The following is a 57,061-nucleotide window of genomic DNA, read 5'->3' as shown; positions in this document are numbered from 1 at the left end:
CTCGTTGTGCAGGTCGGCGCCGATCACCGTGGGGTCGCCGGCATAGCGCTGCGCCAGCATCTTCCAATCCGCGATCCACTGCGCCTCGGGGTGCTGGGCGTCGTACCACAGGCCGTTGTCGGAAGCCCCCGCGCCGGCACTGGAGCGGTGGTGGTCGAGGATGATGCGCAGCCCGATCTCGCCGGCATAGGCCACGATCTTGTCCATGATCTGCAGGCCCGTGAGGCCCTGCAGATCCGGGTTCTGCGCGAAGTCGATGCCGTTGGGCATCGCGCCGCCCCGCAGCAGGTCCGAGGAAAAGGGCAGGCGGATGGTGTTGAAGCCGAGATCCACCATCTGGTCCATCATGGACTGGTAGCCCCGCGTCCACAGGCCGTGCGGCGCCAGGTTGGTGCTTTCCAGGCCGAACCAGTTCACGCCCGCGATCTTCACCGAGTGGCCCGCCGCGTCCACGATCTGGTTGCCGGCGGTTCTGAAATAGCCCGGGGCCGCCCCTCCGCCGGTGGCCGGATCGCCCTCGGTCACGGTGACGTCGTTGACCCGTAGGCTGGGCAGCGGCGCCGCGTCGTCGTTGCGCACCGTGACCACGCCCGTGTCGTCCGCGATCGTGGCGCCCTTGGCGGAGGACAGCTTGACCGTGAAGCTCTCATTCGCCTCGACGGCCGTGTCGCCGTGGATCGCGACGCGGATGGTCTTGCTGGTCTCGTTGGCCGCGAAGGTCAGCACGCCGGATTGCGCGACGTAGTCCGAACCCGCCGAGGCCGTGCCGTTGGCGGTGGCGAAGTTCACCGTAACGGGCGTGGCGGAAGCCTGGGACAAGGAAACCGCGACGTTGGCGAAGCTGTCCCCCGCATTGCCCTCGGCCACGGAAACATCGCCGATGCGCAGGGCGGGAAGGGTGGGGGCGACGTCGTCGTTGCGGAGGGTGCCCAGGGCGACGCCGTCACCGATCCTCGCGCCCTTGGGGGCGGAAAGCTGGAGCTGCAGCGTTTCGTCGCCCTCGACCAGCGTGTCGCCCAATACGGCCACGCGGACCACCTTCGAGGTTTCCCCCGCGGCGAATTGCAGCGTCCCAGCTTGCGCCGTGTAGTCACTGCCCGCCCTGGCCGTGCCGTCCGCCGTCGCGAAGGCCACGCTGACCGGCCCGGCCGCCGCCTTGTCCAGGCGAACGGTGAAGACCAGCTCCTTCACGCCGGACTGGCCCTCGACGATGGCCGCATCCGCGACGCTGAAGGCCGGCAGCGCCTCGACCGGCGGGTTGCCGCCGGACACGCCATTGACGGCGAAGCCGCTGGCGGCGGTTCCGCCCGCGCCCGGCGTGGCCTGGAAGCCGATCGACACGGTGCCGCCCGGGGCCACCTTGCTGTTCCACGACAAGCTCCGCAGCACGTAGTGCGTGCCGACATGGCTCACGATCTCGGCGCCCCAGATATTGCTGATGGCGAAGCCCGCGTCGAACTCCAGCCGCCATTCGTTCAGCCCGGATGCATCGGCCAGGAGGTTGATGTCCGCCGTGAAGCCGCTGTTCCAGTTGTTGGTGACGGTGTAGCGCGCGGTGGTGGCCATGCGGAGTTGGGTCCCGGAGCTGTGGCTGAACGGCTGATCCTTGCTGGAACGTACTCACCCCGGTTCGCGTTCATCAACCCTTGCGGGTGCACGCAGGAGGGGAGAAACCTGATGCCGGCCCCAGCCACCGCGGGCATCCGCATGGCCGCCCGTCACGGCCTGTCACGTCGTTGCGGTTTCCGGGGCCACCGATGGCGCACCTGCCGCGGCCAAGGTGGCGGAGGACCTTTATACGGCCGACACCTCCGGCACGGGGCGGGCGCCGACGCGGCTGTTCTACCGGGTGCCTCCGGGTGCCGGGGTGTGCGGTCCCTGCATCATGCCGGACAACCGCATGCTGTTCCTGGCGATCCAGCATCCCGGTGAGGACGGCGGCCCCAGTTTCGAAAAATCATCCAATGGTCGGACTTCGCGGAGAACAGGCGCTGCGTCCCAGCGCGATCGCGATCGTCAAGCGCGACGGCGGTGAGATCGGTAGCGGATGCCTCGCGCCGCGGCCCCTTGCCCGGGGCCGCGGCGCTGCCGGAGCCGGTCCGGTGAGCGATCCGTGGAGCAGCCGCATACCCCGTCCTGTTGTCTAGGGAGGCTGCGGCGGACCAGAACGCGGCGCAGCCCGCATGCAGAGGATCGCGATGCCCCCCAGCGCGGCGAGCCCCGCCGAGGCGGTGATGACCGTGGCGAGCAGTGGCCCGAAGAACTCGGACAGTATCCCGATCAGCATCTGCCCGACGGGGCCGAGGCCGATGCACATCGTCACCAGTCCCATCTGCCGGGACCGGAGGTGGGCGGGAACGCCCGTCAGCACCAGCGTGGTCTGCATGTTGCCGAACAGCGCCAACCCCAGCCCGCCCCCTACCAGGGTGCCGCAAGCCAGCCCGTAGCTGGGCATCAGCGGCATGGCCACGAGGGCCGCGAGAAACAGGGCCGAGCCGGCGATCATGAGGGCGCGCAGGTTCGACGACGGCGTTTTCCGCGTGAGCAGCAGCCCGCCGATCAGCCCCCCCAGCGGCTCCCCCGCGGCGAGCAGCCCGACCAGCGCGTCGGACACGCCGAACACCGTGCGGCCGAGCGGCGCGGCCAGCGCGACGTAGGAAAAAGCGAAAAGGTTCATCGTCGCGGTGACCCCCAGCACCGTCAGCACCGCGGGCTGCTTCAGCGCGAAGGCCAGGCTCTCGGTCAGGTCACGCGGGATGCGGGCCAGCACCAGGCGGCGCGCTTCCTGGACATGATTGATGCCGGGCACCAGGAAGGCGCCGGCCAGGTAGCATCCTGCCGAGATCGCGAAAGCGCCCAGCAACCCGGTCCAGGCGAACAGCATGCTTCCGAGCAGCGGCCCGACCATGCGGGAAAAGGCGCTGGTCAGGCTGTCCAGGGCCACCGCCTGGGACACGAAGCCCGTGCCGGCGCACTCGCCGACCATTCTCCGGCGCGAGGCGAACTCGGTGGCCCAGACGCTGCCGCTGACAAAGGCGGCAACGGCGACGTGCCAGGGCTGCACCACGTCCAGCAGGTCGAGCAGGCAGATGCAGAAGGCCGCCGCGCCGCTCAGCAACAGGCCGCCGAGAAGGATGTATTTGCGGTTGATCGCCTCGCAGACCACGCCGGCGACAGCGCCGAGGCAGAGCAGCGGCAGGCTGCGGGCCGCCGATACGAAGGCCACCGCGATGCCGGAACCCGTTGCCTCGAAGGTGAAGAGTGCCGCCGCCAGCATCTCCAACCAGCGCATCGCGTTGGTGATGCCGCCCAGTGCCCAGAGACGCCGGAAGTCCTTTGACCGAAGCAAGCCTCGCGTGCGCCCCGGCGGTACACGCGATTCCGTATGCGTTTCCATCCCGCCAGCCAGTGTGCACACCCGTGCCTGGCTGGCCAGCCACAGGGTCCGGCCCCGGCGCCTTTCCGAACCGACCGGCCCGGATGACCCGCCGTACCCAGCGCGCCCAGTCAGCGGAGGACCACGGAGGATGGCTCCTTGGGCAGTTCGCTGGCCGGGTGCCCCGTCCCCACCTCTCCCATACGCGCCATCCCCCAGGCACCCCGTTTCGATGCCGAGGGCCGAGCCGGGAGCAGGATGCCCGAAAGGCTTCAAGGGGCGGTCAAGAAGCGTTCCGGCGCCGCGAAGAGCGGCTGCGTGGCACTCCCTAGACGCCCAGTTCGCGCCGATAGCGCCGGAAGCAGGCCGCGCCGCACTCCAGCCGCATCAGCGCCCCTTCCGCAATCGCCGAGGCAAAGGCCGGGTTGGACGCCACCAGCGGGTGGATGGCTTCGCTGTTCCAGCTGGCCGAGTGCTTCACGTCGAGAATGGCGTGCAGGTCGAAGTAGTGGCGGTCGCCGGCCGGCACGCCCAGCCGCTTCAACCCCTTCCCGACCAGGGCGGCGCGGGCCGGGGCCGTCTGCTCGATCACACCCAGCGCACCCACGGAATGATACGCATACCGGCGGTTCGCCGCGAGCCCGGCCATGACGTTGGCCAGCGCCAGGGCTTCCCACACCGTGGTGTCCACCCGCGGTTCCAGCCCGAGGCGCTGCGCCAGGGTTTCCAGCAATGGGCCGTGCATGCCCTTGGGGTTGCCGCGGCCCATCTCGTCCCAGTAGTTCCGCGCGATCTCAAGCTTCGGCCGGACCGGCAGCTTGACCTGGGTGAGGGCCGAAAGGTCCTCGAACCCGGCCTCGCCGGCGACTTCCTGGGTCAGGAACCAGCGCATCTGCTCCATGGTCGCGTGTTCCGCGAGCCAGGGAAACAACGGGTCGTGCTGGCCTGGCCCGTCCTGCTCCAGCTGCTCGAACCAGCGCACGAAGCCGTCCGCGTCGGTGGGCGCCTCGGCCGCGCGCGCCGACACGGCGGCGCGACGCTCTTCCAGGAACTCGGCCTCCTGGTGCAGCCGCTGCGCCAGGCGGTCGATGCCGGCGGCCCAGTCCGTCGTCGGCAAGGCCGGGTCGAACCGCTCCTGATTGAAGGCGGCGAGGCTGCGCTGCAGGGCGGCGTCGTGTCCAGCGGCGGCGACGCTGGTGAAAGTGCCATCCGGCATGGTGTTCCTACCCGTCCTGTTCGACCGTGAGCACCACTGCAGCAATCCGGTCGGCATGCCGGTACGCTTCGGCTTCGAGTTCCTCGCCGAAAACGTCCGGATCAACCTCGCGATAAGTCCAGCGTACCCTACCCCGGGCAAGTCGCGCCGCCGCGGCGGCCCGGAAGGGGTCGTCACCATTCACGACTGCGGCACCGGTGTAGAGCACCAGGGTGCCGCCAGGAGAAAGCCGCTCCAGAGCGGTGTCCAGGATGGCCAGCGACAATCCCGCTCCCAAGGGGCCGCCACCGTGCCGGTAGGCTCGCTCGGAGGGATCCACGAGGTAGGGCGGGTTGGCCATCACCAGATCGAACTCCCCCTCCAGGGAGGTGAGCAGGTTGCTGTGCCGGGCTGTGACCCCGGCAAGACCAGCCAAACGGGCGTTGATGCGGGCGAGGCGCAAAGCCGCTTCGTTGATGTCCACCATGAACACCTCTGCCTGCGGCAGGATCTTCGCCGCCACGATACCCCCTGGCCCAGCGCCGCAGCCGATATCCACCGCGCGCTGAACTAGCCGGTCACGCCCCCGCAGGGCATGAGCGATGGCAGCCGCGAACCGGTAGGTGTCGGGTCCGAAGAACACCGAATCCAATGCAGTGGTCGGGAAAGCGGAATGAAAGAAGAGTTCCCCGTCCAGGGTGGAGGCGCGAACGGCGCATCGGCAGAACTGATCTCCCCGGATCAGGACCCCGCTTCGTTCCATGAGCTGGAGCAGCGAAGACGGCAACAGCTCCGGTTGAAAGGGACGGCTCCAGCCGAACACGTCGGCCAGGCTGCGTGCCTGGGCGTTCTCGGGGCGTGCGTTGACACGCGCGTGGGTGGCGGGCGTGATCGTGGTGAAGTGGTAGCCTGCCTCGCGCAATGCCTGGCCCAGGCTCAGCAGCGCTGCATCGTCATCATGACGTGGGGACGTGGAGGACATAACACACGTTACGCCGCTCGGCCTTTGCTGGTTGCAGACGGGGAACAGGCCTGACGATGGCTGCAGGCTGTTGCGGACCTGTGCCAATGCGACGAGATGCTTGCGTAGGGGGTGAGCGGCGGCGGGCTATCGGACCGTAAAAGTCTGGAGCAACTGCTCCTCATGAAGGTGTGGTGGCACGCTCGCGCGTGGTCCTTCGTCGTTTCGGTCGTGAGCGCCATGACAGGGCGCGGCATCTTCGCGCTCGGACTCATCCAGTCCTTCCGGGCGTGTTCGCCGATGAGCTCGCCTCCGCTTCATCCCGACCATGGAGTACGGAAACGAACAGACTCTATGCTGCTTGCGGCCTGACTCTGCGATGTCGGAGCGGGCGAGCAGATGAACAGTGCGGAACGATATCGGGCGCTTGCTGCCAGGGCGCGTGCAACGGCTCGGTCGCCTGATCTGCAGCAGGCGCGGCGCAGCGCCTACGAGCGCTTGGCGGAAAGCTTCGACCGCCTGGAGTGCCGAGCGCGGGACCTGGCGATCGCGGAACAGGAGTTGATGGCCATCCTGGCAGGCCTGGACCGGGCTCTTCTCGCCGATGCAGCAGCTCGCCAGGACACCTGCGCATCGCCGACGCGACGCGTGGGGCCGTGACGGCCGGCCGCCTGGCCCCGGACCCGCCCGGCCTCAGCGCCGGTACACGCCTGAGCCCTCATGTGCCGGACCCAGCAGCCGGTCCAAGGCTCGCCGGGTCACGCCGTAGCATTCGCAGGTAGCATTCTCGAGCCCCGACCGGTCGGTGATCGTGATACGGCCCCTCTCATAGCGGATCAGCCCTGCCTTCTGCAGCGCGCCTGCCGCGACGGTCACGCCCGAACGCCGCAGCCCCAGCATGAGCGCCAGCAGCTCGTGTGTCATCGGAAACTCATCCCCTTGCGACCGGTCATGCGCCATCAGCAGCCAGCGGGCCAGGCGCTGCTCGGTGTAGTGGCGGCCGTTGCAGGCCGCGGTGCGGGACACCTGCCCGTGATGCACCAGCGCGTAGCGCAACAGCAGCGCCCGCAGCGCCGGATCGCGCGCCATCTCGTCCCGCAAGGCCGCGGCGCTCATGCTCAAGGCCGTGCCAGGGTTCTGTATCATGGCTTCGAGGTCGTCGCGGTCGTCGCCCAGGATCACCGGCAACCCGACCACGCCTTCGTGGCCGATCAGCCCGACCTCGGCCCCATCGCCATCCTCCAGCGTGGCGATCATGGAACCCCAGGCCGTTTGGAGAAAATACACGGTGGCGATGGGCGTTTCCGGCAGCTGCAGGACCTGACGGAATGCGAGTTCCACGGGGGTGAGCTGGGGGAGCAGCCGGGTGAGGCTTTCCGCCGGCAGTGCTGCCAGCAGGCGGTTGCCGACCGTGAGTGGAGCGGGGTGGGGCACAGCAGGCTCTTCCAGCGAATTTCGGCGTGAGCTCACGGATCTCTCAGCCGCCCACGCCGAAAGGTCGCAGCAGGCGATGCACGCCCGTAACAGCGCGTGAGGTCCGGGGCGGTACCAAACCGTACGATTATTCCCTGACTGCTGCACGCAGGTGAGAGCGATCAGTCCAGCCCCCTGCATCCCAACGGCGAAATGGCCGGATGAGTTGCTCGCGCGGCGGTCCGCCTGCCGCTCCGTCAGGGGGCAGGTCGGATCAGGGCATCGGCCGCGGAGCCGGCAGCCCTTCGAGCATCCTGGCCAGGGCGGCCTCGATCTGCGGCGTGCAGGCCAGCACGAGGTTGCCGCGGGTCAACCCGTCATCAGCCAGGAAGTCGTTGATGCGGCCGCCCGCTTCCTCCACCAGCAGCAGGCCCGCCAGAGCGTCCCAGGCGTTCATGTGCAGCTCGATGTAGCCGTCGCTCAGTCCGGCGGCCACCTCGGCCAGGGCGAGTGCGCCAGAGCCGTGGCGGCGGAACTCCATGCCGCGCTCGGTCAGCCCGTGCAGCACGGCGCAATACTGGTCCAGCCCGCGCCGGCCGGACCAGCCGACCTCCACCACCGGCGCGGCCCCGTGGCGGAGCTGGCTGACCCGGAGGGGACGGCCGTTGAGGGTCGCTCCACCTCCTCGCCGGGCTGCGAAGAGCCGGTCCTGGGTGGGATCATGGATCACGCCGGATTCGATCCGGCCGTTTCGCACATAGGCCAGCGAAACGCACCAGCGCGGCGTGCCGTGGATGAAGCCGGCCGTGCCGTCGATCGGGTCCACGACCCAAACGCTGTCGCTGGCCTCGCCGCCATCCTCCTCGCCGATCATGGCGTCGCCGAAGGTTTGCGTGACGCGCTCGCGCACCAGCCGTTCCACGGCGTGGTCGGCCTCGGTGCAGAAGTCGATGGGGTTCTTCACCTCCAGCGGGCCGAGGGCGTGCTGCATGCGGCGGGCCAGGGCGCCGGCCTCCACCGCCAGCTCGATGGCAAAGGCGTGGCGCCGCCCGACCTCGCTCATGCCGGCACGACCACGGCCGTCGCCGGGTCGACCGTCACCGCCACGGCCATGCCCTCGCTCAGGGGGGAGGCCAACTCGGTATCCACCACCAGCACCTCCTGCACGATGCCCTCCAGCGCCACCTCGTATTCCATGTGGTCGCCGAGATAGGCCGCCTTCCGCACCTGGCCGGCGATCTCGCCGGGCGCCGCCGGCCGCAGCCGCAGCCGCAACCCGCCCGGGCGCACGGCGAGCTCCGCCGCCCCGTCGGGCAGGCCGCGATGTGGCAGGGTCAGCGCCGCGGTGCCGAGCCGCACCTCCGCCAGGGTCTCGTCGCGCCGCCGCAGCGTCACCGGCAGGAGGTTGGCGTTGCCGATGAAGTCGGCGATGAAGCGGCTGGTGGGCCGTTCGTACAGGTCGCGCGGCGCGCCGTCCTGCACCACCACGCCGCCGCGCATCACCACGATGCGGTCGGACACGGCCAGCGCTTCCTCTTGGTCGTGCGTGACATAGACCACGGTGAGGCCGAGCTGCTGCTGCAGCGCGCGAATATCGGCCCGCACCCGGCGGCGCAGCTTGGCGTCGAGGTTGCTCAGCGGCTCGTCGAACAGCAGCACCTTGGGTTCCAGCACGATGGCCCGCGCCACCGCGACGCGCTGCTGCTGGCCGCCGGACAGCTCGCTGGGCAGCCGCTTCTCGAAGCCTGACAGCCCCACCGTGGCCAGCTTGTCCCCCGCCGCCGCCTCGGCCGCGGCGCGCTTCAGGCCGGACGCGCGCAGGCCGTAGCAGACATTCTCCAGCACGGTCATGTGCGGAAACAGCGCGTAGGACTGGAACACCATGGACACGTCGCGCTCGGCGGCGGAGCGGTGCGTCACTTCCTCGCCGTCGATCAGGATGCGGCCGGCATTGGGATGCTCCAGCCCGGCGATCAGGCGCAGCATGCTGGTCTTGCCGCAGCCGGAGGGGCCGAGCAGCGTCACCAGCGTGCCGCGGGCGATGGAGAAGCTGACATCGTCCACCGCCTTGACCGGCCCGTAGCGCTTGGTGATGCCGGCGAACTCCACCGCCGGCTGGACCGGGGCAGGGGTCAGCCCGGCGGCCCCGGCCGGCGGGGTGCCGTCGCGCAGTGCCTGGTTCATCTTCATGCTCCCACCGCGGCGGAACGTGGCGCATCCCCCGCGCCGGGGCTGGCCGCGGCAACCGGGCGCCGGCCGATCCGGCGCTCGCCCACCGCGGCCTGGATGGCCACCAGCGCGGTGACCATGATCGCGATCAGCACCGCTGAATACACGATGGCGATGCCGTATTCTCCGAACTCCGCCCGGCCGACGATGTACACCGTGGCCAGGTTGTACTCGCCGCTGACCAGAAAGATCACCGCGCTGACCGAGGTGATGGCGCGCACGAAGGCATAGACCATGGAGGTCGCGATGGCCGGGCGCAGGATCGGCAGGATCACCCGCCGCAGCGTCGCGGCGGAGCGCGCGCCCAGCGTCAGCGAAGCCTCGTCCAGCGAGCGGTCGATCTGGCTGAGGTTGGCGAGGCCGGCCCGGATGCCCACCGGCATGTTCCGGAAGATAAAGGCGATCACCATGATCAGCGCCGTGCCCGTCAGCTCGATCGGCGGCAGGTTGAAGGCCAGGATATAGGAGATGCCGATCACCGTGCCGGGAATGGCGAAGCTCATCATGGTCAGGAACTCGAAGGCACCGCGCCCGACGAAGTTCTGCCGGCTCAGCAGATAGGCCGTGAGGATGCCCAGCGCCGCCGTCAGCGGCATGGCCAGCAGCGACACCTGTAGCGTGGTCAGCAGGGAACTCCAGGCGGAACCCGCCAGGAACCAGCCCCCCACCCCGCGCTCCACCGCGAAGGCGGTCCAGAAATGCTGCAGGGTGAAGCTGTTGTCGTTGCCCACCGCCTTCACGAAGCCGCCCAGCAGGATGATGCCGTAGACGGCCACCGTCAGCACGAGCCATGGCAGCACCACTGCGAAGCAGGCCAGGCGTAGCCCGGGCGCCAGCTTCGCGGGCAGGCCGGAATCCCCCTTGCCCGACACGGTGACGTAGGAGCGCCGCCCCACCCAGAAGCGCTGCAACAGGAAGGCCGACAGGGTGAAGGCGAGCAGCACGATGGACAGCACCGCCGCCTGGCCCTGGTCGTGCGCCGCGCCCACCACGGCGAAGTAGATGGCGGTGGACAGGACGTGGAAGTTGCCGCCGATCATCATCGGATTACCGAAATCCGCCAGGCTCTCGATAAAGGCGATCAGGAAGGCGTTGGCCAGGCCGGGGCGGATCAGCGGCCAAGTGACGTGGGTGAAGGTACGCCAGCGGCCGGAGCGCAGTGTCTGCGAGGCTTCCTCCATCGAGGGGCTGACGCCTTGCAGCACGCCCAGCAGCACGAGGTAGGAGATTGGCGTGAAGGCCAGCAGCTGCGCGATGGTCAGCCCGGGCATGCCGTAGATCCAGCGCGTGCGCGGGAGGTCGAACCAATCGCGCAGCAGGTTGGACACCATGCCGGCCCGCCCGAACAGCAGGATCAGCGCGAGGCCGATCACGAAGGGCGGGGTGATCACCGGCAGCACGGAGATCACCTTCAGCAAGCGCGGAAAGGGAAAGCGCGTGCGGGCGGAGATCAGCGCGAAGGCGAGGCCCAGCACGGTGCTGAGCACGCCCACCAGCACGGCCTGGGCCAGCGAGTTCCAGGCGACGCCGCAGCTGGTGCCTTCGGCGGACAGGCATCCCAGTCCCCAGATCGACGCATCCGTGATCTTGCGTGCGAAAAGCCCCAGCGCCAGCCCGCCGTCATTGTCCTGGAAGGCGGACAGCAGCACGCAGGCGATGGGATAGCCGACGAACACCAGGATGGAGCCGCAGACCAGCCCGATGGCGCCGACCGTGAAGACCTCGCCCTTGCACCAGCCCAGCCGGGCCAGCCCATGGGCGGCCAGCATGGTCGCGGACACCGCGTAGAGCAGCGCCCCCCAGCCCAGGGCCGGCTGGGCCGCGGCCCGCAGGCCCCCCGGCTCGAACAGGAAGGCTTCCAGCAGCAGCCAGCCGAGGCCGCCGAGCCCCGCCGCCACCAGCAGGCGCGGCCGGCCCGCGGCCAAGGGCACGAGGACCAGGGGCAGCAACAGCGGCAGCAGCCAGGGACGGCCGCCGAGACTGCCCCAGAAGGCGGCCGGCATCGCTTCCGGCCAGGACCAGGCGAGGAGCCCGCGCTCCAGCCCGTACCAGGGCAGCGCCAGGGTCGCGGCGCCGCCCAGCACCAGCCAGAGCCAGAGGCCCCGGTTCGCCGGACGGGCCGATCCCTTGCGCACCCTATCTACCGTCAGCGCGCGTTGCGGACCTCGCGCGTCCACCGCGCGAGCAGCCGCGTGCGTTCCGCCGAGGAACCGTACTTGGCGAAGTCGTAGTCGATCAGCTTCACCTTGCTCAGGTCCGGCGCTTCCGGCGGCACGGGGGTGGCGGTGTTGGAGGGCAGCTGGAAGGACCCGTTGCTGGCGGCCAGGGCCTGCGCCGCCGGCGTCAGCGCCCAGTCATAGAAGCGCCGCGCTTCCTCCATATGGCGGGCGCCCTGCACGATGCTCATGGAACCGATCTCGAAGCCGGTGCCCTCGCAGGGGGACACCACGCGCACGGCCGGGTTCTGCTTGGCCGCGTCGATGGCGTCGTGCTGGAACACGATGCCGATCAGCGTCTCGCCCCGCGCCGTGGCCTGGGCCGGGGCGGCGCCGATGCTCGTGTACTGGTCGATGTTGCGGCCCAGCCGCTTGAGGTAGTCGAAGGCCGCGTCCTCGCCCATCAGCTGCACCATGGTGGCCAGCATGGTCCAGGAGGTGCCGGAGGCGTTGGGGTCGGCCATCTGTACCTCGCCCCGGTAGTCCGGCTTCAGCAGGTCGGCCCAGCAGGCCGGCACCGGCAGGTTGCGCCGGCGCAGCTCCGTCTCGTTGTAGCCGAAGCCGAGGGCGCCCATGTAGATGCCGACCGTGCGGTTCTCCGAACGCTGCGCCTGGCGCTGCGCCCAGTCCTGCAACTGGCCGAGGGCTTCCGGGCGATACGCGGCGGTCAACCCTTCGGAGGCAGCCTGGAGATGCGGGTCGCCGGTGCCGCCGAACCAGATATCGGCCCGCGGGTTGTTCCGCTCGGCCCGCAGCCGCGCGTAGATCTCGCCCGCGCTCTGCCGCGTCATGTCCACGCGGATGCCGGTCTGTGCCTGGAAGGCCGTGGCGGCGGCGCGGCACCACTGCTCGTTGACGCCGCAATACATCACCAGGCTGTTGCCCTGCGCCCGCGCGACGCCGCTGCCCAGCCCGAGCAGTCCGCCCAGCACGGCCAGGGCGCCCAGCAGCATTCTTCTCGACATGCGTTTTCTCCCCTCGGCGTGGATCGTGCCGTCCACCCTTCTCATCGCAGCAGCCCGGCCTCGCGCGCGAAGCCTGCCAGGTTCTCCCGGCCCAGCCTGGCGTAGCGCAGCGGCTCGGCCTTTGCCGGGTCCTGCTCCGCCTCGATCACCAGCCAGCCCCGGTAGTCCGGCAACTCGCGCAGCACGGCGGCGAAGTCCACGATGCCGTCGCCGGGCACGGTGAAGACGCCCTCCACCACGCTGTCCAGGAAGCTCCATCCGTCGCGCCGGGAGCGTTGCATCACCGCGCCGCGGATGTCCTTGGTGTGCACATGGCCGATGCGGTCGCGGTACCGGCGGGCCAGCGCCACCGGATCGGCGCCGCCGAAGGTGGCGTGGCCGGTGTCCAGCAGCAGCTGCACGGCGGGGCCGGTGGCGTCCATCAGCCGCGCGATCTCCTCGGCACTCTCCACCACCGTGCCCATGTGGTGGTGGTAGACCAGGGAAAGCCCGGCATCCGCGACCGCCTTGCCCACCTCCGTCATGCGCGCGCCGAACCGCGCCCAGTCGCCCGGTTCCAGCCGGGGGCGGCGAAACAGCGGCACGGCACGGTCGCCGTGGATGGCGTTGGAGGTTTCGGCAAAGATCAGCACCTCCGCCCCGCAATCGCTCAGCAGTTCCAGGTGCGGCCGCATCGCCGCGATCTCCGCCACGGCGTCGCGCCGTAGCAGTTCCGCCGAATACCAGCCCGACACCAGCGCCAGCCCGTGCTGCGCCAGCACCGCGCGCAGTTCCGGCGCGGTGCGGGGGAACTTGTGGCCCAGCTCGATCCCGGCGAAGCCGGCCTGCCGCGCTTCCGCCAGGCAGGTTTCCAGCGGCGTCGCGCCGCCCAACTCCCGCAGGTCGTCGTTGGACCAGGCGATCGGGTTGGTGCCCAGGCGGATCATGCCCTCATCCTCCCAGCACCTGAGCCGCACGCGCCTGCTCGTAGCGCGCGCGGGCGTCGCGGACCTCCGGGCGCACCGACACTTCCGGCACGCCCACATCCCACCAGTGGCCGCCGGCGGCGGTGGCCTCCTGCGGGTCGGTGTCGATCACCAGCACGCTCGTCCGGTCCGCCGACCGCGCCCGGGCCAGCGCCGCTTCCAGCTCCGCCAGCCCGGCGACATGCTCGGCGTACGCGCCGAGGCTGGCAGCATGGGCGGCGAAGTCGATCCGCGGATGCGCCTCCGGCAGCAGGTTGTTGAAGGCGGCGCCGCCCGTCGCGGCCTGCAACCGGTTGATGCAGCCGAAGCCGCGATTGTCCAGCAGCACCACGGTCAGCTTCAGCCCCAGCGCCACGGAGGTCGCGATCTCCGAGTTCAGCATCAGGTAGCTGCCGTCGCCGAGCATCACCACCACCTCGCTGTTCGGCCGGGCCAGCTTCACCCCGATCCCGCCGGCGATCTCGTAGCCCATGCAGGAGAAGCCGTATTCCAGGTGATAGGAGCCGGGCGCGCCGGCGCGCCACAGCTTGTGCAGCTCCCCCGGCAGGCCGCCGGCCGCGCCGACCACCACCGTGTCCGGGCCGGCCGCGCGCCCCACCGCGCCGATCACCTGCGCGTCCGAAGGCCGTTCCGCGTTGCGCGGGGCCGTGGCAGCTGCGGCCAGGGCGAACCAGGCTTCCCGCGCCGCAGCGGCTGCTTCCGTCCAGGCTGCCGGCGCGCGATAACCGGCCAGCGCCTCGGCCAACGCGTCCAGCCCTTCCCGCGCGTCGGCCACCAGCGGATGGGCGGCGTGCTTGGCGGCATCGAAGGGCTGCACGTTCAGCCCGATCAGCCGTCGCCCGGCGGCCGCGAACAGGGCGCGCGATCCCGTGGTGAAGTCCTGCAGCCGCGTTCCCACCGCCACCACTAGGTCCGCTTCCGCCGCGGCCTGGTTGGCGGCGGAAGTGCCGGTCACCCCGATCGCGCCGAGGTTCAGCGGATGCTCCTGCGGCAGGGCGGATTTCCCGGCCTGGGTTTCCGCCACGGGAATGCCGTGCGCCTCGGCGAAACGGGCCAGGGCCGCGGTGGCATCGGCGTAGTGTACGCCACCCCCGGCGATGATCAGCGGGCGCCGGGCCTCCCGCAGCAGGCGCGCCGCTTCCGCCAGCTCACCCCGGTCGGGGCGCGGGCGGCGCGGCGCCCAGGCGCGCGGGGCAAAGAAGGTTTCGGGCCAGTCGAAGGCTTCCGCCTGCGCGTCCTGGCACAGGGCCAGCGTCACCGGCCCGCACTCCGCCGGGTCCGTCAGCACGGACAAGGCGCGGGGCAGGGCGGCCAGCAGCTGTTCCGGCCGCGCGATGCGGTCGAAGTAGCGCGACACCGGCCGGAAGCAGTCATTGGCGCTGACCGTGCCGTCGCCGAAATCCTCGACCTGCTGCAGCACGGGATCGGGGCGCCGGCCGGCGAAAACATCGCCGGGCAGCAGCAGCACGGGCAGGCGGTTCACATGCGCCAGCGCCGCCGCCGTCACCATGTTGGTGGCGCCCGGGCCGATGGAGGTGGTGCAGGCCATCATGCGGCGTCGCCCGCTGGCCTTGGCAAAGGCGATCGCGGCATGCGCCATGGCCTGCTCGTTATGGGCGCGCAGGGTCGGCAGCCGGTCGCGGATGCCGTGCAGCGCCTCGCCCATGCCGGCGACGTTGCCGTGGCCGAAGATCGCCCAGACCCCCGCAAAGAGCGGCAGGCCGCCGGCTTCCGGCCCCGCGCGCTGTGCCGCGAGGAACCGCACGAGCGCCTGCGACAGCGTCAACCGGATCGTGCTCATGGTGCTTGCCGCCGCCGAGCGTCCGAACGGACAGCGCACCGCCGTCGGCCGCGCATCCCCGGCGGATCGATGCCGGGCGCGATAACGTCCAGGTCTGACGCCTGCGACATGACGTGTTTCCTTGCGGAAGGGGCGCCGACCTTGCGGCATGCCCCTCCTCCCTTGTGAGCAGTCTCGACGCCGGTCTATGGGTTGTCAAACAGGTCCGAGCGCATCCGGAACAGCTCGGCGGAGCGGGAGGGGGCGAGATGCTGCGCATCGCCGTTATCGGGGCAGGGCGGATCGGCCGCATCCACGCCCGCAACATCGCAGCCCATCCCCGCGCCCAGCTGGCCGGAATCAGCGACCCGGACACCGCCGCGGCGGAAGGCCTCGCGCAGGCCTGCAACAGCGTGGTGATCCCGCTGGACGCGGCCTTCGCGGCAGGGGCCGTGCTGATCGGCTCCCCCACCCCGACCCATGCCGACTTCATCGAGCGCGCGGCAGCAGCAGGGACACCGGTCTTCTGCGAAAAGCCGGTCGACCTGTCCGCCGCCCGCGTGCGCGACTGCCTGGCCGCGGTGGAGCGTGCGGGCGTGCCGCTGATGGTGGGCTTCAACCGTCGCTTCGATCCCAGCTTCGCCGCCCTGCAACGCCGCCTCGCCGCGGGGGAGATCGGCGCGCTGGAATTGCTGAGCATCACCAGCCGTGATCCCGCGCCGCCGCCGGCCAGCTACGTCGCGCAATCCGGCGGACTGTTCCGCGACATGATGATCCACGACCTCGACATGGCGCGCTTCCTGCTGGCCGAGGAGCCGGTGGAACTCTTCGCCGCCGGGTCGGCCCTGGTGGACCCTGCCATCGGCGCGGCGGGCGATGTCGACACCGCCGTGGTGACGCTGAAAACCGCCTCCGGCAGGCTCTGCCAGATCTCGAACTCCCGGCGCGCCACCTACGGCTACGACCAGCGCATCGAGGCGCATGGTTCGGAGGGCCTGCTGCGCGCCGGCAATCGCACGGCGACCACGGTGGAATCCGCCGGCGCCCGCGGCTTCACCACCGAACCCGCTCTGCCCTTCTTCCTGGAACGCTATGAGGCCGCCTATCGCGCTGAGCTGGACGCCTTTATCGGCAGCGTGCTGGACGGCGCGCCGGTCCAGGCAACGGGCCAGGACGGGCTGCGGGCCCTGCTGCTGGCGGATGCCGCCACGGAGTCGGCCCGCACGGGCCGTGCGGTGCAGCTGGAAAGCTGAGCGCGCCCGGCAGCAAGCCTCCCCCCGCCGCGCCCTGCGGCGGGCCAGGATGCCTGGCCTTCAGAACAGGCGCGTCAGCCCGTAGAACAGCGCCCCCACCACCGCCGAGGCCGGGATGGTGATGACCCAGGCCGTCACCACGTTTCCCGCCACGCCCCAGCGCACCGCCGAGGCCCGCCGCGCCGTGCCCGCGCCGATGATGGCGCCCGTGATGGTGTGCGTCGTGGACACGGGAATGCCGAGCCAGGACGCCGAGAAGAGCACCACCGACCCGCTCATCGAAGCACTGAAGCCCTGGTGCTGGGACAGCTTGGTGATCCGCGAGCCCATCGTCTCGATGATCCTCCAGCCGCCGGTCAGCGTGCCGAGCGCTATGGCGACGTAGCAGGAGATGGCCACCCAGTGGGGCACCTCGAACTCCCCCGCCAGATGGCCGGTGGAATACAGCAGCGCGGTGATGATCCCCATGGTCTTCTGCGCGTCGTTCAGCCCGTGGCTCAGGGAATAGGCGCCGGAGGACACGAGGTGGAGCGCGCGGAAGGTCCGCTCCGCCAGGCGCGCCGTGGCCCGCGCCAGCCCCCAGCTCGTCGCCAGCATGATCAGCATCGCCAGCGCCATGCCGATGGTCGGCGACAGCACGATGGCCAGCAGGGTCTTGTTCAGCCCGCTCCACTGCACGCCGCTCAGGCCCGCATGGGTCACGCCCGCGCCGATCAGCCCGCCCACCAGCGCGTGGCTCGACGAGGAAGGGATGCCCTTGAGCCAGGTGACGACATTCCAGACCATCGCCCCCGCCAGTGCGCCGAACACCACGGCGGGCGTGATCAGGTCCTTGTTGATCAGTCCTTGCCCGATCGTGTCGGCCACCCTGTGCAGGCTCGGAAAGGTGATGGTGAGGAAATAGGCCGCGAAGTTCAGCAGCGCGGCGAAGGCAACGGCGTGCACGGGCTTCAGCAGGCGCGTCGCCACAACCGTCGCGATGGAATTTGCCGCATCGTGCAGTCCGTTGAGGAAATCGAAGGCCAGGGCAACGGCGATGAGGCCGATCAGCAGCGGCAGGGCCAGCTCATGCATCAGGAATGGTCGATCACGATGCCGTCGATCTCGTTCGCAACCGCCTCGAAAGCGTCCACGATCCGCTCCAGCCGTGCGTAGATCTCGCGCGTCACGATGAAGTGGATCGTATTCCCGGCTCCGTATTCCTTGAAGGCGCGCTTGACACCCGCGTCGTGGATATCGTCGGTCTGGCCTTCCAGCCGCACGATGCGCTCGGTCAGCTCGTGCAGGCGGACCCCATTGCCGGCCACGTCGCGCAGCAGCGGCATGGCCTCGGCGGTCAGCCGCGCCGCATCCACGATGATGGCCGCGATGTCCTTCATCTCCTGCTCGAAGCCCGCCACCTCGTAGAGCTGGATCGCCTGGACGGTTCCCTTCATCTCGTCGATGGAATCGTCGAGGGCATTGATCAGGCTGGTGATCGCGCCGCGGTCGAAGGGCGTCAGGAATGTCTCGCGCACCGTGCGCAGGACTTCGCGGATGATGTCGTCGGCATCGTTCTCGCGCTCGATCACCTCCCGGGCATGGTCGGCGCCGCCGTCCTGCAGCAGTCGCGCCAGCGCGTCGGCGCCCGCGACGACGGTGACGGAATGCGCCTCGAACAGCTCGAAGAAGTTGCCTGTTTTCGGCAGCAGGCGCTGGAACCACGCGAACATGTCACCTACCCTCGATGTGCGGGCCACGGCCCGGAGCAGCCGGCCCCTTCGCGTCGCGGCCCTGAACTGGGATGGGCCGAAGGAGCGGATGAGGTCGCGCAGGTCCGGCTCCTCCACCGCGGCCGCGGCTTCGGCCAGCGGGAACCAGCGCCGTTCGCGCTGTCCCTTTTCCTTCCAGCTCTCCATCTCGCTGCTGACGGCCAGTGGGAAAACGTCCACATCCACCATCAGGGACGCCCCGTTTCGCCGGCGCTTGCGGTAGCGGTAGGAGCCGAGCGGCGCCGGGCACACGAGCCCACGCACCCCGGCCTCCTCCTCGGCCTCCATCGCCGCGGCGGCATGGGCCGTCATGCCGGAGGGATGATTGCCCTTCGGGATTACCCAGCGCCGGGTTTCACGCGACGTGACCAGCAGGATCCGCACCGGCGCATTGGTGGCGCCCCCTTCGGTGCGGTAGGGCAAGGCGGCAATCTGGCGGATGAAGCGGGCTCCCGGCCGGGAAGAACTGCAGGCCGTGTGTGTTACAGTTCCATGACGGTCAATGACAAGACGGCCGATTGGCCGGCATCGAGGCTCTTCGACGCCGATGACGCCACACCGGGAAGCCGGAGCGCTCGGTTATGGATGCCCCAGGGTGGCCTCGCGAGGCAGCAGACCAGCCCGAGCAGGGGTCAGGTCCACCCCGCCCGTAGGGCTGGGGGAGGGCAGACCCTGATCGGGCGTGAGCTTCGGCAGCGATCCAGCCCCAGCGCGACTTCCAACGGATGGCTCAGGAGCACCCCCCCCGCGCGCAGGGTCATCCACCCACCGTCAGGTGTCAGCGCGTATGTTGCTGCTGCGGACCACCTCGCCCCAGCGGGCGTGATCGCGTCGTACCATCTGGGCGAAAGCCTCCGCCGTGCCGCCGCCGGGCTCGTCGCCCTGGCCCAGGACCCGCTCGCGCGCGGCGGGATCGTTCACGGCCGTGTTCAGGGCCGTATTGGCCTTGCGCACGATCTCCTCCGGCGTCCCGCGGGGGGCAAAGAGTCCGACCCAGGCCACGAAGGCGAAATCCGAGATGCCTTGCTCGGTCGCGGTCGGGGTGTCCGGGAAGGCCGGCGAGCGCTGCGCCCCCGTGGCCAGGATGCCGCGCACCTGCCCGGCCCGCACGAAGGGCGCCACCACCGAAGCCGCATCGAACATCGCCGAGAAGCGGCCGGCGATGAAGTCCTGCATGGCCGGACCCGAGCCACGGTAGGGGATGCTCTGCATCTCCGGGTTTCCGATGCGCGAGCGCAGCAGCTCCATCGCGCAATGCGACATCGATCCCGCGGCCGGCGAGCCGTAATCCACCCCGCGCGGCTGCGCCTTCGCCCAGGCGGCGAATTCCGCCACGTTGTTCGCCGGCACCGAGGGATGCACGCACAGGATCAGCGAGGACTGCAGCGACAGCCCGATGGGCGTCAGTTCCAGCGGGTCCACGGTCATGTTGGGAAAGGTGTGCGGGTTGATCGCCATCGGGCTCGAATTGCCGGCGAGCAGCGTGTAGCCGTCGGGCCGCGCCCGCAGCACGGCCTCGGTGCCGAGGTTGCCGCCGGCGCCGCCGCGATTGTCGATCACCACCGGCTGCCCGAGGGCGCTGGCCAGGCCGGGCTGGATGATGCGCGCGGCGAAGTCGGTCTGCCCACCGGGCGGGAAGCCGACCACGAGAGTCACCGGTCGTGTCGGCCAAGCGGCCGGAGCGGCGGTCTGCGCCAGGGCTGGCCGGGCGAGCAGCGTCGCACCGGCGCCCAACAGCCCGGCGCCGAGCACGCCGCGTCGCGACAGGGTTCGGGGGCCGTCCACTGGATCGTTCATCTGCGTCCTTCTCCCGGGTTTCCGGCCGCTGTTCACCGCTGGCTGCCGTGGCCGCCAGGATGCCGCGATTCCCGTGCCACGTCACCGCTCCCGGCAAGCTGGCGGTGCCCGGGCCCCGCATCGCTTGGCGGAAAGGCTCGTGACCCCCGTCCTGGGGACCCCATTCCACCGCTCCTTGCCCTCCCGCCGGGCGCTCGCTCGTGGCGGTCGCCGTTGCCCCACCTCCCACTGCCCGCGACAGGCGAGTTCTCACGGCATTGCGCAGCCTGGATGTGCGCATGCGTACGGAGCTGTTCTTCATACCTCCTCTAACTGAGCGCACGCACGGGTTGCTCCAACAAGGGAGGCTAAGATGTCGTCCGCACCGCTGCGCCAGCTCTCCATGGCTGGTGCAAAAGCTCCGCGCGCTCAGCAGGCTGGACGCAACTCGGACCCGAAGAGCATCCGGCTGCTGTCGACCTCGGCAGCACCCTCGTCTGTTCCGGTGTGATCCATGCCCTGACTACGGCTGCGCCCTCCGAGAGTGGGAGGACCGGTGAGTGCCTGCGGAGTCGTGTCTCCCCTGTTCAAGCGCGGACCGCGCTGCTCAACGTGGCAGGAACGGGCGGCGAACCTCCGCGGCTCATGGCCAAGCGGTTCCTGCGAACGGCCGTCTGACCCGACGGCACCCCAACGACAGCTCACCAGCTCCGACATGTCCGACTCTCGCGATGCCAACTGCCCTGAACAGAAACCTGCCCGCGGGGAAACCTGATCCATGAGCGCCAGCCCCACTCCGCCAACCGGGAACGTGCCGATGCGCGTCCTCCACTTCGCTGTGTATCGTGGCCCGCACCTGTTCAGCCACACGCCGATGGTCCGGATACGCCTGGACCTGGGGGCCTTGGAGGCCTGGCCGACCGATCGGCTGCCCGGCTTCACCGACGCGCTGCTAGCGATGCTGCCCGGGCTGCAGGAGCACGGCTGTTCCTACCGAGCCCCGGCGGATTCATCAGGCGCCTGCGCGAGGGCACGTGGCTCGGCCACGTGACCGAACACGTGGCGCTGGAACTCCAGACTCGCGCGGGATCGCGCGTCACGCGGGGCAAGACACGCTCGGTCAAGGGATGCCCTGGCTGCTACAATGTCCTCTATTCCTACAGGGAGGAGGAAGCAGGCCTGCTGGCCGGCCGGCTCGCGCTGGAACTCGTGGACTCGCTGCTGCCGGCGGAACTCCGCGGCGTGCAGGGCCTGGAAAAGCTGCACGCTCAGGATCCGCTGGGCGAGGGAGGCGACGTGCAAGCGGCGCTGGCGGCGCTCAGCAAGGTGGTCGGGCGGCGCGCGCTAGGTCCGACCACGCGCTCCCTCGTTCAGGAGGCCGAGCGGCGCGGCATCCCCGTGCAGCGGCTCGACGAGATGAGCCTCGTCCAGCTCGGTCACGGCAAGCAACAGCAGCGCCTGCGCGCCAGCATCACGGGCCGGACCTCCTCCATCGCCGTGGAGATCGCCGGCGACAAGGACCTGACCAAGGCCCTGCTCGCCGATGCCGGCCTGCCGGTGCCGAGGGGAGGCGTGGTGCGATCGGCCGAGGCGGCCATCCGCGAGGCCGAGCGGATCGGCTATCCCGTCGTGATGAAGCCCCTCGACGGCAATCACGGCCGCGGCGTGTCCCTCGACCTCCGCTCACCCGACGACGTGCGACGGGGCTTCGAGCATGCCGCGGTGCACAGCCGCAGCGTCATCGTAGAACAGCATTACCAGGGCCATGATCACCGCATCCTCGTCATCGGCGGCGAGGTCCGGGCGGTCGCCCAGCGCATGCCCGCGCATGTTGTCGGCGACGGTATCCACAGCATCGAGAGCCTCATCGACGAGGTGAACCGCGATCCCCGGCGTGGGGCCGGGCACGAGAAGGTCTTGACCCGCATCAAGGTGGACGACCACGTGACCGGGCTCCTGTCCAAAGAAGGGCTCACCCTGGACAGCGTGCCGGAAAAGGACCGGTGGATCGCCCTGCGGGACACCGCGAACCTGTCCACCGGCGGCACCGCCATCGACCGGACGGACGACATACACCCCGATAATGCCTGCATCGCCCGGCGCGCCGCCATGATCGTCGGGCTCGACGTCGCCGGGATCGACTTCATGGCGCCCGACATCCGGCGCTCCGTCCGGGAAACCGGGGGCGGCATCGTGGAGGTGAACGCCGCCCCGGGCTTCCGCATGCACCTCGAGCCGTTCGAGGGCTGGGCGCGCGACATCGCCCGCCCGGCGATCGACATGCTCTTCCCCGACGGCGCCACCGGCCGCATCCCGATCCTCGCCATCACCGGAACCAACGGCAAGTCGACCACGACGCGCATGGTGGCGCATATTCTCCGCCATACCGGGTTGACCGTCGGCATGACGAGCACGAGCGGCATCTGGCTGAACGAGCACAAGATCATGGAGGCCGATGCCAGCGGCCCACGGAGCGCACGTCTGGTCCTGCGGGAACCGACGGTGGAAGCGGCCGTGCTGGAAACCGCGCGCGGGGGCATCCTGCGCGAAGGTCTCGGCTTCGATGAATGCGACATCGGCGCCGTGCTCAACATCCAGGGGGATCACCTCGGGTTGCAGGAGGTGAACACGCTGGAGGACCTGGCCGCCGTGAAGTCGGTGGTGGTGGAATCCGTGCGGCGCAACGGGTGCAGCGTGCTGAACGCCGATGACCCGCTCACCCTGGCGATGGAGCGCCATGCCGGTGGACGCATCGCCTTCTTCTCCATGTTCGGCCTGGACAGGATGTCGGAAGCCGTCCGCGCCCATATCGCGGCCGGCGGGCTGGCGGTGGTGAACGAGGACAGCGGCCTTGGCAACGACATCGTGGTCTACGACGACCGGCGCCGCCTGCCGCTGATGAGTGCGGCGGAAATCCCGGCAACACTGGGCGGCATGGCGCAGTTCAACACCCAGAATGCCCTCGCAGCCGTCGCGATGACCTATGCGCAGGGCGTTTCGCCACCGGTGATCCGTGCGGCGCTCCAGAACTTCTCCTCCTCCTTCGAGCAGAGCCCGGGACGCTTGAACGTGCATGACGCCCACGGCTTTCGGGTGATCATGGATTACGCCCACAACCCTGCCGGGCTGACGGCACTGTGCGACCTCATTTCCAAGCTTCGCCCGCAGCACGACCGGGTGATCGGCATGATCAGCACGCCGGGCGACCGGCGCGACGACGACATGCGGGACATGGGACGGATCGCGGCCGGTGCCTTCGATGACCTCGTCCTGCGGGAAAGGCCCGATGGGCGGGGGCGCCGGTCCGGGGACGTCATGCGCCTGATTGCGGAAGGGGCGCTCGGTGCCGGTTTCCCGGAGGAGCGCCTGCATCAGGTGCTCGATGAGCGTGAGGCCACCGATCTTTGCCTGCGCATGGCGCGGCCGGGCAATCTCGTGGTGCTGACACCGACATCGGTCGAGGAGGTTTGGGCGCAGATCCTCGCCTTCGAGCCCAGGGAAGTCCCGAGCGGGACGGAGGAGATGGCGTGAGCACCACAGTGGATCCGGGAGGCTGGGCTCTCGTCCTGCACGGCGGCGCCAAGGAGATCGCGCCGGAGAAGGAAGCGGCGAACCGTGCCGGCTGTCTCCGGGCGCTCCTGTCCGGGGCGGCGGTGCTCCGGGCAGGCGGCAGCGCCGTGGATGCGGTGGAAGCCGCGATCCGCGTGCTGGAGGACGACGCCACCTTCAACGCCGGCCGTGGATCGGTCCGCAACAGCGACGGCGAGGTCGAGATGGACGCGGCGATGATGGACGGCGCGACGCTCGATGTCGGCGGCGTCGGGGCCATCCGGGACGTACGGCATCCCGTCGCCGTCGCACGGCTGATGCTGCGGGAAACGCCGACCTTGCTGGTCGCGGAGGGTGCGCAGCGCTTCGCTGCGGCGCAGGGCGCGGAACTCCGCGGCCCCGCGGAACTCCTGGCGGCCGCCGGGGATGCCGCGCACGATACGGTCGGTTGCATCGCGCTCGACAGCCGCGGCGACCTGGCCGCCGGCACCTCCACTGGTGGGCTGGAAGGATGCCATCCTGGGCGGCTCGGGGATTCACCAGTTCCCGGCCTGGGCTTCTACGCTGACAATGGCCTCGGCGCCGTGGCCTTCTCGGGCGATGGGGAAAGCATCTCCCGCTGCATGCTCGCGGCGCATGTGATGCACCGTCTGGAAGGCGGATCACCCCAGGCCGCGATCGAGAGCGCCATCGCCCGGCTCGGCCGCGTCGGCGGCGACGCGGGCGGCATCGTGCTCGACCCGGCCGGAAACATCGGCTGGGCGCACAACAGCCCGCACTTCGCGGTGGGCATGGTCAGGGGCAACGACGATCGCCCGCGCATCTATCTTTCCAAGGGTGAGGAAGCCTCGCATGACTGACCGTGGCTCCGCAGGCAAAGGCCCGCTCATCGTCATCGGCGGCCACGAGGACCGGAAGGGCGACATGCTCATCCTGCGCGAGGTCGCCCGGCACCTGAAGGGCGGGCGGCTGGTGGTAGCCACCGTGGCGTCCCACCAGCCCGAGGGCTACTTCGACGCCTACAAGGAAGCCTTCGCGGCCCTGGGCGTGAATGACCTCGTGGAGCTGTATGTCGAGGAACGCGCCGAAGCGCAGGACGAGGAGAAGCTGAAGGTTTTCGACGGCGCGACGGGTGTGTTCTTTTCCGGGGGGGATCAGCTCCGCCTCAGCAGCCAGCTCGGTGACACCCCGGTCGAGCGTCGCGTGCGGGAAATCCATGAGGCCGGTGGCGTCGTCGCCGGCACCTCGGCCGGCGCCTCGGTCATGAGCGACACCATGCTCGTGAAGGGCAGCAGCCAGGAAACGCACCGTATCGGCGACCTGCACCTGGCGGCCGGGCTGGGACTGGTGCGGGACGTCATCATCGACCAGCACTTCGCGGAGCGCGGCCGCATCGGCCGGTTGCTCGGCGCGGTGGCGCAGAACCCCCGCGAGCTGGGCATCGGCATCGACGAGGACACGGCCATCATCCTGAGCGACCGCCAGTTCGAGGTCGTCGGCAGCGGGGGCATCTACGTGGTGGACGGCGGCGGCGTGACGCACTCCAACATCGCGGAAGCCCGGACGGACCACGCCCTGTCCATCTACGACGTCCGGCTGCACGTCCTTTGCCACGGCGACCGGTTCGATCTCGAGAGCCGCCGCCCCACGGTCCCGGCCGCGGACGGCGCGTCCCGGGCCGGGGGGCGATAACGCCGCCCCGCCGGGCGGCTGCCTGGGTGACGCCCACCCAAGCAGCCGCCTGCGCCGGCGGAGGCTCTCAGGCCGGATGCCCCTGCGCGTTCAGGAAGTGGTGGACCACCGGCGCCTCGGGGCCGAGGTGGAAGCGCAGCGCCGCGCCCTGCAGGTCGGCATCCGCGCGGGACACGCGGCGGTGCTGGCGCAGGTGCTCCGCCCAGGACTCCACCATGAACCATTCGACCAGGCGGTCAGGCCCGGCGGCGTCCTCGGTGATGCCCCAGGCATAGGCCCCGTCGCGCCGGCGCTCCTGGGAAAGCCGGGTCAGGGCCTCCAGGAAGGCGCTGCGGTTCTCCGGCGCGACGCGGTACTCGATCAGGATCAGCACGGGGCCGCGGTCATGCCCGATCGGCTGCTCCGTCAGGGGCTCTGGCCAGTGGTTGGAGGGCACGAGGTCGGCCTCGCCCGCCGGCAGCCGGATGCGGTGCATGAACAGGGCGGCCACGAGCAGGGAAGCCGCGCCGATGAGCAGCGCTGCGGGCACGCCCGCCAGCTCCGCCACCGCGCCCCAGCCCAGGCTCCCGGCCGCCATCGCCCCGTTGAAGACGGTCAGGTAAACCGCCAGCGCCCGGCCGCGCACCCAGTTCGGCAGGATGGCCTGGGCCGTGCCGTTCAGCGTGGTGAGGGCGGTGATCCAGGCGGCGCCGAGCAGCAGGAGAACCAGCAGCGCCAGCCAGCGCGGCGGGGCGACGGCCAAGCTCGCGGTGGCGAGGGCCGTGACAACGGCGGCGGCGAGCATCAGCCCATCGGCGCCCAAGCGGGTGCGCAGCCTGGGCAGAACCAGGGCGCCGAGGATGGCACCGGCCCCGACCGCGCCGAGCAGGATGCCGTAGAAGCCCGCACTGCCGCCCAGGAGGTTGCGCGCCACCAGCGGCAGCAGCGCCCAGATCACGCTGGAAAAGGCGAAGAACACCGCGGCGCGCAGCAGCACCACGTGCAGCTCGCGGCTGGCCTGGGCATAGCGCAGGCCGGCGCGAAAGGCGCCCAGGAAGCGCTCCGGCAGCGCGTCGTCGGCATTGGCGGGGCGCCGCCACCACAGCAGCGCGGCGATGACGATCGCGTAGCTGGCGACGTCCACGCCATAGGTCGCCGCGGCGCCGAAGGAGGCCAGCAGCAATCCGCCCGCCGCCGGCCCGATCGAGCGGGCGATGTTGATGCCGAGCGAGTTCAGCGCGACCGCGGCCTTGAGGTCCCGGGCCGGCACCAGCTCCGGCACGATGGCCTGCCAGGTGGGGGCCATCAGCGCGGCGCCGATGCCGCCCAGAAAGGTCAGGCCGACCAGGGCGGACACCGACATCAGCCCGGCATGGGACAGCAGCAGCAGCGTGAGGCTGACCGCGGCCAGCAGGAGCTGGATGGCGATCAGGAAGCGCCGCCGGTCGAGAATGTCCGACAACACGCCGGCCGGGATGGCGAGCAGGAAGATCGGCAGCGTGCCCGCCGCCTGGATCAGCGACACCGCGGCCGGGCCCGCCGCGAGGTCCGTCACCAGCCAGGAGCTGGCCACGTCGCGCATGAAGCTGCCGGTGTTGCCGAGCACGGTGGCGGCCCAGATCACCGCGAAGCTGGCCTGGCGCAGGGGCGCGAAGCTGCCCGCGGCGGGCGGGGGCACCGGGGCGGGATCAACCGCGTTCACGGTGCAGGTCCCACAGGGCGAGGAGCAGGAAGGCACCGACGAGGCCGAGGTGCTCAAAGAAGGCGTTGGCCGCCATGAAGCGGTCCTGGCCCGGCGGCAGGGCCCAGTAGCGGTTGGCGAGAAAGGTGGCGGCGAGGGTGAAGGCGCCCAGGGCCAGGGCGCCGAGCCAGCGCAGCCGCCCCGACAGGATCAGGGCGCTGGCCAGGAGTTCCAGGAGGATCGTGGCCGCCGCCACCAGGCCCGGCACTGGCAGGCCGAAATGCGCGGCCTCCGCCACCGCGCCGGGGAAGTCGAGCAGCTTGTTGAGCCCGCCCTGGAGATAGGCGGCGCAGAGGCCGAGCAGGCCCAGGAAGAACAGGGCCCGCCGGAGCGGGCCGGGGATGCCCGCGGCCGCGCTCATCTCAGAAGGCCCAACAGGAGCAGCCGAGCGCCCCCCAGAAGCCCCGGTCACCGCCGGCCGGGGTGGCGGCGGCCCAGGCGCGGGCATGGTCGTGCCCGTGCACGCCGCAGGCGGCGTCGCAGCAGCGCGCCACGGCACGGGCGAAGCTGCCCGCCGCCCCCGGCTTTTCCGCCCGCCGGTCCTGGTAGCCGCCGAAGCGGCGTACGGGGGACCAGTCCGGCATGGCCGGGGGCAGCGGCGGCGCCAGGGAGGCGTAGTCCCCGGCCCCGTGCACCACCTTGCCGCCCACCACCGTGAGCAGGGCGGTGATGTCCTGGATCTCGTCGCCGGGGATGCTGAAGTAGTCGCGGTCGAGCACGGCGAGGTCGGCGAGCTGGCCTTCCGCGATGAGCCCCTTCTTGCCCTCCTCGTTGGAGAACCAAGTGACCTTTTCCGTCATCATTCGCAGCGCGGTGTCGCGGTCGATCGTGTTGCGCTCGGGCGTGATGCGCAGCCCGCCCACGGTCTTGCCGGTGGTCAGCCAGTACAGCGCCACCCAGGGATTGTAGGAGGCGACGCGCGTGGCGTCGGTGCCGGCCGACACCTTCACCCCCATCTCCAGCATCTTCGCCACCGGCGGGGTGGCCTCCGCGGCGCGGTTGCCGTAGCGCTCCACGAAGTATTCGCCCTGGTAGGCCATGCGGTGCTGCACCGCGACGCCGCCGCCCAGCCGCGCGATGCGCTCCAGGCTGCGCTCGCTCACCGTCTCGGCGTGGTCGAAGATCCAGTGCAGGTCACCGATCGGCATCTCGGCGTTGACCTTCTCGAACACGTTCAGCGCGCGGTCGATGGTCTGGTCGTAGGTGGCGTGCAGCCGCCAGGGCCAGCGGTTCTGGATCAGGATGCGGACCACCGCTTCCAGCTCCGGCTCCATCTCGGGCGGCATTTCCGGGCGCTCGACGCGGAAATCCTCGAAATCGGCGGCGGAGAAGACCAGCATCTCGCCCGCGCCGTTGAGGCGGAAATAGTCGTCGCCCTGCTGGTACTTCGCCGTCTGCGTCCAGCGGAGGAAATCCTCCTGCTCCTCCTTCGGCTTCTGGGTGAACAGGTTATAGGCGATGCGCACCGTCAGCTCGCCATCCTCGGCCAGCTTCTGCACCACCTTGTAGTCGTCCGGATAGTTCTGGTAGCCGCCGCCCGCATCGATCGCGCCGGTGACGCCCAGCCGGTTCAGGTCGCGCAGGAAGTGGCGGGTGGAGTTCAGCTGGTAGTCGAAGGGCAGCGTCGGCCCCTTGGCCAGCGTGGCATACAGGACCGTGGCGTTGGGCCTGGCCAGCAGCAGGCCGGTCGGCGTGCCGTCCGGGGCGCGCTGGATCTCGCCGCCCGGCGGGTTGGGCGTGTCCCTGGTGTAGCCCGCCGCCCGCAGCGCCGCGCCGTTCAGCAGCGCGCGGTCGTAGAGGTGGAGGATGAAGACCGGCGTGTCGGGGGCGACGGCGTTGATCTCCTCCAGCGTCGGCAGCCGCTTTTCCGCGAACTGGTGCTCGGTGAAGCCGCCGACGATGCGGACCCATTGCGGTGGCGGGGTGATCGCCACCTGCCGGCGCAGCATCTCCATCGCGGTGGCGAGCGAGCGCACGCCGTCCCAGCGCAGCTCCATGTTGAAGTTCAGCCCGCCGCGGATGACGTGCAGGTGGTTGTCGATCAGCCCGGGGATCAGCCGGCGGCCGCGCAGGTCGATCACCCGCGTGTCCGGCCCGGCGGTGGGCAGGATGGCGGCGGCATCGCCCACGGCGGAAAAGCGCCCGGCGGTGACCGCCACTGCCTCGGGCGTGGGATTGCCGCGGTCCAGGGTGGTGATGCGGCCGCCATGCAGGATCATCTCGGGCGGCGTGGTGGCGGACATGGCGGGGCTCCGGGGAAGCAGGGCAAGGCCGAGGGCCCCGAGGCTGCTCGTGACACGGCGTCGGGTGGTGGGGGTCATCGAGGGGGCTCCTGCGAGGGGAGGGGGATGGCCGGCCGTGCCGCGGCCGACCAGGGCTGCGCAACATCCCGGCGCAGGACGGCGGCCCTCCGGGGAGGGCGGCTGGTGCGCGCCGCCCGCAGGCTCAGCCGCGGATAAAGGCCAGCAGGTCCGCGTTGAGGGGCTCGGCATGGGTCGTGAGCATGCCGTGCGGGTAGCCCGGGTAAACCTTCAGCGTGCCGTTCCGCAGCAGCCCGATGGACTTCAGCGCCGCAGCGGCGATGGGCACGATCTGGTCGTCGTCGCCGTGCAGCACCAGCGTCGGCACGGTGATGGCCCGCAGGTCCTCGGTCTGGTCGGTTTCGGAAAAGGCCTTGATGCCGTCGTAATGCGCCTTGGCGCTGCCCATCATGCCCTGCCGCCACCAGTTCTGGACCACGCCCTGGTAGACCTGCGCGTCCGAACGGTTGAAGCCGTAGAAAGGGCCGGCGGCGACGTCGAGGAAGATCTGCGCCCGGTTCTCGGCGGTGCCCTTGCGGAAGCCGTCGAACACCTCGATCGGCAGGCCTTCGGGGTTGTTCTCCGTCTTCAGCATCAGCGGCGGCACGGCGCTGACCAGCACCGCCTTCGCCACGCGCCCGGCGGGCTGGCCGTGCTTCGCGACGTAGCGGGCCACCTCGCCGCCACCGGTGGAATGCCCGATATGGACGGCATTCCGCAGGTCCAGGTGCTCCACCACGGCGAAGGCATCGGCCGCGTAGTGGTCCATGTCGTGGCCCTCGCTGACCTGCGCCGAACGCCCGTGGCCGCGGCGGTCATGGGCCACGACGCGGAAGCCCTGCTGCATGAAGAACAGCATCTGCGTGTCCCAGTCGTCGCTGCTCAGGGGCCAGCCGTGGTGGAACATGATGGGCTGGGCGTCCTTCGGGCCCCAGTCCTTGTAGAAGATTTCGACCCCATCCCTGGTCGTCACGTAGGCCATGCTGCTCGGTTCCTTGCGTTCGGGGTTTCGTCGCTGCTGCTGGAGGCGGCAGGCCTGCCGTGGAGTGGGGGAAGGGGACGCCGCCGTGATCCCGGCGGCCTGCTGCCGTGCCGGCCGGTGCAGGCCGCCCGGCCTCGCGCTCCGCCCGAGGCCGCTGCGCCTTCCGTCAGTGACCCTCGGAGGCGCCGAACATCGTCTTCGCGTAGATGATGCCGAGGCCATAGGCGCCGCCGAAGCGCTTCGCGATGCCGGTGGTGAGCTCGTAGGTTTCGCTCCGCGCCCAGTCGCGCTGCAACTCCAGCAGGTACTGCAGCGAGGTCATGGGACGCGCCCCGGCCTGCACCATGCGTTCCATGGCCCGGTCATGCGCTTCCTGCGACACGTCGCCGCAGGCATCGGCGATGACGTGGACCTCGAAGCCCTGTTCCAGGGCCGAGATGGCGGGCCCGACGATGCACACGCTGGTCCACAGCCCGGCGAGTACCACCCGGCCTTTGCCGATCTGGTTGACCCGCGCAACAACCGCGGCATCCTCCCAGGTGTTCATCGAAGTGCGGTCCAGCAGCGCCTGGCCCGGGAAAGCATCCGTGATCTCGGAAAACATCGGGCCGGAGAAGCTCTTCTCGGCAACGGTCGTGAGGATGGTCGGAACGTGGAAACCAGCGGCCGCGTGGGAAATCAGCGCCGCGTTGTTGCGGAGGTTGACGGCATCGATCGACTTCGTCGCGAAGGACATCTGCGACTGGAAGTCGATCAGGACCAGCATGTGATTGTTGGGGTCGAGCAGGTTCTTCCCACCTGTCGGTAAGGCCGTCGGCATGGCGCATGGCTCCGTCTGTTCCGGTGAACTCCTAGAGACCGGGGCCGGATCGGAGCCATTATCCTTTGGGATGGGTCTCCCCCTCCTCCCGCAGTACGGGGCCGAGCCCTGCGGACATCAGGGCTGCAGGGCGGTACGCAGGCAGGCCAGCAGCTCCTCGGGCTGCACCGGCTTGGCCAGATAGGCCTGCACGCCCGACCGGAGGGCCGTGCGGGCCGACGTAGGGTCAGGATAGGCCGTGACAAGAATGGTCGGTATGCTCCAGCCGGCAGCCCGCAATCGCAGATGCAGCTGCGGCCCACTGATCCCGGGCAGTCGCACATCGGCGATCAGGCAGCGAACCTGGCGCAGATTGCCGAAGGCCAGGAAGCTGGCCGCATCCGGAAAGCCTACCCCGGTGAAGCCCATCGCGCCGACAAGGCTGTGGAGCGCGGCGCGGGCGGAAACGTCATCCTCAACGATAGCCAGCATCTGCTGCAAGGGCCTGAAAGCTTCGCATCGGCAACGGTGACGGCCGTTCCCCTAGGAAGGCTCGATGCGCGCCGCCCTGGAAGCAATCACCCGAAGGTATCGACCGGCCGATCCGCCTGTGGGTCCGCGGCAAGCCGGTCCGCGACCCGCACGAGTTCGGCGAGCGAGTACACCTGAAGCTTCTGCATGACCTGCGCCCGGTGGGCCTTCACGGTGACCTCGCTGAGCTGCAGCCGCGCCGCGATCTGCTTGTTGAGCATACCGCTGGCGATAAGCGGCAGGAGTTCCCGCTCGCGCGGTGTCATGGCAGCGACGCGCGCGCGCAACTCGGCAAGCCCTGCGGCCTGCACCCGGCGGCGCTTGTCGAGTTCGATGCCTTTGTGCACGGCATCGAGCAGATCCTGATCGCGATAAGGCTTGAGCAGGAACTCGATCGCGCCCGCCTTCATCGCCGCGACCGACATGGGCACGTCGCCATGGCCCGTGATGAAAACGATCGGAATCCTCACATCGCGCCGGCTCAGCTCGCGCTGGAATTCCAGGCCGCTGCTGCCGCGCAGGCGGACATCGAGGACGAGGCACCCCGGGAGATCCGGCCGGCTCGCGCTCAGGAAGGCCTGCGACGATTCGAAACTGCGGGTCGCATGACCTTCCGATGCCAGGAGGTTCTCCAACGATGCGCGGATCGACGGGTCGTCATCCACGATAAAGACGATCGATTGCTCTGCCCCCACCTAATCCTCCCCGTCACGACCGGTCGCCTCTGCCCCGGGCAAAGTGAAGAGAAAAACAGCCCCGCGAGGCCGGTTTGCCGAGGTCCAAAGGCGGCCGCCATGGGCCTCGACGACCGCGCGGCAGAACATCAGTCCCATGCCCATCCCGCTGGGCTTGCTCGAGAAGAATGGGTTGAAGATCTGCTCCTCCGTTCCCGGCTCAATCCCTACCCCGGTGTCCTCGATCGAAACCTCGACTTCTCCGTTCGCGGCCGGTCGGGTCCGGATATACAGGTGCCGCTGACGGTCGCCGACCGCCCGCATCGCGTCGATGCTGTTCTCGACGAGGTTCCAGACAACCTGCCGAAGCTGAATCGAATTGCCGATCACGGGTGGCAGGCGAGGGGCCGGTTCAACCCGGGCAGAAACGCCGGCAGCGCGCATCTCGGCAAAGGCAGACGCCATGACCTCCTCGATGATCTCATTGAGGTCCAGTGGCAGCCGTTCCTGCGCATCCTTCATGAACATGGTGCGGATGCCTGAGACGATCTTGTTGGCGCGATGACCGTCGGACACGATGGCCTGCAAGGTGGAGCGTACCTTGTCCATGCGCGGCTCAGCCCTGGTCAGCCAGCGCAATCCCGCGTCGGCATTCGTGACGATGCTCGCCAAAGGCTGATTGATCTCGTGGGCAATGGATGCGGACAAGGCCTCCATGGCCGTCAGGCGGTTCTGCCGGGCACGCTGCTCGGCAGCAACCGACTGGGCAAGGCGGGCGTAAACGGTCGTCGTGTCCGACAGCAGGACGATCAGCAGTATCGCCGTCGCAACAAGGCCGTAAATCCGTCCACCCCACCAGCCGACACTGAGGCGAACTCCGCCCGCGATATAGGAAAGCAGCGACAATTCGATGACAAGCGAGAAAAGAACGAGGCACACCCAGGCGTCGAGCGTGGTTCGCCGGCGACGAAATAGAATGGCAGCGCTCAACAGGTACATCGCCATGGCCGTGGCCGGCACGAACGACCAGAGATCCGTCGTATTATGAGCGTCCCGCATGAACGCGGGCAATGACGTGCTTTCCCCGACAATAATCCAGGTGATCGCTCCCACCACTCCGAAAACGCAAAGTGTTGTCTGGAAGATCGTGGCGCCGCCCGGTTTCGCAGCGGCGCGACTGACGGGAACAAGAGCGTAGCACAACACGGAGGACGCAAAAATGACCCGGCGCAGCGCCGCGATCGTCGCCGTGGTTTGCAGGCCGGCCTCAATGCCCAGGGCCGAAAAAAGGCCAGGGAAAGTCAGTATCCATGCTGGAACCATCAACGCGGAGAAGAGATAGCCGGAAGCCAGGATCAGAAGGGCAGGGTCGCCCCGCACGCTGTATAACGTCAGCAGCAGAACCGACGCTATGAGCTCCAACATGAAAGCCGCGCCCGCGTAGGCCGGCAGCATATTCTCGGTGCCGGTTGTCCTGATATGCGCGAATGGGATCGTCAGAAAGAGCGCAATGAGCAAAGCAATCGCCGTCACCGCTGCCACGAGCGGCCGCGGTCGCGTTGCACTGGCAATCAGCTCGCATTCATCCAGCACGGGTCATTCCACACACGCGGTGCGTCCCAGGGCCCGGAATGCTAGTTGCTCCCGCGGCCTCATGATAGGCGAACGCGCACCCGTGGTGCCGTGCCACCCGACACGCCCCGCCCGCGAGCCTGGCCTCCCGGCGGCTGGAGCCGATCCGGGAGGGGAGCAGACGGCCGGTGCGGCCCCCCCACACCCCTGCGGCACAGGCGGATGGGGTGCAGGCGAGCGTGGCGAGGCGCAAGTGGACGTCGCCTCGTCGGGCTCCGGCACGAACTCGGCCTTCCCGGGGGCGCGGACAAGCCCGCTATTGCCGCCGAGGTGCGGTTGCCCATGACGCCCGTGAGTGATGGCCTCGCTATTCACATCGGGCGTGACGTGGGGCGGCTCCGGCACTAGCGGGCCAGCCACCTAGGGGTGGTCGCAACGGCTACTTCTGGGAGGGCAGGGTGCCGGACGCGGATCGCTGCCCCGAAGCGAAGATCCGCGGCTCGATCCGGATCGGGTGGCGCTGCGCGGCAGCCGTCCATCCGAACTGGCGGATCACGTCGTTGCTCTCCACCGGCTTGCGGCCGGGGGCCAGCGACCAGGTGATGTGAAAGATCGAGCCATCAGGGCGCCGGTTGGCACCGCCGATCTCGACCACCAGCGCCTGCACTCCCCTGCCATCGCCGGCCATGCCCACAACAACGCCCTCCGTCTCACGCGGCAGCGGGAACTGCGCCGATACCCCGGCCTTCAGCGTGACGTGATGGGCCACGACCCTGGGGTAGACGGGCGGAAACAGCGTCAGCAGCCTCGCACGGTCATCTGGGTGCAGCAGCCATCCCACGAAGTGCCCTGCCATCCGACCACTCCCCTCGGGCAGTACCCATCGTACCAACGCCAAGGCTGTCCGGAGGCTGCTGGCGGGCTTGGGAGATAGGAAGGCGCCGGATGGGGGGGGCCAGTGCGCGTCGGGACCACTCCCCTGCGCAAAGGATGCGCCCGGCGCCGCTGTCAGTCCGGTCTGATCCTGCCGTCGCGCACCACTCGGGCCCAGCGGTCGAGCTCGGACCGCACCGCGGCGGCGAAGTCGCCCTGCGGGCCGCCGGTGGGGTTGAGGCCTTGCGCCAGGATGGCTTGCCGCGTTTGCGGTCGCGCCAGCCATTCATTGACCCCGGCATTGATCCGCGACACCAGTTCAGGAGCCAGGCCGGCGGGGCCGTAGAGGCCGTAGATGATGGTGTTGGTGGCGCCGGAATAGCCGGCCTCCGCCAGGGTCGGCACTTCCGCCAGGTCGGGCCAGCGCTCGCCGGCGGTCACGGCCAGCATGCGGATCTGGCCGGATCGCCCCAGCGGCAGGGCAACCGACACCGGCAGCACCATGGCGGCGATGCGCTTGCCCAGCAGGTCCTGCACCGCCGGTGCGGTGCCACGGTACGGGATGTGGTTCAGCTCGATCCCGGCGGCGAGCATGAACAGCACCATCGACATGTGCGGCGCGGTGCCGTTGCCGGGGGAGCCATAATCCAGGTCGGCGGGGCGCGCCTTGGCCAGCGCCACGAACTCCGCAACCGTGCTGACCGGCAGGTCGGGCTGCACCGCCAGCACCGAGTTGCCGTCGGCGATCCGCACCAGCGGCACGAAGTCGCGCACGGGGTCGAAGGGCAGGCTGGGCATCAGCGGCGGGCTCATCACGAAATTGGCGCCCTGCATCAGCAGGGTGCGCCCGTCGGGCGCACCGCGCGCCACGAACTGTGTGCCGATCACGCCACTGGCGCCGGTGCGGTTGTCCACCACCACGGGCTGGCCGAGGAACTCCGTCAGCGCCGGCGCCAGCAGGCGGGCGATGGTGTCCTGCGCCGTGCCCGGCGTCACCGGCACCACCAGGGTGATCGGCCCGTCCGGCTGGCGCCGAGGCTGCGCCCGTGCCGGTTCCGGCCGGATCGTGGAGGTCAGGACCGGCAGCGACGCGGCGGCCGCCCCCGAAATCCGCAGCAGCCGGCGTCGCGTGAACACGTGGTTACCCTCCCCCTCGGTCATGCCGCCAGCCCCAACTCGCGGGCCGGGGCGAAGAGTTCCTCGATCGACACGGCGCGCGGCAGCAGTCGCTGCGCCTGGCAGGCTTCCAGCACCGCCGCCAGCGGCTTGCGCAGCGCCGCCTCGCCCATTGGCCGCAGGTCGGGCGCCCCGTCACTCGATGGGGCGGGCTTGTTGGCCCGCAGCGCCGCCATCAGCGCCCGCAGCGTGTCGCCACGGCTCTCCGCCACGTCGCGGCGGGCCACCAGCACGTGGTTCACCGGCACGATGCCGGTGCGCGCGAACCAGGCCGCGGCCGCCGCGGCGGGGTCGGGAAACACGGGCACGAAGGCGGGGTCGTCCGGCAGGTCGTTGCCGAGGATGGCGGCGTCCACCTCGCCCGCGCGCAGCAGGTCGGGCAGGCTGCGGCCCTTGCCGCGGTTCTCCGTGAAGGGCGGGTCGCGGTATTCCGCCAGGTGCGCCCCTTCCTGGGTGACCCAGTGTACGGCCTCCGCCGGCAGGCCGGCCTCCTCGGCCAGGATGGCGCGCACCCACATGCCGGTGGTCTGGGTATAGGCGCGCACGCCGATCCGGCAGCCGCGCAGCGCCGCGGGGGTCAGCTCCGGCCGGCTGGCCAGGCGGATCAGGCAGCGGTGCTGGAAGCGCGCCGCCAGCGTCACCGGCAGCAGCACGATCGGCTTCCCGTAGGCCAGCGCCTGCAGCGCGGTGACGATGGCCATCTCGCTCACCTCGAAGCGCCCCTCGCGGGCCATCGGGGCGAAGGCGCGGTGGATCGGCTGCACCGTCTCGAAGCGCAGCGGCGTGCCGTCCGGCAGGGCGCCGGCCTCCTTGATCGGCATGGTGAGCGGGCTGTTGTCCAGCGCCAGGTGCAGCGGTGCGTCGGCCATGCTCAAGCCTCCCCCAGGGCCGGGTAGATGCGGCGGGCGGTACCGCCGAAGATGGCGTCGCGATCCGCCTCGCCCAGGCCGTCCAGCGCCTCCTGGCTTTCCGCGAGCAGCTGCTTCAGCGCGCCGGCATGCGCGGGAAAGTTCGAGCCCCACATGATCCGCCCCGCCCCGAAGCGGCGCAGCAGCACCTCCATCAGCGCGGCCGGGGTGGAGGCGCCTTCCTTGGCCAGGTGCAGCGCCCGCGTGGTCAGCTTCAGCACCACCTGGGGAAAGGCGTCCAGCGCCATCAGCGGTTCCGCCTCGGTATAAGGTGGGCCGGCCGCCAGCACCGGCCGGGCCAGGTGGTCCAGCAGCACAGGCACGCCGGGAAAGCGCTCCAGCATGCTGCGCAGCGCCGGGATGCCCTTGCCCGTCATCTGCATGGCGATGGGCAGCCGCAGTTCCTCCGCCAGCGCCCAGGCGGGAAAGCCGCGCGGGTCGTCGATCCAGCCGGCCTGGCCGGGCATGGTGGTGCCGGTGGTGAACAGCCGGAAGCCGGAAAAGCCGCGCTCGTGCCAGCGGCGGATTTGCGTCGGCGCGTCTGCGGCCAGCACGTCTACGGAGAAGACGCCGACCAGCCGGTCGCGATGTGCCGCCACGGCGTCGGCGACGCAGGAATTATCGTGGCCATAGGCGGTGGAAGCCTGCACCACCACGGCCTTGCTCACACCGGCCGCGTCCATCGCCTCCAGCAGCCCTTCGGCGGACAAGGGCCGCTCGGCGGACCAGTCGGATTGCCGGCCACCCAGCGGCGCGGTCGGGTAGCGCTCCCGGTCGGGCGAGACGACATGCGTGTGGGTGTCGATGATGCTCGGCATGCGTTTCCTCTTTCTGGCTGCATTCGTGCCTGCAAGGTCCCGGTTTCGCTAGGCAAGTTCATCGCCCGACCTCATAAGTTCCGGGCTATGATGGATCTCCGGATGTGGGGCAGCCTGCCTGGGCTGCGAGATCTTGAGTGCTTCGCGGTGGCGGCGCGGGTGGGTAGCCTGGGCGCTGCTGCGCCATCCCTGGGATTGTCGCAGCCGGCGCTGTCGCAAGCGCTGAACCGGCTGGAAGCGCAGCTGGGCTGCCGGCTGCTGCTGCGTGGGCCGCGCGGCAGTTTTCCCAGTCAGGCCGGGGCCGGACTGCTGGCACGCTGGGAGCGGATGCAGGCCCAGCTCCGGGCCGGGCTCGCGGCTTGCGGCAGCACGGCTCGCCCCGGCCTGCTGACCGACGCCGCCGTGGAAACCCACTTGGCCATCGGGGCAGCCGGAACCTTTTCGGCCGCGGCGCGTCGGCGCGGCGTCACCCTGCCGACGCTGGCCCGCACGGCGCATGGCTTGGAGCGTTGCCTTGGCGTCCAGCTCTACCGCCGCAGCAGTGAGGGCACCGTGCCGCTGCCGGGCGGGCTGGAGTTGGCGCGGCGTCTCGCCCTGGCGCGGGTGGAGATCGAGCAAGGCCTGGCGGAGCTGGCGGCGACGGGGGCAGAAGCGCGCTTTCGCCTCGGGGTCTTGCCGATGGTGCCGCAGGCGCCGCTGGCGCGTGCCGTGCTGACCATCGCCGACGGGCTGCCGCTGCAGCTGAGCACGCATGAGGGTGATCACGCCGCGCTGCTGCGGCAGCTGCGCCACGGACAACTCGACGCGGTGCTCGGTGCGGTGCGGACGCCCGCTGCGCTGACGGACGTCACGGAAACGCCGCTGGCCCAGGATGCCTTCGTCCTGGCCGCCCCGGCCGGGCACGCCTTGGCCAACCGCGGTTCCGTGACGCCGGAAGCCCTGGCGTCAACCGACTGGGTGCTGGCGGAGCTGCCCTTGTCCCGCCGTTTCGCCGCCGAGGCGCTGTTCGCCACCCTGCCGCGCCGGCCGCGCGTCCTGCTGGAAACCAATTCTCCGCAGACCACGGTTGCCGTGCTGCGGGCGGCGGGGGCGCTGGCGCTGCTGTCCTGGCGTCAGATCGCCGCCGCAGGCGACCTGACGGCATTGCCCACCGCGATCACCGGCCCGGCGCGCTGGATCGGGCTGACAGCGCGGCGGGAATGGCTGCCCACGGCGGCGCAGCAGGCGGCGCTGGCTGCACTGCAACTGGCCTTCGATGATGCCGGGCACGAGGGCTGTCGCTAGGTGGCTGTGGCCTGGAGAAGGCGGCCGGCGGCACACCGGTCCCTGCTGGCGGTGAGGACCTGGGGGCCGGGGGCGTCGCGACCCTCCGCGGGCTCGCCCACACCCTACGGGATCCAGGGAAGGCAGCTCCGGCCTTCAAACGGCTGCCATCATGCGTCGCTGCCCCGCGGCTTGAGCCCGCTGATCTGAAGCAGAAGCATCTCGCGGAGCGCCGCGATCCCCTCGGCGGCCACGGGATCGGGGGACCGCAGCCATTGCCGGACGGCACCGCTGTAGGTGGAGTAGAGCGTCAGGGCAACGAGGTCGGGCGACCACCGGCCGTCGATGCTCCCTTGCCTCTGCGCTGCGGCAACAAGGTAGTTCAACCCGGCGATGATGAGGGACCGGTCGGGGAGGTGGTTGCGCTGCGACGGGCTGAACATGTCGAAGGTAATCTCCCGCAGCAGAACGCGGGACAGGGCGGGATCACGCGCGAAGAACTCGTAGTTGCCGCTGAAGATGTGCAGCAGCTGCTCGATCAGGGGACGCCGGCCATCGAGCGTCCGGATCGGCTCGGCGGTAAGGCGGGCGATGTCCTCGGCGAAGAGCAGGAACAGCAGGTCGCGCTTGTCATGGGCATAGGCGAAGATGGTCCCGAAGCCGACGCCGGCAGCGGCGGCGACTTCCCGCAGCGTCGTGCCGTCGTAGCCGCGCTCGGAAAAGAGCTGCTGGGCTGCAACACGGATGCGGGCGAGCTTGTCCTGCTTGTTGCGGGCGCGGCGGCCGAGCCTGTCCGCCGTGCATCCCTCGCGCCTGACCTGCTTGTCCATCGACCCTCCGTAGCGAAACCCGATCATACAAGCTGGCGGTGGGTGGGCCTATGCCGGCCGGCGCAGGACGGAGCCTTGCCGTGATCCCGAAAACCGATCATGATCGGTTTTAACAGGGAGGCTCACCATGGATCCAGCTGCGGTCGGAAACGGGCTGGCGCGGCTGCGCCTTCACACGGTGATCTGCAGCACGCGCCCTGGGCGAGTGGGGGAGCCGATCGCGAACTGGTTCCATGCGGCGGCTCAGGCGCATAACCGCTTCGACGCGCGGCTGGTGGATCTCGCGGCGCTCAACCTGCCGATCTACGACGAACCCCGGCATCCCCGGCTGGCCCAGTACGAGCACGAGCACACGCGGCGCTGGAGCGCCTCCGTCGCGGCTGCGGATGCCTTCGTGTTCGTGACGCCGGAGTATAATTACGGCCCGCCACCCGCCCTGCTGAACGCCCTGAACTACGTCTACAACGAATGGAACTACAAGCCGGCGGGCTTTGTCAGCTATGGCGGAATGTCCGGCGGCATCCGCGCTGTGCTGGCGGGGAAGATGACGCTGAACACGCTCAAGATGGTGCCGATCCTGGAGGGTGTGGCGATCCCGATGGTGGCGCAGCACGTCGCCAACGGCATCTTCACCCCGAACGAGATCATGCAATCATCCGCCAAGGTGATGCTGGATGAGCTGTTCCGGTGGACCGCGGCCCTGAAGCCCCTGCGAAGCGAGCAGGCCGCGGAAAGCGCGCGATGACATCCTGCCTGACCGGCGAAACCCGCCTTGGGGCGCCGCAGGGCAGGATCACGGCGGAGGTCGCCGACACGGTCTAGCGGCCTTCGCGCGGCACAAAACAACAGAGGGGAGGAACACCATGAACACCATCACGCGCCGTGGCCTGATCGCCGGCACCGCGCTGGCCATGCCCAGCCTGGCCCTGGCCCAGACCAGCTATCCCAGCCGCCCTGTCACCATCGTCGCCCCCGTCGCACCGGGCAGCCAGAGCGACATCTTCGCCCGGGTGCTGTCCGCACCGCTCACACAGCGCCTGGGGCGTCCGGTGATCGTGGAGAACCGGCCGGGCGGGGGTGGCATCGTGGGAACGCTGGCAACGGTGCGGTCGGCGCCGGATGGGCACACGATTATGCTGCATTCCAGCAGCGGCACGCTGGTGGCGCCGCAGTTGCGGCAGCCGCCGCCCTACGTTACCCCCCGCGACCTGGTACCCGTGGCGGTGACGCTCAGCGGCCCGTCGGTGATCGTGGTGAGCTCCGCGGTCCGGGCCAATACCATCCAGGACTTCGTCGCGGAGCTGAAGGCGAACCCTGGAAAATTCAACCTTGGCAGCCACGGCGTCGGGGCCTTCAGCCACGTCGCCATGGAACTGTTCATGGCGGAAACCGGCACGGAGATGGTGCATGCGCCCTATAACGGAGGAGGGCCGCTCGCCACGGCCTTCGCCGCGGGCGACGTGCAGGTCGTGCTCTTCGACATCCTGTCGGCGCGGCCTCTGCTGGCATCAGGCCAGGCGCGTCCACTGGCGGTTGTGGGAGAGCGGCGCGCGACCGCGCTGCCCGATGTGCCGCTGGTGTCGGAAACGGTCGCGCCGGCGGTGAACATGGACTACTGGTTCGGCGTCTTCGCCCCCGCGGGAACGCCGGCGCCGATCGTTGAACGGCTCAACGCCGAGATCGCGGCGATCATGGACACGCCGGAATTCCGCGCAAGGGCCACCGAAGCCTCCATGCTGACGACGGCGCAGCAGCTTCCAGCAATCCGCGCGCGGGTCGACAAGGAATGGGAGGACTGGGGCCGGGTGATCCGCGAACGCAACATCGTGTCGCAGTAGGGGGAGGCATCCATGGCCCGCGTGCCACTGCCGAGCCGGGACGACGTTCCGGCGGAATACCGCGACACCTACGACCGCATGCAGCGCGAGCGGGGAAGCCCGACCACGCACGTGTTCCTCGCGCTCGCCAACATGCCGAACCTGCTGGACGCCTTGCTGAGCTTCACGGGGGAGATGCGGCGTGGCTCGGTGCTGGAGGCGCGCTACCGCGAACTGGCGATCATGATGACGGCGCGCGCCGCGAACTCCGCCTATGAGTTCGACCATCACTGGAACCATGCGATCCGGGCCGGGATCGCGCGGGAAAAGCTGGAAGCGCTGGACGCTTTCGAAACCTCGCCCTTGTTCGACGAGAGCGAACGGGCCCTGCTGCGCTACGCCGTGGAGGCGACCCAGCGGATCGAGGTGAGCGAGGCCACCTGGGACGGGCTGACCCGGGCCTTCCCGCAGCGCGAGGTCATGGACGTCGTCATGGCCGTCGCCTGGTATAATGCTGTGGCGCGGATTAACGGGCCGCTGAAGATCGAGAACGAACCCTGGTTCAAGCGGCTGTGACCGCGGAGCGCAACATGATCCCCTCCACCAACTTCGATCCCCCGTTCAACGTCACGCGGGCCAGCCACATCGTTCTCACGGTCCGCGACCTCGCGGCCAGCAAAGCCTTCTATACCGAGGTGATCGGCCTCGTCGTCACGGCGGAGCAGGATGGTGCGGCTTATCTCCGAGGGGTGGAGGAGAGCGCCCATCACAGCCTCGTCCTGCGCGAAGCGGAAGGCGAGCCGGTTTGCGAGCGGGTCGGCCTGCGCGTCCTGCGGGACGAGGACCTGGACCGGGCGAAGGATCACTTCGATGCCCAGGGTATCGCGAGCCGCTTCGTCGAGGTGCCGTTCCAGGGCAAGACGCTGCACGTCAACGACAGTGTCGGCGTGCCGCTGGAGTTCTGCGCCCGGATGCCGCCGCAGCAGCGGCTGCATGACCAGTTCCAGCTCCACAAGGGTGCAGCCGCACTGCGCCTGGATCATTTCCAGCTCCTGGCACCCGACGTCGTCACGGCCAGCCGGTTCTATACCGATATCGGCTTCCGCATCTCCGACTACTTCGTGGACCGGCCGGAGGATGAGCGACCGCTCGGCATTTTCATGTTCCGGAAAAACAACCCGCACGACGTGGTGTTCCTCACGCGGCCCGGGCCGGTGATGCACCACTTCGGCTACATCGTGGCGGAGTCCCATTACCTGTTCCGGGCGCTGGACACGGCGAACAATGTCGGCTTTCGGCATTCGCTCGAGCGTGGCCCAGGCCGGCATGGGGAAGGCCACGCCACCTACGTGTACTTCCGCGACCCTGACGGGCACCGGGTCGAGATCCTGCCCAATGCTATCCAGATGGGCGACATCGACGATGAGCCGGCCCGCTGGCATCGCGCCAACCGGCATTCCTGGGATCTGCCGCCGCCGAAGAGCTGGCTCTATGAAGCGACGCGGTTCAAGGATGTGACGGTCCTGGAGGGAGCCATGGGACATGGGCTGCTCTCGCTCGAGGACTTCCTGAATGGACAGGCACCGAAAGGCTTCTCTGTCCAAACGAAGCCGCCTCTCGTCAATGAGGGATGAGATCGAGCCGTAGCCGGATTCCATGGCGGCCTGTGGGACGCCATGGCCGCCGCCCAGCAGTTCCATCGCCTTGAACACCCGCAGGCACCGACGCCGGGAACGCAGCTTCGTACTCGTCTCCTGCCGCCCGGAGGCAGGGCTTGGCACCGCCGGCTCGCGGGGTAAGAACACCCATGACCCGAGCGAACGCCGTGACCGCCACCCCAGCCACCCCGCCCCCGATCTCGCCCGACCGGCACGAGCGCGGCAACGTGTTGCGGCTGGCGGTCGCACAGGCCCTCGCCGGGGCGAATGCCGTGGTGGTCTACGCGACCGGCGCGATCATCGGCAGCAGCCTCGCGCCGATCCCCGCCCTGGCCACCCTGCCCGTGTCCATCTTCGTGGTGGGCATGGCGGCCTGCACCCTGCCCGCCGGCATGATCGCCCAGCGCCACGGCCGCCGCGCCGCCTTCCTGACGGGAGCCGGCTGCGGCGTGCTCGTCGGCCTGCTGGCCGCCCTGGCCCTGGTGCTGGGCTCCTTCTGGCTGTTCTGCGCGGCGACTTTCTTCGGCGGCGCCTATGCCGCCGTGGTGCTGAGCTTCCGCTTCGCTGCCGCCGACTGCGTGCCGCCGGAACGACGGCCGCGGGCCTTGTCCGCGGTGATGGCCGGCGGGGTCTTCGCCGGCGTCCTCGGCCCGCAACTCGTGACCTACACGATGGACCTGTGGCCGCCCTTTCTGTTCGCGGCCACCTTTTTGGCGCAGGCTGCCGTGGCCGCGCTCTCCGCCCTGGTCCTGCTCGGGATCCGGCTGCCCGCCCCGACGGCGGTTGAGCGGGCGGCCGGCGGTGGTCGCCCGCTCGGCACCATCGCGCGCCAGCCTCGCTTCGTCACCGCCGTGATCTGCGGGGTGGTGTCCTACCTGCTGATGAACTTCCTGATGACCTCCGCGCCGCTGGCGATGCGGATGTGCGGCCTGTCGCAGGAAGCGTCCAACCTCGGCCTGCAATGGCACGTCATCGCCATGTACGCCCCGAGCTTCTTCACCGGCCGCCTGATCACGCGCTTCGGCGCGTCCCGCGTCGTGATGGCGGGGCTGGCGCTGACGGCCGCCTCCGCTGCGGTCGGGCTGTGGGGCGTGGAGGTGGCGCATTTCTGGGGAACGCTGATCCTGCTCGGCCTCGGCTGGAATTTCGGTTTCGTCGGCGCCTCGGCCATGGTGCTGGAATGCCACCGTCCCGAGGAACGGGCGCGGGTGCAGTCCTTCAACGACTTCGTGGTGTTCGGGACCATGGCCTTCGGCTCCTTCCTGTCCGGCGGCCTGCTGGCATCTTATGGGTGGAACACCGTCCTTTGGTTGTCCTTCGCCCCACTCGCTTTTGCCGTCGCCGCCCTGGCCGCCACGGCCCTGTCCCCTTTGAACCCAACGGCGGCATAGGAGCATGCCAACCACGGTTGCCGCGGCATGATCAGACTCGGCGGCGTTCCGGGGCTTTGAGCGTTTGGGCCAACGCGCCGCCGCCGATGACGAGCAAGGCGCCGATCAGGCTTCCGGCTCCCGGTATGACGTGGAGCACGAGGGCATCGAGCGCCATGGCCCACAGCAGCCCGGAGAACTGCCACGGCGCCAAACGTGACGCCTCGCCACGGTGCAGGGCCGCCGCGATGCTCGCCAGGGCGGCGGTCTGGACGAGGGTCACCACCACGACCAGCCCGGCCGCCAGGAGACTGACCGGGCGCCAGTCGGCAGCGACCGGCACCGCCAGCAGGACCACCCCGACCAGGGCCACCTGCATGACGGTATCGCGCGTGGTGGCGACATCACGCAAACGCCGGATGAGGATCTGGTAGACGGCGTAAGTGAGCGCGCCCGCAAAGGCCGCCGCAATGCCGGGCAGGCTTGCCTCCCCGCCCGGCTTCACGATCAGCAGCATGCCCGCGAAGCCGACGGACGTCCCGAGCCAGCGGCCGAGCGAAACCCGCTCGCGCAGGAACAGGCCGCCGAGCAGGGCCAGCAGCAGCGGTGCGGTGAAGCCGAGGGCGGATGCGGCGGTGACGGACAGCAGCGTGTAGGCGAGCACCGCGAGCGCGTTCGAGGCGACGAGCGCGGCCGCCGCCGTTCTCTGCTCCCAAGCCCTCTGCGGCCGCAGCAGGCGATGCCAACTCATCCGGCTTCCCGGCCAGGAGGCCGCCACCAGACCTGCCAGGAGGATCACGCCGCAGCGAAGAAAGGTGACCTGCAAGGGGCTCAGGCCATGATCCGTGACCAGGCTCTTGGAAGCTGCGTAGCCCAGGACGTAGAGCAGTCCCGAGAGGATCGTGAGCCCGATGGCGGGAAGAGCCATCGAGCCCTGGCGGGCTGCCGTTCCGTCCTCCTGCACGTCCAAGCCGCCCTCTTGTTTATCCCGGGATCGGCTCAATGCCGTGCCATCACGACAGCATCCTGTCGGCCCGTGTGCCGGCTACGGTACCTCCGGGCTCCCTGCACCACTGTCCACAGCCGGCAGGGTGCGGCCTGCCTGCCATTGCCGCTGGACCTCAGCGTTCACCTCCGCCGCCGTCGCGCCAGGGCTGACGGTCACCTCGGCGCCATTGAGTCGGAAGCGGTGCGGCAGGCCATCACGGTTCGCTTTCTCGACGCAGCGGGCAATGACGTGCGGCAGGTAGTCAGTCTCGGTGGTGGGATAGTCTCGAATCTGCTGCGACAACGCTGCCTCCCTGGTTCGTCTTGGGAGGAACCATACGCAGGGACGGCCGCGGGGTCATCGGGTGTTTGGTGCTGGTCGGGTAAAGAGGCAGTGGTGCGACACGTCGAGTATCCGGAATGCAGGTTCGGCCGGCGACAGAACTGCCTGAACGGGGCACTCCTGCTTTCGGGCCGGCGCCAGCCCGATCAGCTCTGGCACATGCGTTCTTCCGGCCGAAGGTGTCGTGCCGGCTACAGCACCAGGCCCGAAGCCGGGTCGAGCAGGTGCATGTGGTTGAGGTCGGCGGTCATGGGCAGGGGCGTGCCGGGCTGGGCCGAGGTGTCGGGGGCCAGCCGGGCGCAGGCCGCCACCCCGGCCAGGGCGAAGTGCACCAGCGTTTCCGCCCCCATCGGCTCGGTGACGGCCGGCGTGGCCGTGAACGCCGCCACCCCCGGCCGACCCGCCTCGCGCGCGTCGCCGAAGTGCTCGGGCCGCAGCCCCAGCACCACCTCGCGCCCGGCCTGGGCCGCGTGGCGCGCCCGCAGCACCTCGGGCACGGGCAGGGCGGTGCCGTCGGCCAGCCGCAGGGTCAGCGCCCCGTCCGCGCCCTCCAGCCGGGCGGGGAGGAAGTTCATCCCCGGGCTGCCGATGAAGCCCGCCACGAAGCGGGTGCGCGGGTGGTGGTACAGCTCCTGCGGCGGGCCGACCTGCTCGATGCGGCCCTCGTTCATCACCACCACGCGGTCGGCCAGGGTCATCGCCTCCACCTGGTCATGCGTGACGTAGACGGTGGTGGTGGGCACCAGCTGGTGCACCCGCTTGATCTCGGTGCGCATCTGCACCCGCAGCTTGGCGTCGAGGTTGCTCAGCGGCTCGTCGAAGAGGAACACCTGCGGGTCGCGCACCACCGCGCGCCCCATGGCCACCCGCTGCCGCTGCCCGCCCGAGAGCGCGCGGGGCTTGCGGTCCAACAGCGGCGTGATGTCGAGCATGCGCGCCGCCTCCTCCACCCGGGCCGCGATCTCGGCGCGGGGTCGTTTGCGCAGACTGAGGCTGAAGGCCATGTTCTCGCGCACGCTCATGTGCGGGTAGAGGGCGTAGTTCTGGAACACCATGGCGATGTCGCGGTCGCGCGGGGCGACGTCGTTGACCACGCGGCCGCCGATGCTGATCTCGCCCTCCGAGATCTCCTCCAGCCCCGCGATCATGCGCAGCGTGGTGGACTTGCCGCAGCCCGACGGGCCGACGAGCACCACGAACTCGTGGTCGGCGATCTCCAGGTCGATGCCCTTCACCGCCTGCCCGCCCCCGCCCTCGTACTCCTTCACCACACCGCGCAGTACGACCTCAGCCATTCCGGCACTTCTCCCCAGCGGCCCGCCGTTCAGCGCCGCCCCACCGTGTCATCGTGCCGCGCCCTGCAGGCGCAGGAAATGCCCGAACTCCGCCGCGAAATGCGCCTGCGTGGCGGGATCGGGCAGGATCTCCCGCGCTCCGCCGCTGGCCGCCCGCGCAGCGTCGCGCAGCGAGGGCTGCAGCCCGGCCGCGGTGGCCGCCACGCAGGCGGTGCCGGCCAGGATGCTGTCCACCTCGTCGCGGACCACGACCCGGCAATCCGTGGCGTCGGCGTAGAGGCGCAGCAGCACGGGGTTGGCGACGTGGCCGCCGGCCAGGTGCAGCGTGTCGATGGTGTAGCCATGCGCGTTCAGCACCGACACGATATGGCGCGTGCCCAGGGCGATGCCCACGGCAGCGGCGTAGTAGAGGCGGGCGAGCGAGTCGAAGGAACTGTCCAGCGTCAGCCCCTCGATCACGCCGCGCGAGGCGGGATCGGCCACGGGGGAGCGGTTGCCGTTGAAGTCCGGCAGCACGCGCAGCCCCTCGGCCATGGCAGGGCCGTGCTCCGCCAGCAGATCGGTGATGCGGGCGGCCATCTGGTCGTGCCGGTCGGGGCCGAGGGCACGGCCTTCCGCATGCCAGTCCAGCAGGTGGTCCAGCAGCGCGCCGGTGGCGGATTGGCCGCCCTCGTTCAGCCAGGTGCCGGGGATCATGGCGCCGTCGTAGGGGCCCCAGAGGCCCGGCACGAAGCGCGGCTCCGGCGAGGCCGCCATGTGGCAGGTGGAGGTGCCGGCGATCATCGCCAGCCGCCGGTTCAGTTCCCTGGCCTCGAAGCCGCCCAGCAGCCCGAGGCCGCCGGCATGGGCGTCGATCAGCCCGACCCCCAGAATGCAGCCGGTGGTCAGCCCCAGTGCCTCCGCTGCCGCGGGCGCCAGCGGGCCGACCGGCGTGCCGATGGGCAGGGTGCGGTCGGGCTGCCCGGTGCGGCGGTGGAAATCCTCCAGCCCGATGCCGGAAAGGAGGTCCTCCTGCCAACCCACCTCCTCGTGGTTCAGGAAGGCCCATTTGCAGGTTGCCGTGCAGACGGAAACCGCCACGCGTCCGGTGGCGCGCCATGTCAGCGCGTCCGCGAGGTCCAGCGCCAGCGCCATGCGGTTCCAGCTGCCCGGCAGGTGGCGCTTGAGCCAGAGCAGCTTGGGCAGCTCCATCTCGGGTGACATCACGCCGCCGACATGGCGCAGGGCGCGGTGGCCGCTGGCGGTGATCTCCTCCGCCTCGGCAATGGCGCGGTGATCCGCCCACATCACCACGTTCCAGCGATCCTCGCCGGCGGTGGACACCGTCACCGGCTCCCCCGCCGCGTCGAACACCGCCAGGGAGCAGGTCGCGTCGAAGGCGAGCCCCGCCACCGCCGTGGCGGGCAGGCCGCTGCGGTCCAGCGCGCCGCGCGTGGCGGCGCACACGGCGGCCCAGATGCCATCGAAGCTGTGCTCCGCGTGATCCGGCACTGGGCGTTGCGTGTCGAAGCCCGCGGCCGCGCGGCCGTGGCAGCGCCCCGCCGCGTCGAAAATACCGGCCCGGGCGCTGCCCGAGCCGACATCCACCGCCATGACCGCGCGCATGCGGTTCAGCTGGGCAGCAGCGGGCGCACCCGCGTCGCCAGGGCGGCCACCGCCTCCTTGGGCGTCTTGCGCCCGAGCACGGCGAGCTGGACCTCCTCCACGAAGATCGACTGCGCGCGCGCCGCTTCGGGGAAGGCGGGCAGCGGCACGCGGGCGTTCTCCAGGGCCTTGGACTCCACCTCGGCCAGCGGCTGGGAGGCGGCGAAGCCGGGGTCCTTGTAGGTGGAGACGCGCACCGGGCCGTTGCCGTTGCGCGCCGCCCCCAGCGTCGCCGCGCGCGAGGACATGGCGCGGATGAAGTTCCAGCCCAGTTCCTTGTCGCGGGCATTGTGCGGGATGCTCATCGCCCAGAACTCGGTGACGGAGGACATCTTCTCCTTGCCGCGCAGGGATTCGGAGAGCGGGAACTCCATCGCCTTGATGCGGCCGGGGAAGCGCGACTGTTCGCGGTTGTTCAGCTGGGCATGGCGGGCGAAGGGCAGCACGGTGAAGGCGGCGCGGCCCTGCTGCATCCAGGTCACCTGCTCGTCATTGGTGGTGGTGGCGTAGCTGCGGGGCAGGGCGCCGGCCTCGAACAGGGCGCGCATGGCGCCGATGCCCTTTTCCAGCGCCTCGGGGTTGGGAACCAGGGTCAGGTTGTTGCCGATGAAATCGCCGCCGAAGGCCCGCGCGAAGGTCACGGGAAACACGGTCAGCTCGCTGGCCAGCACCATGCCCGTGACCGGCCGCCCGTCCTCCGAGCGGAAGGTCATGCGCTTGGCCTGGTCCAGCAGCTCTTCCAGGCTGCTCGGCGGGGCGGTGATGCCGCGGCTTTCCAGCAGCGCCTCGTTGTAGAACAGGCCGATGGTGGCGTGGCGGAAGGGGATGCCGATCAGCTGGCCGTTGATGGTCATGGCCTGGGTCAGGCCCGGGGCGATGTCGCCGAACTCCTCGATCGCGGCGGCCGACTGGTATTCGCCCAGCGGCTGCAGCAGCCGCGCGGCGTTGGGCGTGGCGCGGCTGTTGACCAGGAAGCCCACGCCGAAATCGGTGCGGTCCAGGCTGGCCTCGCGGAACAGGCGGTCCTGCAGCGGGTCGGTGTCGAAGGTGGTCCAGGCCAGGTCGGCCTGGTTCGCTTCGCGCCAGGGCTGCGTCAGGTCGCCGGCGGCGCCGGTGGTCAGGCTGTTCTGGTGCACGCGGTGCGCCAGGATGTTCAGCGTCCGCGTGGCAGCGCGCGCCCGGCCACCCGCCAGGGCGGCGCCGGTGGCGAGAGAAGCGCCGAGCAAGCGGCGCCGCGTCCAGGATGCGTCCATTTCCATTCCCCTCCCGATGTTGCGAGGCGGCTGGTGCCGCCCCGGTTCCCCTAGCGCTCGCGGCGCCGTTGTTCAGCCCTTCACGGCGCCGGCGGTCAGCCCCGCCACCAAGTGCTTCTGCATGATGATCACGAAGAGCAGCACGGGCAGCAACTGCACCGTGGAGGCGGCGAAGAGCACGCCCCAGTCCATCCCGTCGAAGGCGCCCACCATCTCCGCCAGCACCAGCGGCGCGGTCTTGGCGCGGGTGGAGGTGAACACGAAGGCGAAGAGGAACTCGTTCCAGGCGAAGACGATCACGAACACCGCCACGGCCAGCATCCCCGGCGCCGCCAGCGGCAGGATGACCCGGCGCAGCACGGTCAGGTAGCCCGCGCCGTCCACCAGCGCTGCCTCGTCCAGTTCCTTGGGGATCTGGTCGATGAAGCCGCGCATCAGCAGCGAACCCATGGACACGAAGAAGCTGGCGTAGAGCAGCACCAGCACGAGATGCGTGTCCGCCAGGCCCAGCCGGTTCACCACGGGAAACAGCGGCAGGGTGATCACGATCGGCGGGATCAGCCGTACCGCCACCAGGAAGGCGGCGCTGCCGGCCATGGCGGAACTGCGGCGGCGGGAATAGGCGAAGCCCGCCATGGCGCTGGCCGCCACGGCCAGCAGCGTCGCCCCCGCCGTGACGATCAGGCTGTTGCGCAGCCCGGTGAAGAAGCCGCCCCACTGGTCCCAGAGCTGCCCGTAATGCGCCAGCGTCGGCGTGAAGAGCAGCCGTGGCGGCACCGCGAAGATGTCGCGTGCCGGCTTGAAGGAGGAGGAGACGATGAAGGCGATGGGCAGCAGCGACCACAGCAGGATCATCAGCACGGCCACCGCCTTGCCCGCGCCCACTACCCCGCGCGCCAGGCTAGACCTGCGCATCGGCCACCATGTCCCGGCGCAGCCGCCACAGATAGGCGGAAGCCAGCAGCAGCGACACCACCACCATCACCCAGCCCGTCGCCGCGGCGGCGCCGAAGGCGTTGTAGCGGAAGGCTTCGAGGTAGAGGTAGACGCCCACCACCTCGGTGGAGCGGGCCGGTCCGCCCTGGGTCATCAGCCAGACCTCGGAGAACAGCCGGAAGGCGATGATGTAGCGGAACAGCATGGCCACCAGGATGGCCGGGCGCAGCATGGGCAGGGTGACGCGCCGGAAGCTCTGCCAGCGCGTGGCGCCGTCCACCCGCGCGGCCTCGTAGAGTTCGGCGGGGACAGACAGGCGGGCGGCGTAGAGGATCACGAAGGTGAAGGGCAGGTGCAGCCAGACCGAGAGCAGCGCCACGATGCTCAGCCCCGCCACCGGCGACACCGACCATTCCAGCCCCGGCAGCCCCAGCGCGTTGAGCGCCAGGGTGACCGGACCCATCTCCGGGTCGAACAGGAAGCGCCACATGATCACGGCCGAGACCTCGCTGACCGCATAGGGGGCGAGCACGGCGGCCAGCAGGAAGCGCCGCGCCGGCAACCCGCTGTTGAACAGCAGCGCCATGCCCAGCCCGGCCAGCAGCTCCACGTGCACGATCACCAGCACCAGCAGCACGGTGTTGAGCAGGGCGCGCCAGAAATACCCGTCGCCCAGCACGTGCGCGTAGTTGTCCAGCCCCACGAAGACGGGTGCCTGGCCGAAGCTGGACTGCGTCAGGCTGAGCCAGGCGACGTAGAGCGCCGGCAGGGCGATGGCCGCGAGCAGCAGCGCCAGCGTGGGCGCCAGCAGCGACACGGCCACGCCCGCGCGCATGCCGCCGCCCAAGGCCCGCCGCGCGCGGCGGGGGGTGCCGGGCGCGGTAGCCAGGGGCGGGGCGGGGAGCGCTTCTTCCGGGAAAGCCCCGGCCATCAGGCGGCCTGGCTGACCGGCGTCTCCTGCGGCTCGGGCAGGGCGGCCAGGGGCGGGACGCCTTCCACGGTGGTGCGGTACATCTCGCGCCGGTAGCCGGGGTAGTCGTTGATGGCGGTGTGCAGCACGTAGGGGTTGGCCCACATGCCCAGCGTGCCCTTGGCCCAGCGCAGGCGGCAGTTGAACTCCGGCCGGGTCGCCAGCTTCATCAGGTAGTCGATGATCGGGCGGCTTTCGGCCTCCGTCATGCCCTTGAAGCGGGACAGGGTGCTGGCCACGAAGACGTAGCGCGTGCCGGTCACGGGATGGCGGCAGATGATGGGGTGCTCGCGCTCCAGATCCTCCACCGCGATGCCGCCGGTGCGCAGGGCAAGGCCCTTGTGCGCGGCGTTCTCGGCGAAGACGCCGCGGCCGCTGAACACGCCGGTCAGTCCGCCCAGCAGCTCGCGCATGCGGGGAGACAGGGCGCGATAGGCGTGCTCCAGGCTGGAGAAGCAGGTGTCACCGCCGACGGGGGGCACTTCCTCGCCGTAGAGCATGGTGGTGCCGGGCGGCCGCTCCATCCAGGCAAGGTCCATGTGCCAGTCCTCGCCGATCACCTTGCCGGTGTCGTCCTTCTCGCGGACGAAGCGGACGATGTCGTCGAAGCCCTCGATGCCGGCATGCACGGGGTTGCCGCTGAAGGGGCCGAAGCGGCGGGCGACGCGGTGCAGCTTGGCGGCGTCCAGCGACTGGTCGCGCACGGCGAGGACGTGGAAATGGTCCAGCGCCCGCTTCACGTCCGCGAACACCGCGTCCTCCGGGTCGCTGCCGAGGTCCACACCGCGGATTTCCGCACCCAGTGCCCCGGTCATGGGAAGCACCTCGAAGCGTTCGAAACGGGGATCACGCAGCATGGGTGGTTCCTCCTGCGGCGAGTACCCTCAGGCCTCGCACTTACTTCCACGTAAGTCAGTCTGTCCGAGGCTGGCATGGGACGTCAAGCGGCCTGTGCCGGTTCCGTCAGCGATCCTGTGCCGGACCTCGGCCCCAGGCAGCGTTCAGCATCCGCTCCAGCGCTCCCAGCACCCGCTCGACTTCCGCGAAGCTGCCACTATCTTGGGTCATGGGTCCGCAGGACAGGAAGGTGCCGCGCAGCAGTCCCACAACGTCCTCGGCCGCGATCTCCGGGCTGAAGCTGCCAACCGCGACCGCCTCGGCGAGGGCTTGCTTCAAGCAGGTCTCGTAGCTGCGGTTGACCCGTTCCAGCGCCACCATGGCCGCTTCGCCCAGCACGGGCATGTCCAGCCGCAAGCGCGACAGCGGACTCCAAACGTTGCGGTCGCCCGGCTGCCGGTTGAAGTGATGGTAGAAGCGACGCAGATCCTCGCGCTGCAGGTGAAAGCGCTGGGCGAACGGCACCCCAGGCCGGGCCCAGTGCTGCATAATGCGTGCCTCGGCATCGCCGGCGAAACCGTCCAGAAGTTCCGCCATCAGGCGGTGCTTGTTGCCGTAGTGGTGGTGGATGTTGGCGCGCGTCGTGCCGATCGCCGCGGCGACGTCGCCGAAGCTGAAGCCATCATGGCCGCGCAGGACATAGAGATCCGCGGCCACTTGGCGGATGCGCTCACGCGTCGGCGCCGGCGGAGCTTCACGGGTCATCCCGCGTGAACTAGTCGATGCCGGACCGTTTCACCAGCCAGCCCGGGCTGCTGCGGCATCCCGGCTGTCGGTGTTTGCAGCCTCCCTTTCCAGCTCTGCTTCCCGGAGCGAGAGCACCCCTGTGTAGACCGCCAAATCCTGCGCGCCGCCTTACCAGGCCCGCCGCAAATGCCGCACAGGGGGGCCCGGAGCGATGGCCTGTGCCGCCGCCGCGATGCCTTCGGCATCGATACCATTGAGGCGGTAGAGATCGGGAATGGTGCCGGTCTGGCCGAAGCGCTCCACGCCCAGCGCGCGTGTCCGATGGCCTTCGACCGCGCCCAGCCAAGCCAGAGTCGCGGGGTGGCCGTCCAGAACAGTCACGAGGGCGCAGTGGCGGGGAAGCACGGCAAGCAGATGCTCCGCGTGGCTGCGGGCGCCGTGGTGGCCCGCCTCGCGCCGTCGCTGCGCCGCCTGCCACCCCGTGTGCAGGCGATCGGCCGAGGTCACGGCGAGCAGTCCGACATCCCGTCGGTCCTCGGCGAGGAGTCCGGTCGCTGCAATCGCTTCGGGCGCCACGGCCCCGCTATAGGCCACCACGACCTCGGCGTTCGGACCCGGACGGCGCAACCAGTAGGCGCCTGCCAGGATGTCGGCCTCCAGCGCCGCATCCATGCGCCGCTGCGGCTGCTCGATGCTGCGGGTGGAGAGGCGGAGATAGGCGGCGCCACCCGCCGCGTCGCGGAGCAGGTCGTCCGGCGCCGGCCCGTCGTGGCGCTGGAGGTATTCGAAAGCGAAGCGCAGCATTACCGCCAACTCGTCCACGAAGGCGGGTTCGAAGCTGGCCAGCCCATCCTGGGAAAGGCCGATCAGGGGCGTCTTGATGGACTGGTGCGCACCGCCTTCCGGCGCCAGCGTCACCCCTGAGGGCGTCGCTACGGTGATGAAGCGCGCGTCCTGGTAGCAGGCGTAGTTCAGCGCATCGAGGCCGCGCTCGATGAAGGGGTCGTAGAGCGTTCCCACCGGCAGCAGCCGCGCCCCGTGCACAGAGTGCGACAGACCGAGGGCCGAGAGCATGAGGAACAGGTTCATCTCGGCGATGCCGAGCTCCAGGTGCTGCCCGCTGGGGGATGCCTGCCAGTTGAAGGTTGAGGGGATGCGCTCCTTGCGGAACAGGTCCGCCATCTCCTGCCGCGCGTGCAGCCCACGCCGGTTCACCCAGGCGCCGAGGTTGGTGGAAACGGTGACGTCAGGGGAAGTGGTGACGATGCGCTGCGCCAGCTCCGTCTCGCCCTTGGCGATCTCGTGCATCAGCAGGCCGAAGCCCTGCTGGGTGGACATCAGCGGCTGCGCCGGGACGGGCAGCGCGGCGGGTACGGGGATGGCGGGCGCCTCGTGCCGGCGGGTGGCCGGCTGGGCGAAGGGAACCGAGGCCAGGAATTCGCGCAACGCCGCTTCGGGCACGGCCAGCCCCTCGAAATGGTCCCACTCGTGTCCCTCGCGCACACCCATGGTGGCGCGGAAGCCCTCCATCTGCGCGGGGTTCAGCAGGCCCGCGTGGTTGTCCTTATGCCCGGCCAGCGGCAGTCCCGAACCCTTGATGGTATAGGCGATGAAGCAGGTCGGCCGGTCATGGGCACGGGCGGCCTCGAAGGCCTCCAGCAGCATCGGCAGGTCATGTCCGCCGAGGTTGCCCATCAGCCGTGCCAGATCCTCGTCGGAGCGGCCGGCGATCAGGGCGGAAACCTCGCCCTGGTCGCCCAGCTCGTCCGTCAGGCGCTTTCGCCAGGCCGCGCCGCCCTGGAAGGTCAGGGCGGAATAGAGCTGGTTCGGACATGCCTCGATCCACGCGCGCAGGCGCTCCCCGCCGGGTTCGGCGAAAGCGGCCTGCTGGATGGTGCCGTGGCGCAGCACCACCACGTCCCAGCCGAAGTTGCGGAAGGTCGCCTCGAGCCGGGACCACAGTCCCTCCCGCACCACGGCATCCAGGCTCTGGCGGTTGTAGTCCACCACCCACCAGGTGTTGCGCACTCCGTGCTTCCAGCCCTCGGCGAGCGCCTCGAAGATGTTGCCCTCGTCCATCTCGGCATCGCCGAGCAGGGCGACCATCCGTCCCTCCGGACCCTGCCGCCAGCCCTTCGCGGCCACGTAGTCCTGCACCAGAGAGGAGAGGATCGTCTGCGCAACGCCCAGCCCGACGGACCCGGTGGAGAAGTCCACGTCGTCCGTGTCCTTCGTGCGGGAGGGATAGGACTGGGCGCCGCCCAGCCCGCGGAAGTTCTCCAGCCGCTGTCGCGTTTGACGGCCGAGCAGGTACTGGATGGCGTGGAAGACCGGTGAGGCGTGCGGCTTGACCGCCACCCGGTCCTCGGGCCGCAGGATGGCGAGGTAGAGGGCGGTCATGATCGTCGCCATCGAGGCGGAGGAGGCCTGGTGCCCGCCCACCTTCAACCCGTCCGCATGCGGGCGGAGGTGGTTGGCATTGTGGATGGTCCAGGTGGCCAGCCAGAGGATCTTGCGCTCCAGTTCGGACAGGGCGCGTATCCGGTCGATGGCCATGCTGCTTTCTCCGCTTTCCTTGCGGGGAGCGTAGGGCGACGGAGTGAGCGATACTTGCTGATTTTGCCTGCCCGAAGCCTTGGTTGTGGCAGGATCCGTCCGCAATCGTCGGTTCAGGGGTGGAAATTGGCTGAAAAGGCGCTGGATGCGACGGATCGCCGGATCGTCGCGGTCCTTCAGGTGGAGGGAAGACTCACGATCCAGGAGTTGGCGGAGCGCTGCGGCCTTTCCTCTTCCCCATGTCTCCGCCGGGTAAGGGCGCTGGAAGCGTCGGGGATCATCAAGGGCTATGCGGCCGTGATCGACCAGGCCCGTGTCGGCCTGCCCGTCAGCGTCTTCGTCTCCGTGAAGCTGGAACGGCAACGGGAGGAGGCGCTGGACCACTTCGAGGCAACGATCGGCCGCTGGCCGGAGGTGATGGATTGCTATCTCATGACCGGCCAGCGCGACTATCTCCTGCGTGTCGTCGTCCGCGACATCGAGGCTTACGAACGCTTCCTCAAAGACAAGCTGACGCGCCTGGAAGGCGTCGCGTCCATTGAGTCGAGCTTTGCGCTCGGCCAGGTCAAGCGCTCGAGCGAACTGCCGATCGGGTAAGGTGCTCACACTGCTTCTGCCCGGAAGCGCGCTGCATGCAGTGTTCGCTCTCGGGGGATCGGAAATCGCCGTCGACTGTCTGGCATAGGCGCCGAGCAGGCGTAAAGCTCGCAAGCCACTGCCCGCTCTGCCACGCAAAGGAGGGCGCCATCCATCAACGGGTCGATGCTGGGTGCTGAACGGTTCCAGGGCGCCAAGTACGACGCTTGACTGATCCGGATCGGAGAGGGCGAGCTGCTCGGCAGTGGCTTCGCGAGCGTGAACCCGAACTCCCGGGTACTGCTTGAACTGAGCCTGCCGAAGTAGTGCCAGATATGGGGTTCGGCAGCGATTTTCACGGCTGCATCATAGGCGGGAGAACTGGAGTGCGCCCCTGTGAGTGGACAGGATCAGGCCGCTGTTTTGACCGTCTGCTGGGCGTGTTGATCTTCGAACTGCACGGGGCTGAGATAGCCCAGAGCCGAATGCAGCCGTCGTGAGTTGT

General features: G+C 69.8%; 49 protein-coding genes and 1 pseudogene (1 of these 50 cut by a window edge). 13 read left to right on the top strand and 37 right to left on the bottom strand.

From position 1 onward, the window contains the following. Positions 1-1,566, bottom strand: the 5' portion of a protein-coding gene (locus tag ACLIBK_RS19335; protein WP_415388933.1) for a Calx-beta domain-containing protein. Its footprint begins 1,272 nt before the window's first position; only the first 1,566 of its 2,838 coding nucleotides appear in the window; it begins with the start codon at positions 1,564-1,566; its stop codon lies off the left edge, out of view. Between the two features lie 214 nt (positions 1,567-1,780). Here ACLIBK_RS19335 and ACLIBK_RS19330 point away from each other — a divergent pair, with 214 nt between their 5' ends. Continuing rightward, positions 1,781-2,035 (top strand): alkaline phosphatase PhoX, encoded by a 255-nt coding sequence (locus ACLIBK_RS19330; RefSeq protein WP_415388932.1) that lies wholly within the window; start codon positions 1,781-1,783, stop codon positions 2,033-2,035. Between the two features lie 108 nt (positions 2,036-2,143). Here ACLIBK_RS19330 and ACLIBK_RS19325 read toward each other — a convergent pair whose 3' ends face one another. From ACLIBK_RS19325 to ACLIBK_RS19315, 3 genes are all read right to left on the bottom strand, one after another. Next, positions 2,144-3,349, bottom strand: a complete 1,206-nt coding sequence (locus ACLIBK_RS19325; protein WP_415388931.1) for an MFS transporter — start codon at positions 3,347-3,349, stop codon at positions 2,144-2,146. A gap of 355 nt (positions 3,350-3,704) precedes the next feature. Further along, positions 3,705-4,592, bottom strand: coding sequence for an iron-containing redox enzyme family protein (locus ACLIBK_RS19320; RefSeq protein WP_415388930.1), 888 nt, complete (start codon positions 4,590-4,592; stop codon positions 3,705-3,707). Positions 4,593-4,599: 7 nt separating this feature from the next. Then, positions 4,600-5,553: a methyltransferase gene (locus tag ACLIBK_RS19315; RefSeq protein ID WP_415388929.1), complete on the bottom strand. Its 954-nt coding sequence runs from the start codon at positions 5,551-5,553 to the stop codon at positions 4,600-4,602. A 378-nt stretch (positions 5,554-5,931) separates the two neighbouring features. Between ACLIBK_RS19315 and ACLIBK_RS19310 the strand changes: the two genes are divergently transcribed. Further along, the gene (locus ACLIBK_RS19310) at positions 5,932-6,192 is read left to right on the top strand and encodes a hypothetical protein (RefSeq protein ID WP_415388928.1); all 261 of its coding nucleotides are present in this window, start codon (positions 5,932-5,934) and stop codon (positions 6,190-6,192) included. A gap of 33 nt (positions 6,193-6,225) precedes the next feature. Here the strand turns inward: ACLIBK_RS19310 and ACLIBK_RS19305 are convergent, their stop codons facing one another. The 7 genes from ACLIBK_RS19305 to iolD form a co-directional block, all read right to left on the bottom strand. Next, the gene (locus ACLIBK_RS19305) at positions 6,226-6,966 is read right to left on the bottom strand and encodes a Crp/Fnr family transcriptional regulator (RefSeq protein ID WP_415388927.1); all 741 of its coding nucleotides are present in this window, start codon (positions 6,964-6,966) and stop codon (positions 6,226-6,228) included. A gap of 253 nt (positions 6,967-7,219) precedes the next feature. After that, a complete protein-coding gene (locus ACLIBK_RS19300; RefSeq protein ID WP_415388926.1) occupies positions 7,220-8,008 on the bottom strand; it encodes an inositol monophosphatase family protein in 789 nt (262 codons plus the stop codon). Continuing rightward, a complete protein-coding gene (locus tag ACLIBK_RS19295) occupies positions 8,005-9,129 on the bottom strand; it encodes an ABC transporter ATP-binding protein (RefSeq protein WP_415388925.1) in 1,125 nt (374 codons plus the stop codon). Before ACLIBK_RS19295 ends, ACLIBK_RS19300 begins: the two co-directional genes overlap by 4 nt. Before the next feature lie 2 nt (positions 9,130-9,131). Further along, positions 9,132-11,309 carry an ABC transporter permease gene (locus ACLIBK_RS19290; protein WP_415388924.1) on the bottom strand — a complete coding sequence of 726 codons (2,178 nt, stop codon included), beginning with the start codon at positions 11,307-11,309 and terminating at the stop codon, positions 9,132-9,134. Between the two features lie 11 nt (positions 11,310-11,320). Then, complete coding sequence (locus tag ACLIBK_RS19285; RefSeq protein WP_415388923.1) at positions 11,321-12,355, bottom strand: ABC transporter substrate-binding protein; 1,035 nt, start codon at positions 12,353-12,355, stop codon at positions 11,321-11,323. A 41-nt stretch (positions 12,356-12,396) separates the two neighbouring features. Beyond that, positions 12,397-13,281 (bottom strand): myo-inosose-2 dehydratase, encoded by an 885-nt coding sequence (iolE, locus tag ACLIBK_RS19280; RefSeq protein ID WP_415388922.1) that lies wholly within the window; start codon positions 13,279-13,281, stop codon positions 12,397-12,399. Between the two features lie 4 nt (positions 13,282-13,285). Next, positions 13,286-15,121 carry a 3D-(3,5/4)-trihydroxycyclohexane-1,2-dione acylhydrolase (decyclizing) gene (iolD, locus tag ACLIBK_RS19275; RefSeq protein ID WP_415388921.1) on the bottom strand — a complete coding sequence of 612 codons (1,836 nt, stop codon included), beginning with the start codon at positions 15,119-15,121 and terminating at the stop codon, positions 13,286-13,288. A 248-nt stretch (positions 15,122-15,369) separates the two neighbouring features. On the opposite strand from iolD, the gene iolG reads away from it, so the two are divergent. Next, entirely contained in the window at positions 15,370-16,353 is a 984-nt protein-coding gene (gene iolG / locus ACLIBK_RS19270; protein ID WP_415388920.1) for an inositol 2-dehydrogenase, read from the top strand. Positions 16,354-16,413: 60 nt separating this feature from the next. Here iolG and ACLIBK_RS19265 read toward each other — a convergent pair whose 3' ends face one another. From ACLIBK_RS19265 to ACLIBK_RS19255, 3 genes are all read right to left on the bottom strand, one after another. After that, positions 16,414-17,427 (bottom strand): inorganic phosphate transporter, encoded by a 1,014-nt coding sequence (locus ACLIBK_RS19265; RefSeq protein WP_415388919.1) that lies wholly within the window; start codon positions 17,425-17,427, stop codon positions 16,414-16,416. Continuing rightward, a complete protein-coding gene (locus tag ACLIBK_RS19260) occupies positions 17,427-18,527 on the bottom strand; it encodes a DUF47 family protein (RefSeq protein ID WP_415388918.1) in 1,101 nt (366 codons plus the stop codon). Before ACLIBK_RS19260 ends, ACLIBK_RS19265 begins: the two co-directional genes overlap by 1 nt. 348 nt (positions 18,528-18,875) lie before the next feature. Further along, entirely contained in the window at positions 18,876-19,901 is a 1,026-nt protein-coding gene (locus ACLIBK_RS19255; RefSeq protein ID WP_415388917.1) for a Bug family tripartite tricarboxylate transporter substrate binding protein, read from the bottom strand. A gap of 757 nt (positions 19,902-20,658) precedes the next feature. Between ACLIBK_RS19255 and cphA the strand changes: the two are divergent. From cphA to ACLIBK_RS19240, 3 genes and pseudogenes are all read left to right on the top strand, one after another. Beyond that, positions 20,659-23,411, top strand: a pseudogene (cphA, locus tag ACLIBK_RS19250) (cyanophycin synthetase). Further along, the gene (locus tag ACLIBK_RS19245) at positions 23,408-24,289 is read left to right on the top strand and encodes an isoaspartyl peptidase/L-asparaginase family protein (RefSeq protein WP_415388916.1); all 882 of its coding nucleotides are present in this window, start codon (positions 23,408-23,410) and stop codon (positions 24,287-24,289) included. The pseudogene cphA and the gene ACLIBK_RS19245 overlap by 4 nt, the downstream one beginning before the upstream one ends. After that, positions 24,282-25,121 (top strand): cyanophycinase, encoded by an 840-nt coding sequence (locus ACLIBK_RS19240; protein WP_415388915.1) that lies wholly within the window; start codon positions 24,282-24,284, stop codon positions 25,119-25,121. The genes ACLIBK_RS19245 and ACLIBK_RS19240 overlap by 8 nt, the downstream gene beginning before the upstream one ends. Before the next feature lie 67 nt (positions 25,122-25,188). Here ACLIBK_RS19240 and ACLIBK_RS19235 read toward each other — a convergent pair whose 3' ends face one another. The 12 genes from ACLIBK_RS19235 to ACLIBK_RS19180 all read right to left on the bottom strand — a co-directional run bounded on the left by ACLIBK_RS19235 (position 25,189) and on the right by ACLIBK_RS19180 (position 37,474). Further along, positions 25,189-26,802 carry an MFS transporter gene (locus ACLIBK_RS19235; protein ID WP_415388914.1) on the bottom strand — a complete coding sequence of 538 codons (1,614 nt, stop codon included), beginning with the start codon at positions 26,800-26,802 and terminating at the stop codon, positions 25,189-25,191. After that, positions 26,789-27,202, bottom strand: a complete 414-nt coding sequence (locus ACLIBK_RS19230) for a DoxX family protein (protein ID WP_415388913.1) — start codon at positions 27,200-27,202, stop codon at positions 26,789-26,791. The genes ACLIBK_RS19235 and ACLIBK_RS19230 overlap by 14 nt, the downstream gene beginning before the upstream one ends. Before the next feature lies 1 nt (position 27,203). Further along, on the bottom strand, positions 27,204-29,084 hold the full coding sequence (locus ACLIBK_RS19225) for an amidohydrolase (RefSeq protein WP_415388912.1): 1,881 nt from the start codon (positions 29,082-29,084) through the stop codon (positions 27,204-27,206). A 202-nt stretch (positions 29,085-29,286) separates the two neighbouring features. Continuing rightward, on the bottom strand, positions 29,287-30,123 hold the full coding sequence (locus ACLIBK_RS19220) for an alpha/beta fold hydrolase (protein ID WP_415388911.1): 837 nt from the start codon (positions 30,121-30,123) through the stop codon (positions 29,287-29,289). A 166-nt stretch (positions 30,124-30,289) separates the two neighbouring features. Further along, positions 30,290-30,943: a hydrolase gene (locus tag ACLIBK_RS19215; protein ID WP_415388910.1), complete on the bottom strand. Its 654-nt coding sequence runs from the start codon at positions 30,941-30,943 to the stop codon at positions 30,290-30,292. 117 nt (positions 30,944-31,060) lie between these two features. Beyond that, a complete protein-coding gene (locus tag ACLIBK_RS19210; RefSeq protein ID WP_415388935.1) occupies positions 31,061-31,414 on the bottom strand; it encodes a response regulator transcription factor in 354 nt (117 codons plus the stop codon). Positions 31,415-31,500: 86 nt separating this feature from the next. Further along, the gene (locus ACLIBK_RS19205; RefSeq protein ID WP_415388909.1) at positions 31,501-32,118 is read right to left on the bottom strand and encodes a response regulator transcription factor; all 618 of its coding nucleotides are present in this window, start codon (positions 32,116-32,118) and stop codon (positions 31,501-31,503) included. Between the two features lie 30 nt (positions 32,119-32,148). Beyond that, positions 32,149-33,720: an ATP-binding protein gene (locus tag ACLIBK_RS19200; RefSeq protein WP_415388908.1), complete on the bottom strand. Its 1,572-nt coding sequence runs from the start codon at positions 33,718-33,720 to the stop codon at positions 32,149-32,151. A 418-nt stretch (positions 33,721-34,138) separates the two neighbouring features. Further along, on the bottom strand, positions 34,139-34,555 hold the full coding sequence (locus ACLIBK_RS19195) for a hypothetical protein (RefSeq protein WP_415388907.1): 417 nt from the start codon (positions 34,553-34,555) through the stop codon (positions 34,139-34,141). Positions 34,556-34,707: 152 nt separating this feature from the next. Continuing rightward, positions 34,708-35,709, bottom strand: a complete 1,002-nt coding sequence (locus ACLIBK_RS19190) for a Bug family tripartite tricarboxylate transporter substrate binding protein (RefSeq protein ID WP_415388906.1) — start codon at positions 35,707-35,709, stop codon at positions 34,708-34,710. Positions 35,710-35,729: 20 nt separating this feature from the next. Next, complete coding sequence (locus ACLIBK_RS19185; protein ID WP_415388905.1) at positions 35,730-36,617, bottom strand: ABC transporter substrate-binding protein; 888 nt, start codon at positions 36,615-36,617, stop codon at positions 35,730-35,732. Positions 36,618-36,619: 2 nt separating this feature from the next. After that, positions 36,620-37,474: an amidohydrolase family protein gene (locus tag ACLIBK_RS19180; RefSeq protein WP_415388904.1), complete on the bottom strand. Its 855-nt coding sequence runs from the start codon at positions 37,472-37,474 to the stop codon at positions 36,620-36,622. 87 nt (positions 37,475-37,561) lie between these two features. On the opposite strand from ACLIBK_RS19180, the gene ACLIBK_RS19175 reads away from it, so the two are divergent. Beyond that, positions 37,562-38,758, top strand: coding sequence for a LysR family transcriptional regulator (locus ACLIBK_RS19175; RefSeq protein ID WP_415388903.1), 1,197 nt, complete (start codon positions 37,562-37,564; stop codon positions 38,756-38,758). A gap of 149 nt (positions 38,759-38,907) precedes the next feature. On the opposite strand, the gene ACLIBK_RS19170 is transcribed toward ACLIBK_RS19175, so the two are convergent. Continuing rightward, positions 38,908-39,567: a TetR/AcrR family transcriptional regulator gene (locus ACLIBK_RS19170; RefSeq protein ID WP_415388902.1), complete on the bottom strand. Its 660-nt coding sequence runs from the start codon at positions 39,565-39,567 to the stop codon at positions 38,908-38,910. A gap of 127 nt (positions 39,568-39,694) precedes the next feature. Between ACLIBK_RS19170 and ACLIBK_RS19165 the strand changes: the two genes are divergently transcribed. The 5 genes from ACLIBK_RS19165 (at position 39,695) to ACLIBK_RS19145 (ending at position 44,433) form a co-directional block, all read left to right on the top strand. Continuing rightward, the gene (locus tag ACLIBK_RS19165) at positions 39,695-40,312 is read left to right on the top strand and encodes an NADPH-dependent FMN reductase (RefSeq protein WP_415388901.1); all 618 of its coding nucleotides are present in this window, start codon (positions 39,695-39,697) and stop codon (positions 40,310-40,312) included. A gap of 118 nt (positions 40,313-40,430) precedes the next feature. Beyond that, positions 40,431-41,405: a Bug family tripartite tricarboxylate transporter substrate binding protein gene (locus tag ACLIBK_RS19160; RefSeq protein ID WP_415388900.1), complete on the top strand. Its 975-nt coding sequence runs from the start codon at positions 40,431-40,433 to the stop codon at positions 41,403-41,405. A gap of 12 nt (positions 41,406-41,417) precedes the next feature. Next, on the top strand, positions 41,418-41,960 hold the full coding sequence (locus ACLIBK_RS19155; protein ID WP_415388899.1) for a carboxymuconolactone decarboxylase family protein: 543 nt from the start codon (positions 41,418-41,420) through the stop codon (positions 41,958-41,960). A gap of 14 nt (positions 41,961-41,974) precedes the next feature. Next, the gene (locus tag ACLIBK_RS19150; protein ID WP_415388898.1) at positions 41,975-43,018 is read left to right on the top strand and encodes a VOC family protein; all 1,044 of its coding nucleotides are present in this window, start codon (positions 41,975-41,977) and stop codon (positions 43,016-43,018) included. Positions 43,019-43,191: 173 nt separating this feature from the next. After that, positions 43,192-44,433 carry an MFS transporter gene (locus tag ACLIBK_RS19145; protein WP_415388897.1) on the top strand — a complete coding sequence of 414 codons (1,242 nt, stop codon included), beginning with the start codon at positions 43,192-43,194 and terminating at the stop codon, positions 44,431-44,433. A 31-nt stretch (positions 44,434-44,464) separates the two neighbouring features. Here the strand turns inward: ACLIBK_RS19145 and ACLIBK_RS19140 are convergent, their stop codons facing one another. The 10 genes from ACLIBK_RS19140 to ACLIBK_RS19095 form a co-directional block, all read right to left on the bottom strand. Next, on the bottom strand, positions 44,465-45,376 hold the full coding sequence (locus tag ACLIBK_RS19140) for a DMT family transporter (protein ID WP_415388934.1): 912 nt from the start codon (positions 45,374-45,376) through the stop codon (positions 44,465-44,467). A gap of 81 nt (positions 45,377-45,457) precedes the next feature. Further along, the gene (locus tag ACLIBK_RS19135; RefSeq protein WP_415388896.1) at positions 45,458-45,703 is read right to left on the bottom strand and encodes a hypothetical protein; all 246 of its coding nucleotides are present in this window, start codon (positions 45,701-45,703) and stop codon (positions 45,458-45,460) included. Between the two features lie 230 nt (positions 45,704-45,933). Next, the gene (locus tag ACLIBK_RS19130) at positions 45,934-47,037 is read right to left on the bottom strand and encodes an ABC transporter ATP-binding protein (RefSeq protein WP_415388895.1); all 1,104 of its coding nucleotides are present in this window, start codon (positions 47,035-47,037) and stop codon (positions 45,934-45,936) included. 48 nt (positions 47,038-47,085) lie between these two features. After that, positions 47,086-48,642, bottom strand: coding sequence for an FGGY-family carbohydrate kinase (locus ACLIBK_RS19125; protein ID WP_415388894.1), 1,557 nt, complete (start codon positions 48,640-48,642; stop codon positions 47,086-47,088). 5 nt (positions 48,643-48,647) lie between these two features. Continuing rightward, entirely contained in the window at positions 48,648-49,934 is a 1,287-nt protein-coding gene (locus tag ACLIBK_RS19120; protein ID WP_415388893.1) for an extracellular solute-binding protein, read from the bottom strand. Positions 49,935-50,006: 72 nt separating this feature from the next. Further along, a complete protein-coding gene (locus ACLIBK_RS19115; protein WP_415388892.1) occupies positions 50,007-50,849 on the bottom strand; it encodes a carbohydrate ABC transporter permease in 843 nt (280 codons plus the stop codon). Further along, positions 50,836-51,705 (bottom strand): carbohydrate ABC transporter permease, encoded by an 870-nt coding sequence (locus tag ACLIBK_RS19110; protein ID WP_415388891.1) that lies wholly within the window; start codon positions 51,703-51,705, stop codon positions 50,836-50,838. Before ACLIBK_RS19110 ends, ACLIBK_RS19115 begins: the two co-directional genes overlap by 14 nt. 95 nt (positions 51,706-51,800) lie before the next feature. Next, positions 51,801-52,697: a TauD/TfdA dioxygenase family protein gene (locus tag ACLIBK_RS19105; protein ID WP_415388890.1), complete on the bottom strand. Its 897-nt coding sequence runs from the start codon at positions 52,695-52,697 to the stop codon at positions 51,801-51,803. A gap of 106 nt (positions 52,698-52,803) precedes the next feature. Next, entirely contained in the window at positions 52,804-53,442 is a 639-nt protein-coding gene (locus tag ACLIBK_RS19100; protein ID WP_415388889.1) for a TetR/AcrR family transcriptional regulator, read from the bottom strand. Positions 53,443-53,592: 150 nt separating this feature from the next. Beyond that, positions 53,593-55,980 carry a 1-deoxy-D-xylulose-5-phosphate synthase N-terminal domain-containing protein gene (locus tag ACLIBK_RS19095; protein WP_415388888.1) on the bottom strand — a complete coding sequence of 796 codons (2,388 nt, stop codon included), beginning with the start codon at positions 55,978-55,980 and terminating at the stop codon, positions 53,593-53,595. Positions 55,981-56,034: 54 nt separating this feature from the next. On the opposite strand from ACLIBK_RS19095, the gene ACLIBK_RS19090 reads away from it, so the two are divergent. Further along, complete coding sequence (locus tag ACLIBK_RS19090; protein ID WP_415388887.1) at positions 56,035-56,577, top strand: Lrp/AsnC family transcriptional regulator; 543 nt, start codon at positions 56,035-56,037, stop codon at positions 56,575-56,577. The last annotated feature ends 484 nt before the right edge of the window (positions 56,578-57,061 follow it).

This window comes from Roseomonas sp. BN140053, from assembly GCF_047690175.1.
GTDB lineage: Bacteria > Pseudomonadota > Alphaproteobacteria > Acetobacterales > Acetobacteraceae > Roseomonas.
This window is presented reverse-complemented; position numbering and strand designations above follow the sequence as displayed.

Bases quoted from the DNA above. Each gene is read 5' to 3' on its own strand.
- ACLIBK_RS19320 (WP_415388930.1), bottom strand. From the start codon at position 4,592: ATGCCGGATGGCACTTTCACCAGCGTCGCCGCCGCTGGACACGACGCC.
- ACLIBK_RS19315 (WP_415388929.1), bottom strand. From the start codon at position 5,553: ATGTCCTCCACGTCCCCACGTCATGATGACGATGCAGCGCTGCTGAGC.
- ACLIBK_RS19310 (WP_415388928.1), top strand. From the start codon at position 5,932: ATGAACAGTGCGGAACGATATCGGGCGCTTGCTGCCAGGGCGCGTGCA.
- ACLIBK_RS19300 (WP_415388926.1), bottom strand. From the start codon at position 8,008: ATGAGCGAGGTCGGGCGGCGCCACGCCTTTGCCATCGAGCTGGCGGTG.
- ACLIBK_RS19295 (WP_415388925.1), bottom strand. From the start codon at position 9,129: ATGAACCAGGCACTGCGCGACGGCACCCCGCCGGCCGGGGCCGCCGGG.
- ACLIBK_RS19285 (WP_415388923.1), bottom strand. From the start codon at position 12,355: ATGTCGAGAAGAATGCTGCTGGGCGCCCTGGCCGTGCTGGGCGGACTG.
- iolE (WP_415388922.1), bottom strand. From the start codon at position 13,281: ATGATCCGCCTGGGCACCAACCCGATCGCCTGGTCCAACGACGACCTG.
- iolD (WP_415388921.1), bottom strand. From the start codon at position 15,121: ATGAGCACGATCCGGTTGACGCTGTCGCAGGCGCTCGTGCGGTTCCTC.
- iolG (WP_415388920.1), top strand. From the start codon at position 15,370: ATGCTGCGCATCGCCGTTATCGGGGCAGGGCGGATCGGCCGCATCCAC.
- ACLIBK_RS19265 (WP_415388919.1), bottom strand. From the start codon at position 17,427: ATGCATGAGCTGGCCCTGCCGCTGCTGATCGGCCTCATCGCCGTTGCC.
- ACLIBK_RS19255 (WP_415388917.1), bottom strand. From the start codon at position 19,901: ATGAACGATCCAGTGGACGGCCCCCGAACCCTGTCGCGACGCGGCGTG.
- ACLIBK_RS19240 (WP_415388915.1), top strand. From the start codon at position 24,282: ATGACTGACCGTGGCTCCGCAGGCAAAGGCCCGCTCATCGTCATCGGC.
- ACLIBK_RS19230 (WP_415388913.1), bottom strand. From the start codon at position 27,202: ATGAGCGCGGCCGCGGGCATCCCCGGCCCGCTCCGGCGGGCCCTGTTC.
- ACLIBK_RS19225 (WP_415388912.1), bottom strand. From the start codon at position 29,084: ATGTCCGCCACCACGCCGCCCGAGATGATCCTGCATGGCGGCCGCATC.
- ACLIBK_RS19220 (WP_415388911.1), bottom strand. From the start codon at position 30,123: ATGGCCTACGTGACGACCAGGGATGGGGTCGAAATCTTCTACAAGGAC.
- ACLIBK_RS19215 (WP_415388910.1), bottom strand. From the start codon at position 30,943: ATGCCGACGGCCTTACCGACAGGTGGGAAGAACCTGCTCGACCCCAAC.
- ACLIBK_RS19210 (WP_415388935.1), bottom strand. From the start codon at position 31,414: ATGCTGGCTATCGTTGAGGATGACGTTTCCGCCCGCGCCGCGCTCCAC.
- ACLIBK_RS19195 (WP_415388907.1), bottom strand. From the start codon at position 34,555: ATGGCAGGGCACTTCGTGGGATGGCTGCTGCACCCAGATGACCGTGCG.
- ACLIBK_RS19185 (WP_415388905.1), bottom strand. From the start codon at position 36,617: ATGGCCGACGCACCGCTGCACCTGGCGCTGGACAACAGCCCGCTCACC.
- ACLIBK_RS19180 (WP_415388904.1), bottom strand. From the start codon at position 37,474: ATGCCGAGCATCATCGACACCCACACGCATGTCGTCTCGCCCGACCGG.
- ACLIBK_RS19175 (WP_415388903.1), top strand. From the start codon at position 37,562: ATGATGGATCTCCGGATGTGGGGCAGCCTGCCTGGGCTGCGAGATCTT.
- ACLIBK_RS19170 (WP_415388902.1), bottom strand. From the start codon at position 39,567: ATGGACAAGCAGGTCAGGCGCGAGGGATGCACGGCGGACAGGCTCGGC.
- ACLIBK_RS19165 (WP_415388901.1), top strand. From the start codon at position 39,695: ATGGATCCAGCTGCGGTCGGAAACGGGCTGGCGCGGCTGCGCCTTCAC.
- ACLIBK_RS19160 (WP_415388900.1), top strand. From the start codon at position 40,431: ATGAACACCATCACGCGCCGTGGCCTGATCGCCGGCACCGCGCTGGCC.
- ACLIBK_RS19155 (WP_415388899.1), top strand. From the start codon at position 41,418: ATGGCCCGCGTGCCACTGCCGAGCCGGGACGACGTTCCGGCGGAATAC.
- ACLIBK_RS19150 (WP_415388898.1), top strand. From the start codon at position 41,975: ATGATCCCCTCCACCAACTTCGATCCCCCGTTCAACGTCACGCGGGCC.
- ACLIBK_RS19145 (WP_415388897.1), top strand. From the start codon at position 43,192: ATGACCCGAGCGAACGCCGTGACCGCCACCCCAGCCACCCCGCCCCCG.
- ACLIBK_RS19130 (WP_415388895.1), bottom strand. From the start codon at position 47,037: ATGGCTGAGGTCGTACTGCGCGGTGTGGTGAAGGAGTACGAGGGCGGG.
- ACLIBK_RS19125 (WP_415388894.1), bottom strand. From the start codon at position 48,642: ATGCGCGCGGTCATGGCGGTGGATGTCGGCTCGGGCAGCGCCCGGGCC.
- ACLIBK_RS19120 (WP_415388893.1), bottom strand. From the start codon at position 49,934: ATGGACGCATCCTGGACGCGGCGCCGCTTGCTCGGCGCTTCTCTCGCC.
- ACLIBK_RS19115 (WP_415388892.1), bottom strand. From the start codon at position 50,849: ATGCGCAGGTCTAGCCTGGCGCGCGGGGTAGTGGGCGCGGGCAAGGCG.
- ACLIBK_RS19110 (WP_415388891.1), bottom strand. From the start codon at position 51,705: ATGCGCGCGGGCGTGGCCGTGTCGCTGCTGGCGCCCACGCTGGCGCTG.
- ACLIBK_RS19105 (WP_415388890.1), bottom strand. From the start codon at position 52,697: ATGCTGCGTGATCCCCGTTTCGAACGCTTCGAGGTGCTTCCCATGACC.
- ACLIBK_RS19100 (WP_415388889.1), bottom strand. From the start codon at position 53,442: ATGACCCGTGAAGCTCCGCCGGCGCCGACGCGTGAGCGCATCCGCCAA.
- ACLIBK_RS19095 (WP_415388888.1), bottom strand. From the start codon at position 55,980: ATGGCCATCGACCGGATACGCGCCCTGTCCGAACTGGAGCGCAAGATC.